Raw genomic sequence first — 57,671 nt, 5'->3', positions numbered from 1 at the left:
AAGGCGGGAATGGTCGTGGCGGGCCACGGGACGCAACGCGACGCGTGATCGCGGGTCCAGCGAAAGGCGGGCAGGTGATGCGAATCAGCCACATATTGCAAACGTTTGTTCATCGAACCCTCTCGAAAATTCCCTCGCGCCCGAAATAGCGCTTCAAGATCAGTGTTTTGCCGGAATCCCTGCACCATCCCTCACCGGAAAGACGCCGAATAAATTCCCTCTAGGCAACCAATGCTATCGATTGTAACAGATGCGCAATCGGTTGTGCAACTGCCGTGAGTCGTCTGCAATAACCTTCACGAGAGCGGCGCCGAACAAGGCGCTGGAAAACACAGGTCCAATCCTGGGAGGATGCCATGAAATATTCTGCAATCTTGCTTGGCAGCGTCGCGCTGTCCGCCCTGACAACCCCCGCCCTGACCACACCCGCCTTCGCGCAGGAGGCGGCGGCAAAGGGCGAACCGCTCACCACCGAAATCGTCGTGACCGCGCAAAAGAGCAGCGAGAAACTGTCCAAGGCCCCGATCTCAGTCAGCGTCGTTTCACAGCTCGCCCTCGACCGGCAATCCATCACCAGCGCCGACCGGCTGGTGTCGACCGTACCCTCGCTCCAATTGAGCCAGAACGGCTTTTCCATTCGCGGCATAGGCAGCAACAATGCCTTTTCCGGCTATTCCACTGTCGCCACTCAGTTTGACGGCATTTACAACCCCTCCTCGGTCGCGCTGGGTCTGGCCATGTTCGACATCGGCTCGGTCGAGGTGCTGCGCGGGCCGCAGGGCACCGTTTATGGCCGGAATGCGACCGCAGGCGTGGTCAACATCAATTCGGCCGATCCGGACCGGAATCTGGGCGGCAGCGCCAGCCTGCAATATGGCCGCTTCAACGAAATCCGCGCGCAGGCCGCCGTCGATCTTCCGGTGAGCGACAATTTCGGCCTGCGCATCGCGGCCTTTCGCCAGATCAATGACGGCTATGGCCCGCAATTGCGCGGCGCGCGATTTGATCAGACCGATCTGGCGGGCCTGCGCGTAACGGCCAAATGGGCCATCACCCCGGCGCTGACATGGCGCGTGTCCGGATCGTATGGCGAAAACAACGGCACGGTGCCCGCCGTCTATCTGCGCAATTACAATTACTATCCGCAAGCCAATCTGACCACCGGCAGCTTTGGCGCGGTCACCATCATCCCCACCAGTTTTGATACGATCAATCCGGGGCTGGATCAGGTGTCAGCCAACCGCATCAATGTCAAAAGCTATGATGTCCGCTCAAAACTCAACTGGCAGGTCGGCGACGGCCTGAGCCTGACCTGGCTGGCGGGTTATTCCTCGCTGGTCAACAATGGTGTGGCGGCGGCCTCGGGCGTGTTCTCGCAGGAATATATCAATCACAAGACCAATAGCTGGTCCCACGAACTGGATATCAATTTCCAGCGCGGCCCGGTCAAGCTGGTGACGGGCGCCTATATCTATCAGGATGAAATCCCCTCGGGCCAGCGCCTGCTGCATGCGGGCAACACCGCGCCCGCGCCTTTTGCCGGCGTCTACAATATATTCGGCCCGCTGGTGGCCAGCACCGGCAATCAGATCGGCACGATCAATGCGGTGGACGTGGTCAACACCTATTCCGGCGAGGGCAGCAAATCGCGCGCCCTGTTCGGGCAGGGCACATTCTCTCTGAGCAACCGCCTGCGCGCCACGGCGGGCCTACGCGCCACATGGGATAATGTGAACGGCCGCGAACAGCAACTGGTCTGTCCCGGCGCCACGGTCACGCGGGCCAATATCAACGCCTCCTCATGCCCGGGCGGCTTTGCCATCGCCTATACCGATGATCGAGGCCGCAGCGCCGCCAGCTTCAGCAAGGTAAGCTGGAAGGCGGGGCTGGATTATGACCTGACGCCGGGCATTCTGGCCTATGCCACGGTTTCCACCGGCTATCGCGGCGGCGGTCTGCAATCGAGCGGCAATCCGGTGAACTATCGCCAATATGCCCCCGAGACCGTCACCAATTATGAAGCTGGCCTGCGCGCCAAGCTGTTGAATGATCGTCTGTTCATCGGGCTTTCCGCCTATCAGATGGACTATAACAACCTTCAGGTTTCCTCGGTGGTGGTCGATCCGGTGCAAGGTCCGATTGCTGTCACCACCAATGCGGCCAAGGCGCGCATTCGCGGGGTGGATCTGGAAACCTCCTATCGCCCCAACCGCCATGATACGATTTCGGGCTATCTGGCCTTTATGGATGCCAAATATCTCAGCTTCCCCGGCGCGTCGGACAATCTGCATTCGGCCGATACCATGTATAATATCTTCGCGCCCTTGCTGGGCTATGCCGCCATTCCCTCCGCCTCGGCCGATTATTCGGGCAAGCGGCTGACCAATGCGCCGCAATTAAGCGCGCGTTTCAGCTATGCCCATGCCTTCGATCTGACCTCCGGGGCCAGGATCACGCCTTCGGTCGATTTCTATGCCCAGAGCAGAACCTTTGCCAGCAGCGACAATGCCGTTCAGGGGCGCATCGCGGGCTATACCAAGACCGATCTCAACCTGCGCTATGACGACCCTAGCGGCCATGCCTACGTGAACCTCTATATGAACAATGTCGAAGATCGCCGCATCGCCACAACGGTTGTCCCGGTGTGGAGTTCGACCACCGCCAGCTATGCCCCGCCGCGCACCTATGGCGTGCGTATCGGGTTCAAATATTGAAACTTTCCTACGAACATGCCATTCCCATCGCGCCGGTCGCCAAATGATCGGCGCGATGACCCTCGCCCTTATGCGGTGTGACGAAAGGAATGATCTTTGGTCTGGAACAGACGTCACACCATGGGGGCGGGATTGGCCGCCCTTGCCGGAGCCATCATGACCAAGCCCGCTTTGGCCGCAGCACCGCTTATGATCCCCGATGGCGGCGGTCCCTTGCCCGCGCCATGGTTGCAGGCGGAACGTGTGCCGCTATGGCCTATGGGCGTGCCGGGCGCGGGTTTTGCCCCTCGCCCGCGTCGGTCGGACTGGCCCCAGACCTTTCTCAGCAATATAGCCGAGCCGGAACTGCGCCTGTTTCGCCCGGCGCGCCCTCATGGCAAAGCCTTGCTGGTGATCCCGGGCGGAGCGTATAATTTCGTCTCGATCCGCAATGAGGGCGTCGATGTCGCCCGCGTTTTCAATGCGGCGGGCTATCATGTCTATGTTCTGGCCTATCGCCTGCCGGGCGAAGGGTGGGCCGACCGCGCCGATGTGCCGCTGCGCGATGCACAGCGGGCCATGCGCGTCATCCGCTCTCGCGCGGCGCAGGATGGCGTTTCGGATCAGGACATTGCGGTCATAGGCTTTTCCGCCGGGGGCCATCTGGCCGCATCGCTGCTGACCGGGTTTGATGAGAGGATTGGCGCACCTGTGGACAGCGTCGATCAGATCGACGCGCGGCCTCAGGCCGGGATACTGATTTATCCGGTCATCAGCATGGCGCCGCCCTATACCCATGCGTGGTCGGCCCAGACCCTGTTGGGCAATGCGCCCGAACCCGCGCTGATCGAGCATCGCTCGCCCGCAGCGCATGTGACGGGCCGGACGCCGCCGGTCTTTCTGGTCCATACGCTGGACGACGATGCCGTGCCTTATCAAAACAGCGTCATGATGGCTGATGCATTGACAAAAGCCGGACATCCCCCCGAAATGCACCTGTTTGCCGAAGGACGCCATGGCTTCGGCATCGGGCCGTCCAATGGTCCGGCGGGGGAATGGCCGGTACTGGCGCAAAAATGGCTGCTGCGGCTTTAGGCCCCTCCTGCCTCAAATTAGACGCCCGGTCGGTCAAATTGTCATGACTGCGGATCATTATGCGCTTTGAGGTGTTATGGCTTAAGACAGGCGGGCGCCTGATGGCAAAAGGGGGCCATTTTTGCGGAAGGTTCAACAAGTTGCGCCGGGGATGGGCGTGAAGTGCAGGCTGAGCGGCGCTGACTTTCCTGCTAGCACCCCTTATGATGTGCGAACTTGCGGTCCTGATTTCGGCTGGTTGGCCTTGGCGCTTGGCGGGACGCTGTTGGCCGGCACCGTATCCGCCCAGCCCTCGCCCTCGCCGGTGAAAGAACAGGCGCCCCCGCCTTCGTCGAATGCGTCACCATCGCCATCCCCGATCATCACCGACCGCGATTTCGAAGCCGCGCTCCCCTCTGAGGATGCTGCCTCCAGCCCTGCCGCTCCCGTCACATCGGCCCCCGCCTCCGTTACCGATCCCGACCTTGCCAAGCCGCTGACCCCGCTGGTCGATTTTGACAAGGAGCCGCTGCGCGATGAAACCGGTGACGCCAAGACCGAAAAGGCGCCGACCCTGTCCTATCGCTGGCAGGTGACCGGGCTGGAAAATCTGCGCGATGCCCATCCGGTCGCCCCCATCGACGGCGGCGCGCTGGTGGACAGTTTCTCCACCGTTTCCGCCCTGAAACAGGGCAAGGGCAAGGCGACCAATGCCGCCGCCATCGCCGCCCGGATCGAGCAGGACCGACAGGCGCTGTCGGATGTCATGGCCTCGCAAGGCTATTTCGATGCTGCCATCCAATCCTCCGTCGCCATGCCCGAACAGGGCAAGCCGGGGGATATTGCCGTGTCGCTGGCGGTGGCGCCGGGGCCGCGCTATCGACTGGGCGCGATCCGCTTTGATGCACCAGCGCTGGTTCCGCCCGATTTGCTCACCCGGCATTTCGGGGTCCATTCCGGCGAGCCGATCGTGGCAGAACGTGTACTGTCGGCCGAGGCGGAGCTGGGGGTTATCCTGCCCCAATCGGCCTATCCCTTTGCCAAGATCGGCCAGCGCGACATTGAACTGGATGCCACCACGGGGATCGGCGACTACACGCTGCCCGTCACGCCCGGCCCGCGCAGCCGCTTTGGCGATATTACGGTCAAAGGGCGCAGGAGCGTGTTCGACGCCCGCCACATCGCCACCATCGCCCGTTTCCGCAAAGGTGAGCTGTATGACAGCCGCCTCATCGATGATCTGCGCAAGGCGCTGGTGGCCACCAATCTGTTCGCCACGGTGACGGTAGAACCCGCCCAGACCGGCGTCAACGCGGGCGACGATACTGAGTATGCCAATCTGGTGGTCAGCCAGAAGGCCGGACCGCCCCGATCCCTGTCGGCGCAGGCGGGCTATTCCACGGGCGAAGGCATCAAGGCCGTGGGCAGTTGGAGCCATGCCAACCTCTTCCCGCCCGAAGGCGCCCTTATCGGCAGCGCCACCGCAGGTACCAGCGAGCAGGGCGTATCGGGCACGTTCCGCCGCTCCAACGCGGGGCTGCGCGACCGCACGGTCGAAGTGTCGATCAGCGCCAACCACACCAATCTTGACGCCTATGAAGCCTTCACCGGCGCGCTCAAGGGTCGCATTTCGCGCGCCAGCACCGCCATCTGGCAAAAGCGCTGGACCTACAGCTATGGCTTCGAACTGATCGGATCGAACGAGCAGGATTATGCGTTTGAACAGGCAGGCGAGCGGCGGCGCACCTTCTATATTCTCGCGCTGCCGGGACAGATCACCTATGATCGTTCAAACTCGCTGCTTGACCCCACCCGTGGCTATCGCCTGTCAGCAACGCTCTCGCCCGAGGCATCCTTGGGAAGCAGCGTCCAAACCTATGCCCGCTCCATCTTTGAGGCCACCGGCTATTACCCGATCGCCGGCAAGCTGGTTCTGGCCGGGCGGGCGCGGGTCGGCATGATCGGCGGGGCATCGCGCGAATCCATTGCGCCATCGCGGCGCTTCTATTCTGGCGGGGGCGGATCGGTGCGCGGCTTTGGCTATCAGGAGCTTGGCCCTAAAGACCCCAGCGGCAATCCTATCGGCGGGCGCTCTCAGGCCGAAACCAGCGTGGAACTGCGCTATCGCTTTGGCAATTTCGGCGTGGTGGGCTTTGTGGACAGCGGACAGGTCTTTACCAGCGAGGTACCCACTTTCAATTCATGGCGCTTTGGCACAGGCGTGGGCTTTCGCTACTACACCAATTTCGGGCCGATGCGCTTTGACATTGCCACGCCGATCAACCGACAGATCGGGGAATCGCGCGTGGCGGTCTATGTTTCAATCGGGCAGGCGTTCTGATGGAGCAGATGGAAACTCCGCAGGCCCAGTCGCGATCCACCCAGTCGCGATCCACCCTGCCGCGATCAGCCCTGCTGCATGAGGCCATGCGCTATGCCATGATGGCTGTGGCCCTCCTGCTGGCGCTGGTGGCGGCGCTGTGGATCTGGCTTTCGACGCAGAGCGGGCGCGACATGGTGGCCGCCCAGATTTCGCGCATGCCCTTTGCCAATGGCATGAGCGTGCATGTCGATGGCATTGAAGGCTCGCTGCTGAGCGCGCTGACCATTCGCAATCTGGACATTGGCGATCCGGACGGGCAGTTTTTCCATGCCGAAAGGGTGGCGTTGGATTATCGGCCGCTGGCCTATATCGGTGGGCATCTGGATATTCGCCGTCTGCATATCCCCGTCGCACGGCTGGATCGCGCGCCGCGTTTGCGGCCCACCCCGCCCAGTAATGAACCGCTGCTGCCCGATCTGGATATCGACGTAGGCCAACTGGCGGTGGACCGGCTGGAGATTGCCCCCGCCCTGACGGGTCATCGCCATATCGTGAGTCTTCAGGGTCAGGCCCATATCGCGGATCGGCGCGCGCAGATCTCCTCGCGGGCGGCTGCGCTGGTGGCTCCCGGCGTGGCGGGGGGCGATCGGCTGGCGCTCAAGCTGGATGCCGTGCCGCAGGCCAACCGGCTCAACATGGACTTCGCGCTCGATACGCCTGCCGACGGCCTGTTTGCCGCGCTGACCGGTCAGGCCGAGGCGCGCCATCTGCGGCTGGCCGGGCGGGGCGACTGGAAGGCATGGAACGGCTCGCTGGCGGCCAGCGCGGGTGGCAAGCCTCTGGCCGATCTGGTGATCAACGCGCGTTCGGGCACTATCCGCGTGGCAGGCCTCACCCATCCTGACGTATGGCTCAAGGGCCGGAACAGCGCCCTGTTCCAGCCCGAGACAAAAGTGGACGCCACCGCTGCCTTCGACAAGCGGCAGATGCAGATCAAGGCACAGATCGGCAATGCCAATTTCGCAATCACCGCGCAGGGCATGGCCGATATGGGCGACAATACGCTGCAGCAGATGCATCTTGCCTTGAAAGTGCTGCAGCCGCGCGTGCTGGCCACCAATCTGTCGGGCGATGGCATCGCCGCCGACGCCACGCTCGATGGCAGCTTTGTCGCGCCGCGCGTCACCTATGCGATGAAGGCCGCGCATATCGGCTTTGGCGCCACGCGCATCGACGGCCTTGCCGTTTCGGGCAGCGCCGCGCTCGACAAGGATCACTGGCGCATCCCCGTAGGCGGCACGGCCAATGCCATCACCGGCGTATCGGCCAGCGTGGCGCCCCTGCTCGACCATGTGCGCTTTGGCGGCGATTTCGGCTATGCCAACGGGCGGCTGCTCTCGGACAATATCCACCTGCGATCCAACCGGATCGATGCGCGCGCTGTGGTGATCGCCGATTTGCCCCGCGCGCTCTATACCGGCACGCTCAACGGCACAGTGAACGGCTATCGCGTCGAAAGCGTGGGCATTTTCAACCTTAACTCCAATATCGGCCTCAAGACGCAGGCCAATGGCGGCTTCCGGCTGGAGGGGCGGGTCAGTGCGCGCTCAACCCGCCTGCTCAGCGATGGGATACAGGGATTTCTGGGCGGCAATGCGCTGATCAGCGCGCGCGTGGGCTATGGCAGCGATGGCGTGGCAACGCTCGACGGCCTGACCATCGCGGCGCCCGCCTTTCGCCTTGCCGATGGCCGGGGGCGCTATGACGCCAAGGGACAGATCGCTTTTGCCGCCAATGCCTCCTCCGACCTTTATGGCCCGATCCGGTTGAGCGCGAAGGGCAGCGTGGCGCAACCGGTGCTGCATATGGAAGCGCCCCGCCCCGACATAGGCGTGGGGCTGGTCGCGCTGGTGGCCGATGTGCGCGGGGCCGATGGGGCCTATCAGGTGAATGCCAAAGCCGGCAGCGATTACGGCCCTATCGGCGCCGATCTGCTGGTCAGCACCGCAAAGGGGCCGCTGGCGGTCGATCTGCGCCCCGGCACCAGCCTGGCGGGCATTGCCATCACCGGCCATGTGCAGCAGCAAGCCGCAGGGCCTTTTGCGGGCGCTCTGGCGCTGGCCGGGGCGGGTGTGAACGGACGGGTCGGTCTGTCTGCGGTGGGCGCGCATCAGCGCGCGCAGGCCGCGATTTCAGGCCAGAATGTCAGCCTGCCGGGCAAAGCCGGGCTGAGCATCGCCCGGCTGGTGGTCAATGCCGATGCCGTGATGGCCGATCAGCCGCAGATCAACGCCGATGTGCAACTCGCCGGCGCGCGGCAGGGCGACTTCTATCTCGCGCAGACACGGGCCAACATCGTCTATCGCGATGGCGCGGGGCAGGTGAAATTGCTCACCGAGGGACGCAATCGCTATCCCTTCCGTGTTGCGGCACAGGGCCGACTTTCGCCCGATCTGTGGCGTGTGGCGGTGAACGGACGGATCAACGGTGTGACCGTCGCCTCGCATGGGGCGATAGAAATCGTGCCGCAAAAGCCCGGATATCTGCTGCGCCCCGCCACGCTTTCGGTCAACACCGGCAGCCTGCGGATCGAAGGGCGGTATGGCCCGGCCAACGCCTTTCGCGCACGGCTTGATGGCGTCGACCTGGCGTTGGTCAACGGCTTCGTCCCTGATCTTGGGCTGGGCGGGCGGATGTCGGGCAGCCTTGATCTCGATCAGTCAGGCGCCGGGGCCATGCCCACGGCCAAAGCCAACCTTCGAATTGAGGGACTGACGCGCACCGGTCTTTCTGCAGTGTCCACCCCGGTGGACATCACATTGGCCGCTCAACTGGACAATCGAGCAGCCCATGCGCAGGCGCTGGTGCGGCGAGGCGGCGCGCTGATCGGACAGGCGCAGGTGAATGCCACCCCCGGATTGGCGGATACCGGTACATGGACCAATCGCCTGATGGCCGCGCCGCTCTCGGGCGGGGTGCGCTATAATGGCCCGGCCGATGTGCTGGCATCGCTGGCGGCGCTGTCTGATCAAAGCCTGAGCGGCCCCATCGGCATTGCGGCCGATTTCGGCGGATCGGCCCATGCGCCCAGCATTACCGGCACCGTACGCGCGCAAAAGCTGGTCTATGACAATGCCAGCTATGGCACGCGCCTGAGTGATATGGCGTTGCAGGGACGCTTCACCAATGATCGGCTCGAGGTGCAGAGCCTCACCGCGAAGGCGGGTGACGGCACGGTGAAGGCCAGCGGCTTTATCTCGCTCAGCGCCCAGCAGGGCTATCCCATACAGTTGGGCATTACGATGGCCAATGCTCAACTGGCCAGCGGCGCAGACCTGTCGGCGCGGGCCAGCGGCGATATCAAACTGACAAACGCGCCGGGTCAATCACCCACGGTAAGCGGCACGATAGACTTGCCGGAAACACATTACCGCATCGTGCGTCAGGGCTCAGCCAATGTCCCCACGCTGAGCGGTGTGCGCCACAGACCGGCCATCGGACCCGAGCGGATCAGCGGCGATGCCGAACCCGTGCGCTCGCTGCCCTCGAACTGGAACCTCGATATGAGGGTCAGGGCGGACAACCAGATCTTCGTGACCGGCATGGGGCTGGACAGCGAATGGGCGACAAATCTGCATATAGGCGGGTCCAGCGCCAGTCCCGCAATCACCGGTACGGTGCGCGCGGTACGCGGAACGCTCGATTTTGCCGGGCACAGTTTCACCATCGACAGCGGCACGATCACCCTCAATGGCGGAGACCTCACCGATCCGGCGCTCAACATCAGCGCATCGGGCACGATTTCGGATGTGACGATCACCATTGCCATCACCGGCACCGGGTCCAATCCGCAAATCGCGCTGTCATCCGACCCCAACCTGCCGCAGGACGAATTGATGGCACGCATCCTGTTTGGCGGGCCGGTGGGCAGCCTTTCGACGCTTCAGGCGGTACAGCTTGCCTCCTCGCTCAATACGTTGCGCGGGGCAAAGGGCGGGCTCAATCCGCTGGGCACGCTGCAATCGGCCACAGCGATCAGCCGCCTGCGCGTGCTGGGCGCGGATGCCACCACCGGGCGGCAGACCGCGCTGGCGGCGGGCAAATATATCACCAACAACATCTATGTTGAGGTGGTGACCGACACGCGCGGCTATATGGCCACCCAGTTGGAAATCGCGCTGACCAAGGCCTTCTCGCTGCTTAGCCAGGCGGGCCAGTTTGGCGGCACCGGGATCACGGCCCGCTATCGCAAGCGGTATTGAGGAGGGCGGGAGTCGTGCGTTTGGGCATTCCGACCATGCTGGTGCTGGCGCTGATGGCGGGGGGATGCCGCCGTGAAAGCTTTGATGACCAGTGGCACCGCAAGAGCGATGAGGCGAGCAAAACCGCAAGCGCAATGGAGCGCGATATGCAGGCACGTCTGCGCGTGGCGCAGCAGGCGGGCCATGGCCTTGACGCAAGTGCGGTCGAGGCGGCTTCGTCAGGGCCATGAACCCGCCCTCACCCCCCGGCTGCGAAGCAACCAGCCCGCTGGAGATGCCCTGGCCGGCGTGGCGCCAGATAGCCGCGCGCGTATGGACGACGATGGGCGCGCATCAACTCAATCTGCTGGCGGCGGGCGTATCTTTCTATACATTTCTAGCTTTTGTGCCGCTGATTGCCGCGGTGGTGCTGGTCTATGGACTGATCGGCGACCCCAATGCGGTGGCATCGGGATTGGACGGACTGCGCGGATTTTTACCCGGCGATGTGATGCGGGTGGTGCGCCCGCCCTTGCTGGCCGCGATCAATGCCGAAGCGGCGGCCAAGGGACTGGGGTTGATGATGGCGCTGGGCGTGGCGCTGTATGGCGCGATGAATGCGGCCTTTTCGCTGCTTTCCGCGATGAATTTGATCTATGAAGAACCGGCCAAGCGCTCATTCTTGCGCACCTTTGGGCTGGCCGTGGCGGTAACGGCCGGAATGGTGGCGATCGGCGTGCTGGCCACGGCGGCCATTGCGCTGGTATCTTGGGCTGAACCGCTGATGATGGCGTGGTGGGGCGAGCAGGTGCTGATATTGGCGCGCCTTGTCGTGTGGAGCGTGGCGGTGGTGGTGGTCAGCCTTTGCTTTGCGATCTTCTATCGCATGGTGCCCGACCGCCGTCCGGCCAAATGGCGCTGGCTGGCGCTGGGGGCTTTCCTTTCCACCGCGATCTGGATCGCGCTGACGCTGGGGTTTGGCGTCTATGTCGATCATATCGCGCAATATAATGCGGTCTATGGTTCACTGGCCACGGTGGTGGCGTTTCAGATGTGGCTCTATCTGTCGGCCTATGCGGTGCTGATCGGGGCGGCGGTGAATTGCGAGATCGAACGCCAGACGATGGTGGACACCACCGTTGGCCCCGATCGCCCCATAGGTCGGCGCCGCGCAGCGCCGGCCGATAAGGGCGCTTAGCGAGCGGCAGGAAAGCGCTTTTCAATCCCCCAGCGGCAACTCGGTTGTACGCTTGACCCGGTCGAGCACCACACTGGATCGGACGCTGGCGACATCGCCATGGCCCAGGATGTCCTGATTGATCCTTTCGGACAGGCCGCGTAGATCGCGCGCCAGAATGCGCAGCAGATAGTCCGAATCGCCCGTGGTGGCGCAACAATCGAGCACGCCATCAATGGCCAGCATACGCTGGTGAAAGCCGGTGATGGTTTCGGGCGCATAGGAACTCATGGTCACAGCAACAAAGGCCTCGACATGCAGGCCCAGATTTTCCTCGTCGAGCAGGGCGACTTGTTTGCGGATGATGCCATCCTGCTGCAGCCGGGCGATCCGCCGCGAAACCTGCGAGGCGGACAGATGCACGATTTCGCCGATGTCCGCGTGGGATAGCGATGAGTCCGCCTGAAGCTGGGTCAGGATTTTGCGGTCAAGTTGATCCATGCGTCATGTGTGTATCAGAATGATATATTTTGCAATATTAACGCATATTAATGCCGTATGGCACCCAACTTCGCGCGGACTGCGCATCGGTTTTGGCGTAAAACCATGGCCAAGGGCCGCCGCATGGCCGCCCACCCGAATGTGGAGAGAAAGCCATGGCCGACAGCGCCCCCACCGCCGACCTGTTCGACAATCCTCTCGGCCTCGACGGCTTTGAATTCATAGAGTTTTCTGCGCCCGAAAAGGGCCTGCTTGAACCGGTCTTTGCAGCGATGGGCTTTACTCATATCGCCAGCCATCGCAGCAAGGATGTGCAATTGTGGCGGCAGGGTGGAATCAACCTGATCGCCAATTACGAGGCGCACAGCCCCGCCGCCTATTTTGCCGCCGAGCATGGGCCATCGGTCTGCGGCATGGGCTGGCGCGTGCGCAATGCCGCCCATGCCTATGCCACGGCCATCGCCCGCGGGGCCGAGCCGGTGGAGTTGAAGACCGGGCCGATGGAACTGCACCTGCCCGCGATCCGGGGCATAGGCGGCTCGATCATCTATCTGATCGACCGTTATGGCGATGAATTGTCGATCTATGACATTGATTTTTTCTATCTGCCCGGTGTTGATCGCTACCCGGTCGGCGCCGGTTTCCTCACGATCGATCACCTGACGCATAATGTTTATGGCGGGCGCATGGCCCATTGGGCGCATTTCTATGAGCGCGTCTTTGGCTTTCGCGAGATCCGCTATTTCGACATCAAGGGCGAATATACGGGCCTGACCAGCCGCGCGATGACCGCGCCCGATGGCAAGATCCGCATTCCCCTGAACGAGGAGGGTAAAGCGGGCGGCGGCCAGATCGACGAATTCCTGCGCGCCTATAATGGCGAGGGCATCCAGCATGTCGCCTTCCGCTGCGACGATCTGATCGCGGGCTGGGACGCGCTCAAGGCCAGCGGCACGCCCTTCATGACCGCCCCGCCCGCCACCTACTACGAAATGCTGGCCGAACGCCTGCCCGGCCATGGCGAACCGGTGGATGAATTGCAAAAGCGCGGCATCCTGCTCGACGGCTCCACCGAAAAGGGCAACCCACGCCTGCTGCTCCAGATCTTTTCCCAAACGGTGATCGGCCCGGTCTTTTTCGAATTCATCCAACGCAAGCGCGACGAGGGCTTTGGCGAAGGCAATTTCACCGCACTGTTCCAAAGCATCGAGCGCGACCAGTTGCGCCGAGGCGCGCTGAACGTGACGGAGAAGGCATGATGACACAGGCTCCCGCATTACAGCGTATCCACCATGTCGCCTACCGCTGCCAAGATGCGAAAGAGACGGTGGAATGGTATGGCCGCGTGCTGGGCATGACCTATACCACCGCCTTTGCCGAGGATCATGTGCCCTCCACCGGGGCCTTCGATCCCTATATGCATGTGTTTCTCGATGCGGGCGGGGGCAATGTGCTGGCCTTCTTCGAATTGCCGGAGCAGCCCGCGATGGGCCGCGACCCCAACACGCCCGCCTGGGTTCAGCATCTGGCCTTTGAGGTGGCCGATGAAGCCGCCCTGCTGGCCGCCAAGGCGCATATCGAGGCGCAGGGGATCGACGTGCTGGGGCCGACCTATCACGGCATTTTCCGCTCGATCTATTTCTTCGACCCCAATGGCCATCGACTGGAACTGGCCTGCAACATCGGTACGGACGAGCAATATGCGCAGTTGCGCGAACTGGCCCCGGTGATGCTGGAGGAATGGAGTCGGACCAAGCGAGCGCCGCGCCATGCGGAATGGCTGCATCAGGAACCCGCCGGCGACGGAGATCGCGCGTGATCGACCACACCCATGATGCCGCCGCCTCAAGCTGGGTCGAGGGCGCCGACGGCCATGGCGACTTTCCGGTCCAAAACCTGCCGCTGGGGATCTTTTCGCGCGAGGGCGAAATGCGGCGGATTGGATCAGCGATTGGCGATTATGTCGCCGATCTGGCGGGACTGGCGGAGGCTGGTCTGCTGCCCCATGTCCTGCGCCCGGCATTGGCCGAGCAAACGCTTAACGCCCTGTTTCGCCTTGATGCGGTCACGCGGCGGACCTTGCGCCATGCGCTCTTCGCGCTGCTGACCGATCCGGCGCAACAAGGCGCGGTCAGCCCATGGCTCTATCCTGCGCAAAGCGTTGAATTGCATCTGCCCTTTGCCATTGGCGATTACAGCGATTTCTATGTCGGCATTCATCATGCCACCAACATCGGCAAGCTGTTTCGTCCCGACAATCCGCTGCTGCCCAATTACAAGCATGTGCCCATCGGCTATCACGGCAGGGCCAGCTCGATCCGCGTGTCAGGCGCGCCGGTGCCCCGCCCCAAGGGCCAGATCAAATCGCCTCAGGCCGATCAGCCAACCTATGCTCCTTGCCGCCGCCTCGATTACGAACTCGAATTGGGCATCTGGATCGCCGGGGACCATGCCCTTGGCCAAACCATTCCGATTGGCGATGCGTGGGACCGGATCGCCGGGGTCAGCCTGCTCAACGACTGGTCCGCGCGCGATATTCAGGCGTGGGAATATCAGCCCCTCGGCCCTTTCCTGTCCAAGAGTTTCCTCACCACCATCTCGCCATGGGTCATCACCGCCGAGGCGCTGGCCCCCTTCCGCGTGGCGCAACCAGCACGGCCCGAGGGCGATCCCGCGCCCCTGCCCCATCTTTGGGATGCACAGGATCAGGCACGAGGCGCCCTATCCATTACCCTCTCGGTCACGCTGGCCAGCGCGGCGATGCGCGAAAGCGGCATGGGGCCGCTGGAATTGAGCCGGGGCACGGCGCAGGAAGCGATGTATTGGACCGCAGGCCAGATCGTCACCCATCACGCCTCGAACGGCTGCGATCTGCATACCGGCGACCTGCTCGGCACCGGCACGCTCTCCGGCCCCGCCCCCGGCAGCAAGGGCAGCCTGATGGAAATCTCGCAAGGCGGCCAACACCCTGTCAATCTCCCCACCGGCGAGCAGCGCAGCTTCCTTGAGGATGGCGACGAACTCACCCTCCATGCCCGCGCCATGCGCGAGGGCTATCGCGCCATCGGCTTTGGGCCCTGTCGCGGCGTGGTGCAGCAGGCATGGTAAACCTCATACCTATTCGTGGGGCTGAAACAGGTCCTTGTAGAAGCCCTCGGTTTTCACTGTGATCTTCACCGGAACCTCACCCTTGTTGCGGAAGTACCAACCATGGCGGCCTTCAAACGGGGCGGTGAAATCACCTTGGCCGCCGGTGCTGGCCATATCCTTCCAGTAATCGGTAAATTGCCCTTCGGCGGCATGTTCGATCTCGCCATGCATCTCGGCTTTCACTGGGCCGCCGGTGGCAGTCCAGCGAAAGACGAAACTGTCGCCCTTGGCCATATGGGCCTTGATCTCCTGTCCGCTGTGCGGGGGCAGAGTAATGGTCATTTCATCCTGTCGCCAAGGGGTGGCGCGCTCGATGGTCTGGCGGCTGGGTGTGGTCGATACCGCATCACCGGCAGGCGCAGCGGCAGGCTTTTCCGGCGCGCGGGCCACCATGCCCTTCAACCCCAACGCCGCCCCCGCTCCGGTCGGATCGATATTATATTCAGCGGGCAGCACGAACAGCGTGAGAATGGCCGCCGCCGCAACGCCCGCGCCCAGCGTGGCCTTGGCAAGGCCCGAAGGCGAAGGGCGGATGGCGGCAGGTTCGATCATCGTCGTCATCATCAGACCCCTTTTGAGAAATAGCCGGTCAACTGGTAACCGATCAGGACAAAACCAGCCGTCATCAGCGCGGCATTGGCAAGAATGGCGCTGCGCCGGAAACTGTCGCTCAGCCGCCAGAGGTTCATCAGCAACAGGATGACGGTCAGCGCCATGAACTGGCCCATTTCCACCCCGATGTTAAAACTGACCAGATTGGCGAACATGCCATCGCGCGCCAGCGTCAGCTCCTGAAGTTTGGTGGCCAGACCAAAACCGTGGAAGAAGCCGAAAATCAGCACCGCCGCCTTGGGATTGGGCGCAAAGCCGAACCATGTGCGAAAGCCATCCAGATTGTCGATGGCCTTGTACACCACCGACAATCCGATGATCGCATCGATCAGGAAAGGATTGGCGCGAATATCCAGCATCACGCCCAACAGCAGCGTCGTGCTGTGCCCCACGGCAAACAGCGTGACATAGGCCGCCACATCCTTCAGCCGATAGAGAAAGAAGATCACCCCGGCCAGAAACAACAGATGGTCATAGCCGGTCACCATATGTTTGGCGCCCAGATACATATAGGGAATGATGTTGACGCCCGAGGCCCCCTCGATAAACGCCTTGTCATTCTCGTTCACACCATGGGCCATCAGTGGCGAGGCAAGGACGGCCAGAACCAATCCGGTGAGTATCGGCGTGACCCGTCTCATCGGTGAAGGATGGATCACGCTTTTCATGCTGACCTGCCTTTAGTTTGCCTGAAAGGTCGCAAAGATCTTCGCGCCCGATTTGTCGATCAGCGCGACGACCAACTTGGCGCCTTTCACAGGCTTGAAACCTGCCGCGCTCAGCTTGTTGGCGCCTGCCAGGGTCAGCACGGCCTCGGTCTTGGCCCCGCCCGCGGTCTGGGTCAGCTTGGCGGTGTAACCGGCGGCGGCAACCGGCTCATCCTCATCGGTCAGATAGACGTCGATGCCCTTGGGGGTGGACACCAGTTCGATCACGGTTTCGCCCGACATTTGCACCATGCCGCCATGCTGGGGCTTCATACTGCCATGGGCGACGGCGATGCCGGGGATCGCAATAAAGGCGAGAGTTGCGGCAAAGAATTTCTTCGTCATGATGAAAACTCCTGACTAAAAAGGGATTATTCCGGCGCGTGGGGCAGAACGAAGGAAAGCGAGGAGCGATATTCGCTGTGGTCGGCCTTCTTCGCATCATCGGCCGGGCCGACATAGATCGCCATGATCACATTGATGCCCTGATTGCGCAGCTTGATCGTGGCCGTGCCGTCGGGGCCGGTTTTCACGCCTGCCTCATCGGGATCGTTGACGTAATCGGACATGATCGTCGCGCCCGCTATCGGCTTGCCCTTATACATGGCGCGCACGGTGAAGGGCTCGCCCATCTTCTGCGGGATCGCCGTGGTCGCGGGCACCAGTTGCAATGTGTGCCCCTCGATCAAAGGCACAGGCTTCGTCGGCATCTGGGTCAGATGGACGGCATATTTCCAGTTATGTTCGGCCAGCGTGGCATTGGGCACTTCATCGCGGCCCTTATTGTGCCATTCGCCATCGGGCGTCTTGGTCCACAGGCCATAGTCCATGGCGGCGGCCACGATAGCGACGGGTTCGTCGCTGTCCACCACCGGCACAATGCCCGCCGTGCGCAAGGAAACCTTGACCGGCAACCCCTGCGCATCAAAGCCTTTGACGGCATTGATCAACGGCAGACGCTTGACCGCATCCAGATCATCGGCACCCACGCCATAGACCAGCGCCAATTGCCGCGCCCGTTGCGCAAACCAGATGCCATGGGCATCGGCCACCGGGGCCAGCGCGGTCAATCCCACCATCAGCCCCACCCCGAACAGGAGCTTGCGACCCGACATTTTGCGAGAGGTAATCATTGTCACGAACTCCCCGTTTTGCGGCAGTTTCAGGCCCTTTTCGCCCGTTGGAATGGACAGCTTATGGGCAGTTTTACGGGTCGGCTGCCGAATTTGCGCGCGCCACGGAATGCGGTCACAAATTTGCCATGCGGCGCGGCATATATAACCGATGCCAAACTGCCCCGAACCCGGCCCGCGAAAGGCGGACGAAAGTGCGGTTGCCGGCAGGTCGATGTCATGCTGTTTCAGCCCCTTTCCGGCGCATCTTTCTCGCGCCGCAAAAGCCATCCGCACAGCGCCGGCAGCACAAAAAGCGTCAGCACCGTCGCGGTCAGCAATCCGCCCACCACCACCGTGGCCAGCGGCTTTTGCACCTCGGCCCCGGTGCCGGTCGCAATCGCCATCGGCACGAAACCCAGGCTGGCCACCAGCGCCGTCATCAGCACCGGGCGAACTCGCTCCATCGCGCCCGCGATCACGGCGGCATCGCTGTCCAGCCCCTCGGCCATCCGCTTGCGGATCGCGGAAATCAGCACCAGCCCATTGAGAACCGCCACACCCGACACCGCGATAAAGCCCACCGAAGCCGAGATCGAAAACGGTATCCCACGCAAGGCAATCGCAAAGACTCCACCTGCCAGCGCCATGGGCACCGCCGTCAAAACCGTGGCGGTCAAAGACAGGCTGCCGATGGCCATGTAAAGAGCGGCGGCGATCAGGATGAAGCACAAAGGCACGATGATCATCAGGCGCTGGGTGGCCGCCTGAAGATTTTGGAACTGGCCGCCCCATTCGATATATTCGCCCGGCGCGAGGCGGACTTTTTCACCGATCCGCTGCTGGGCCTCATCGACGAAACTGCCCAGATCGCGACCCGAAACATTGGCCTCGACATAGATGCGGCGCTTGCCGTTGTCGCGGCTGACTTCGTTCAGCCCTTCGGTAAAGCGGAATTGCGCCAGTTCGCGCAGAGGCACCGAAGCGCCACCAGCCGACAGCGGGACCGGCAGCGCGCCCAGCAGATCGAGATTGTCGCGCTGATCGGCGGGCAGCCGCACGACAATATCGAAACGCCGGTCGCCCTCGAAAATCTGCCCCGCGCTGCGCCCACCCAGCGCCGCCGAAACCGTGTTCGCCACGCCCTCCATGGTCAGGCCATAACGGGCAATCGCTGCCCGGTCGAAGGCAATGTCAAAGGTCGGAAAGCCGCCGGTCTGCGCCACGCGCACATCCACCGCGCCGGGCACTTTCTTCAGCACCGCCGCGATGTCTTTCGCGTTGCGGGCCATTACGTCGAGGTCGTCGCCATAGAGCTTGACCGCAACATCGCTGCGCACGCCGCCGATGAGTTCGTTGAAACGCATCTCGATGGGCTGGGTTGCGTCATAGGCGTTTCCGACCATCGCCTCCATCTTCTTGCGGATGCGTTCGATCACCTGATCCTTGGTGGTGACGCCTTCGGGCCACTCGGATTTCGGTTTCAGAATCACATAATTGTCCGAGGCATTGGGCGGCATCGGATCGGCGGCAAGGCTGGCCGTGCCCGCCTTGGAATAGACGGTTTTCACTTCCGGCAAGGTCAGCAAAGCGCGCTCGATGGGCAGGTCCATCTCGACCGATTTCTCAATCGTAGTCGAGGGGATGCGCACCGAGGAGAGGTTGAGGTTCTGCTCATCGAGCGTCGGCATGAACTCGCGCCCGACGAAAAGGAAGGTCACCACGCCCAGCAGCAAAATCCCCAGCCCCGCGCCGATAAACGGCCCCGGCCGCGCCACCGCCCGGCGCAGCCAAGGTTCATAGCGATGCTTGGCCGCGACAATTATGCGCACTTCCTTGTCCTCGACCGAGCCGGTGAACATCACCGCAATCAGCGCAGGCACAAAGGTCAGCGAAAGCACAAAAGCCGAGGCCAGCGCCAGCATCAGCGTGATGACCATGGGCGAGAACATCTTGCCCTCCACCCCCTGAAACGTCAGGCAGGGCAGGAAGACGAGGAAGATCACGATCTGGCCATAGACGGTGGGGCGGACCATTTCCTTCGACGAGGCGATGACCTCGTCCAGCCTTTCGCCAAGGGTGAGCAAACGCCCTTCATGCGCCTGCCTCTCGGCCAGACGGCGCAGGCTGTTTTCGACGATGATCACCGCGCCATCGATGATGAGGCCGAAGTCCAGCGCGCCAAGGCTCATCAGATTGCCCGAAATATGCAGCCCGTTCATGCCAATCGCGCTGACCAGCAGCGAAAGCGGAATGACCAGCGTGGCGATCAGCGCCGCGCGCCAGTTGCCCAGCAGGACGAAGAGGATGACGATCACCAGCCCCGCCCCCTCGGCCAGATTTTTCGCCACCGTGGTGATTGTCGCCAGCACCAGTTGCGAACGGTCGAGGGTCGGCACGATGGCGATACCGGGCGGCAGCGTCCGCGCGATCTCCTGCAATTTGGTGCCCACCGCGCCCGCCACGGTCCGGCTGTTCGCGCCCACCAGCATCAGCGCCGATCCAATCACCGTTTCATGGCCATCGCGACTGGCCGCGCCGCGCCGCAATTCGCCCCCGATTTCGACGCGGGCCACTTGCCCAACCGTGATCGGCACGCCGCCACGCGTGGCCACCACCGCGCGGGCGATCTCGTCGATCGAATGGACCCGCGCATCGGCACGCACCAGATAGGCTTCGCCCGAACGCTGGATATAATTGGCGCCCACCGAGACATTGGCCTTTTCCAAGGCATCGGCCAGATCATCATAGGAAATGCCGAAAGCCGCCGTCTTGGCCGGGTCGGGTTCGACCAGATATTCCTTCACATAGCCGCCCAGCGAGTCGACATCAGCCACACCCGCCACGGTGCGCAATTGCGGCCGCACGATCCAGTCCTGCACCGTGCGCAGATAGGCCAGTTGCGAGACCCGGTCGGTCAGACGCTCGCCCTGATCGGTCAGGAAAGCACCATCGCTTTGCCACCCCGGCTTGCCGTCACGGCGAGGGGCACCCTTGCCATCAGGGTGAATAAATTCAACGCTATAGTGAAAGATTTCGCCAAGACCGGTCGAGACCGGCCCCATCTGCGGCTGCGCCCCTGTGGGCAGGCTGGCGCGGGCCTGATCCAGCCTTTCGCGGACCTGCTGGCGCATGAAATAGAGGTCGGCGCTTTCCTTGAAGATCACCGTGACCTGACTGAACCCGTTGCGCGAAAAGGAGCGCGTACTTTCCACGCCATCAAGGCCGGACAGCGCGGTCTCGATGGGAAAGGTGACGCGCTTTTCCACCTCGACCGGCGAGAGCGTCTCGATGATCGTGTTGATCTGCACCTGCTTGTTGGTGATATCAGGCGTGACGTCGATGGGCAGCAGGTTGAGCTGCCACGCGCCGATCGCGGCCACCACCGTTGTAATGAACAACACCAGCCATCGCCCATGAACCGAGGCGGCAAGGATGCGTGCCATCATTCCTCTTCCCCGGCGCCCTTGGTGGCTTCGGCCTTGAGCAAGAAGGCGTTGCGCGTAGCGATGGCAGCGCCTGCCTCGATGCCCGACAGGATCTGCGCCATGCCCCCACTGCGCGCACCCACCAGCACCGGCTGGGCGCGAAAGCCGCCCTTGGTGCGCAGAAACACCACATCGCGGCCGTCAAGCACCTGCACCGCCTCCTCCGGTACGGAAAGGCCGACCTTGCCGCCCGCCACGCCGGCGCGAATACGGACCTGAAGCCCTTGCCCGATCAGCAGCGAAGAGAGCGTATCGGGCACGATCACCACGGTTGCGGCCTGACTGGCGCCATTGAGGGTCGGGGTGATCGAGCGGACCTTGCCCGCCACCGTGGCGCCTGTGGCCAACGCGATGCTGACCGGATCGCCCGGCGCGATGCGGCGCGCGTCGAGCGGACCCACGGCGGCCTCGACCTGCATCGCGCCATCGGCGGCCACGCGGAACAATTCGGCCTGCGGCTCGACATAGGCGCCCAGCGTCGCGTCCTGCGCGGTGATCCGGCCCGCGATGGGGCTGACAATGGCCACGGTTCCGCCCGGCCCGCTGACATGGGCGGCGCGGGCCACGGCCGCGGCGCGGCGTGCCTCGGCCTGCGCCACGGCCAGCGCCGATTGGGCGGCCTCCATATCCTGACGCGGAGTAACACCCTGTTTAAACAAGCTAAATTCGCGTTCATAGACCCGGCGCGCCTGCTCGGCTTTGGAGGCGGCCACGCTGCGATCGGCGGAAAAACCGGCAGCGTCCAGACTCTCGACCAGCGCCAATGTTTCCCCGGCCCGCACGCTGTCGCCAAGCCGCTTAGTGATCCGCGCAAGCGCGCCCGAGGCGCGCGCCACCACGATAGCCTCGCCCTGCGGGCTGGCCGCGACATGGGCGGGTGCAAGGATCTCACCCCCAGCGCCGCTGGCCTCAACCTTGCCGATGACGATATTGGCCGTTTGCAGATAGGCGTCGGGCAGGGTCAGCTCGACCGGCCCGGCTTTGGCCGCAGGTTTGGCCTCCACCGGCGCAGGCGCGGTGGGCGCAGTCCAGCGGGCGATGCCGAAACTGGCCAGAGCGGCGGCGGCGGCAATCCCGCCGATCATCGGCCAGTTTTGCTGGCGGGGGGCATCCATCACAAATCTCCGAAAGCAAGACGGCCATCGACGCGGGCCAGCGTGGCCAGCGCGCCGATCCGGGCAAGGCGGGCATCAATCGTCAGCGCGCGGGCATCGCCCAAGGAGCGGCGCAGGGTGAGCAGGTCAAGCAGCGCGGTCTTGCCGGATTCATAGCCGATCCGGGCCAAACGGTAGGCTTCGGCGGCGGCCTCCTCGCTCTCGGCGGCGGCCTTGAGCCGGGCCGAAGACGCAGCGACCTGCGCCAGCGCCTTGCCCCGCAAGGCGTCGCTGGCCAGTCTGGCGGCGGCGAGGCGTTGCTCTGCGGCCTCGGTGCGGGCCTGCGCGGCGGCGATGCCGCCCCGGTTCTGGTTGAAGATCGGGATCGTGGTGGTCACGCCCAGCACAAAGCCCGTCTCGCGGCTGCCACCAAAACGGCGCAGGCCGCCGGTCAGGCCAATGTCAGGGATCACCTTGCTGCGCTCGACCCGGACCTGCGCGGCCACGGCATCGCGCTCGGCCTGCGCTGTGGCCAGCGCCGGGGAGATGCCCTCGCCCGGTCCCATCGGCGCGCGCATATCGCTCAGTAAAGAGGCCGGAACGCCGCTAAAGACCTGCTCCACTCCGGCCAGCACGGACAGGTCGGCCAGCGCGCCGCTCAAACCGGCATCGGCGGCGGCGCGGGTGGCGATGGCGCTGGAAAGGCTGGCCTGCGCCTGGGCGGCGCGCAGCCTCGCCTCCTTGCCCGCCGCGACCAGAGCATCGGTGGCCTTCAGGTCCTCCTGCGCACGCGCCACATCGTCCTGCGCCAGTTGCAGGCGCTGCTGCATCGCCTCGGCCTGCGCATAGGCCATGGCAAGCTGGGCGGCATAATCGACCTCAGCCTGCGCCCCGCGCGCCTGCGCGGCACGTAATTCGGCGTCGCTGGCGGCGATGCGCGGGCCTCGCTGGGCCAGCTCCAGCGGCTGCGTGACGGCCAGTGTGGTTTGCGGCGTGCTGGGGCTGTTGTTGACCGAATTGCCGCCGATGTTCTCGAATTCCACCCCGATGGCGGGATTGGCCCATGCACGGGCCTGTCGGGCATCAGAGCGCGCCGCGCGCAGATTGGCGTCCTGTTCGAGCAGAACCGGCGCCCGATCGACCGAACGGCGCAGCAATTCACGATAGGGCGGCGCCATCTCCGCGCGCGCTGCCATAGGAACGGTCAGCAGCGACAGAAGCGCGCAGGCGGCAAGGCGTGATGACGAAATGACGAAAACTCCCCACAAAAGCCGGTTTTATCGGCTTTCATGGGATCTACGCGCCGCGCGGCGCTTCCCCCTCGGCCTGTTGCAATTTTTCCTGATCCAGCACCGCAGCCAGTCTGCTGCGCGCCCGCGCTACCCGCCCCTCTATGCTCTTGACGCTGATGCCCAGCGCCAGCGCCGCCTCAGGCTGGGTCATGCCGACAATCGCGGTCAGCACCAACGCCTCGCCCAGATTGCCTTCGAGGCCGGCCAGTTTGGCGCGGATATGGGCAAACTCGCTGATGGCGATGGCGCTGCGCTCCTGATCGGGTGCATCGTCGGCAATGTCGGGGCGCTCATCCAATCTATGGGCGCCAAACAGAAACGCGCGTACCCGGCGGCGGCGGCGCATATCGCGCATCTTGTTGATGGCAATGCGAAACAACCATCCGCGAAAGGGCCGCGCCGGATCATATTGCGCCAGATTACGCCATGCTGCGATGAAGCTTTCCTGCACCACATCATCGACATCGGTTTCGGGCATGCCAAATGCGCGCGCGGCCTGAGCCAGCGATCCGCCATGGCGCGTCATCAGGACGGTGTAGGCGCGCCGATCTCCCTGCGCCGCCCGCAAGGCCAGCTCGGGGTCGGCCTCGACGGCATTCACCGGGGCCCGCGCCGCAAGGCTTCGATCAGCACCGCATCATAGGCAGCGCGATGCTCGGGCTTTAATCCGGCGCGCATTTCAAAAACATGGACCAGCGTGGCGCGTTGCAGATCGGCGGCGGCCTTTTCAACATCGCGCGTGGCCGCCTCCACCTGCGGCGACCAACTGGGCGTGCGGGCAATCGCATCGGCCAGGCGCCCGTTGGCCATTTGCAGATCGACTTCGATTGCCTTGCGCCTCTCGGCAAAGGCGCGCTCCTTGGCATCCAGCGTGACCTGTTCCTGCGCGTCGAGCGGGACGGCATGGTGCAGCCTTTGATGCAGATCGGAATCGCGATGCCCTGCCGCATCCCACGCCGTGGCCAGCCCCGTTGCCACAATCACCCCGATCAGCGCCCCGGCGATGGTGGACAGCATCAGGCGGCCGGAAGAGGACAGCATCCTAGTGCCCGATCAGCAGGCTGTAGGGCGAGGATTGCGAAGGGGCGGCAATCCATGTCGGCTGGGCCTTGGCCTGCGCAATGTCATCTGCCCCGCCAATTGCCCAAAAGCCCGCAATGGCCGCGAAACAGGCGCAGAGCATTGCGCGGCGCGCATCACGTCGGCCTGCCATCGCCATCGGGGTCGGTTCTTCCCCCAGCCTTTGTTCCAGCGCCGAGAACGTCGCATCCAGCCCATCAGCGGGAATATTGCCTGCCGCGCGGGCCAGCCAATCATCAATCTGAGCCACCCATTCCTCCTTCGCTCTAAAGGTCATACGCATCTCGCCGCAGTTTCCCCTCGGGATAGGCGAGGAGAATTGCGGATCAAGCCAAACTCACCGTGAAAAATTGATATCGCATATACCAAATGGTTCATGCGGCCCTCCTCGGCGCAGGGCAATATCCGCGCAACGCATGGCTCGTGAAAGCTGTGCCGCAGGGAGATGGATCAACATGACTTTTGCATTTCGTCTGGCCGTGGGCGCGATGGCCGGTTTGCTGATGGGGCCGACCGGCGTTTACGCCCAGCAGCAGCTTCCCGCCCAATTGAAGGGCGAGGTCAGCTCGGATGTGCCGGTGGCTACGCAGGTGATGCGCTGGCGCATGAATGATGCGGATGTGAACTCTTTCACCTTCCGCAATATGGACCAGTTGTTCACCACGCGGCTTGTCGGCCATTCGGGGGCGCCCTCGCCCCTGCCCAACGTCGAGCGGGCGATGGATTTCACCTATTCCTTCGCGGGCAAGACATGGACCGCCGAGCAGGCGTTGGAGCGCACCTATACCAACGCCCTGCTCATCATGAAGGACGGGCGGATCGTCACCGAGATCTATCGCAACGGGTCGAACGAACGCACGCGCTTCATGGGCTGGTCGATGACCAAGTCGATCACCTCGACGCTGGTCGGCGCGGCGCTGGCTGACGGCCTGATCACCTCACTGGATGATCCGATCACCCGCTATCTGCCCGAATTGAAGGGCGGCGGCTATGATGGCGTGACCATTCGCCAGATCCTGCAAATGCGATCAGGCGTCGATTATGAGGAACGCTACGATTTCGCCAATCCCGGCATCGCGGCCAGCAACCATATCAACGCGCTGGTCAAGAATGTCGCGCGCTTTGCCGATGTGGCCCGCACGATCAAACGCAAGTCCAAGCCGGGCGAGGTCTTTGCCTATAAGACGATCGATACGGCGGTGCTGGGCTGGCTGATCGAAAGGGTCAGCGGCGGATCGGTGGCGGCCTATACCGCGCGCAAGCTGTGGGAACCGCTGGGCACCGAGGCCGACGGGTTCTACATCATGGACGGCGAACCGGGCATCGGGCGCGAATTCAGCGGCGCCGGCTTCAACGCCACCCTGCGCGATTGGGCACGCTTTGGCCAGATGATGCTCGACCAGGGCGTCATCAACGGCAAGCGTGTAGTCAGCGCCGATTGGGTGAAGGCCGCGCAAGCCCCCGCCGGACCGGAAACCGGCCCCGAGGGCGGCTATGGCTATCAATGGTGGACCATGGCCAATTCGCCTGCCTATTCGGCCATTGGGTTGCAAGGGCAGTATGTCTACATCGATCCGGCAAGCCGCACCGTGGTGGTCAAGCTGAGCTATTTCCCGCCGCAGGACGGCGAAGTGAGCCAGGAAACCTTGGCATTTATGGCCGCCGCCTCGGCTTGGAAGCCCCAATCATAAAAATATAAAACAAAGGGAGGGAAACATGAAACTTCACTTTATGCTGGGGGGCGCTCTTGCGCTCGCCCTTACTTGCCAGCCCGATGCCGGTCTGGCGCAATCGCGCGAAACGGCCGCCGCGCCGGAAGCCCCCAGTCAGGGCGTGGGCGACATCATCGTCACGGCCCAGAGGCGCAAGGAAAAGCTGCAGGATCTGGCGGTTTCGGCAACAGCCTTCGATTCCGGTTCGCTGGCCGCCAAGGCCGTGACCAACCTGTCCGACCTGCAAAACGCCAGCCCCGCCCTCTCGATCTCCGATGGCGGCATTACCCAGTCGATCAACATTCGCGGCATCGGTCTGGCCAGCAATTCGCCCAGCGTGACCGCCGGTGTCGCCACCTATGTCGATGGCCTGTTTCAGCCCCCCATCGTGCAAGCCAACAGCTTTTACGATCTGGCCGGCGTCGAGGTGCTGCGCGGGCCGCAAGGGACGCTGGTAGGGTCAAACTCGACCGGCGGGGCGATCTTCATCAACACGCAGAACCCGCAGTTCAACAAGGGCCTCGGCGGCTATGCGACGGCAGGAGTCGGCAATTACAATTCGTTCCAGTCCGAAGGCGCGGTAAACTTGCCGGTTTCCGACACATTCGGGCTGCGCGCGGCGGGTTTCTATCGCAGCCATCGCAGCTATTACACCAGCGTCGGCCCGGTGCCCACGGATGCAGGCAAGCTGCAGGAGGGAGGCGGCCGCCTGACCGCCATGTGGAAGCCCGGATCATTTCAGGCCATTGCCAAAGTGTCGTTCAATGATCGCAACACGGGCGGCTATGCCTATCGCCCGATCCCTGGCACACCCTTTGATGCCTATCGCATGGGCGACATCCGAACGCTCAGCTTTGACACTCCCGTAGCCAACCGCGAGCGGGCCTTTCAGGCCAGCCTTGAACTGAAACAGGAATTGGCCAGCGGGATCGTGCTCCGCTCGGTTACAGGGTATCAGAACAAGCGGATCAATGCGCTCAACGATGTTGACGCATCGGCAGGCCCCGGCGGCGTGGCGGAGAACTATTTCGCGGGCGAAAAGGTCTATACGCAGGAAATCAACATCATCTCGCCCACGGCAGGGCGGTTCGACTGGATTTTGGGCGGCTATTTCCAGCGCAACGACATCCGCATCCGCATTCTTCAGGATCAGGGCGGCTTTCCCACCGACATCATCGGCGGCAACCAGCGCACGACCACCGGCCTGTTCGCACAGGGCAATTACGAGATCGTGCCGGGCCTTGAGGCGCAGTTGGGCGCGCGCTATTCGACCTATAAGGCCACCGGCTATGGCGATGTCACCATTGGGCGCGGCATTCCCGGCTTTCCCACGGCGGGCCTTGCCGTGGCCTCGCTGGCGGGCGAACATAAAGATTCGCTGGCGACCGGCAAATTCGCGCTCAACTGGAAGATCGACCGGGACAACCTGCTCTATGCGCTGGTCGCGCGGGGGTACAAGCCGGGCGGCTTTAATTCGCCCACGTCAAACTTCGATCCGGAACGCGTGATCAGCTATGAAGCGGGCTGGAAATCGGCCTTTCTGCATAACCGTATCCGCACCCAGTTGAGCGCATTCTATAACCAATATGCCAATTTCCAGTTCAACGTGGTCGAACCCAGCACCGGCTTTTCGGGCGTGGAAAACATCTCCACGGTCAAGATCAAGGGCGTGGAGGCGCAGGTGCAGGGACGCTTTGGCGCCTTCGGCTTTGACGCCAATGTGGCCTTTGTGGATTCGCATCTGGCCAGCGTGACCTTCGTCAACACCCGCCAGTTGGGCGGGGCCAATCTGGGTCCGCAATGCCCGATTGGCCAGCCATCCTCGCCGCCGCTCTGCTTTGACTATCGGCCCTTTATCCAAACCACCGGGGGCGGCCCCAATCTCTATGCGCCGCGCCTGACATGGGGTGGCGGGTTTGAATATGAATTGTCGCTGGGCGGTGAGGTGACGCTGACGCCGCGGGTGAACTATGCCTATGTCGGCGAACAATTCACCTATATCGGCTATTCGCCGCTCTCGGACCGACTCAATGCGCGCGAGCTGCTTTCAGCGATTGTCACGCTTAAACTCAACAACAGGCTGAAGGTTGAGGCATGGGGCACCAACCTGACGAACAAGCAATATATCACGGGCCAATTGAATTCGAACGAATTCTATGGGGCCCCGCGTGAGTTTGGCGTCAAGCTGAACGTGGCGTTCTGATGGCCGGGCCGGGGCGGCGGCAATCCGCCCCGGCCACCCTAGAGCCGCGCGAGCGACTGGCACACGTGCCGGACCAGATCGGCCTGACGGCCAACCCCGGCCTTGGCCAACGCGCTTTTTAGCTGCATCCTTGCGGTGCCTTCGGCAATGCCGCGATGGGCGGCGAAATCCTTGACCGTCATCCCGCCCACCAGATGCGTGGTCAGCGTGGCCTCGGCCATGGTCAGGCCGAACAGGTCGGCAACTTCAGCCGCATTGATACTGGGCGCCGTGGAGGGCGAGCAGAGCGCGACAAGCGCGAGATTATCCCCCGGACGGTCGGCGGCATCGCGACGCAGCACGCGAAGATGCAGCACTTCGCCGGGCCCATCCCCGGCGATGCGGCAGGTGTCGCCCCGCTGCCCCCTGATGGCATCCCGCACCATCAGATCGGCATCCATCGCGCGAAACCGCAATCTGCCGCCTGATCGCGCCATCTGCGGCAGCGTGCCCACAAGCCCTTCGGCCGCCGCATTCATCCACCGAATGTTGAGATCCCTATCACAGGCGATGAGCGCAAGGCTGGTTGAATCCATGAAGGCTTCGGTTATCGAAAGCCGCGCCTCATAGCCCGCAATCTTGCCCAAAAGGCTCGAAACCTGTCGGAAGTGGGGCAAAAGCTGGTTTAGAAAGCCCAAATCCGCCTCAGTCATGTCGCGGCCGTCGCCAAGATGGCGATGGAAAATCATGGTCGTATGTTCGCCCGGCGCGGTCTTGCACCCCAGCCAGAACCCCGGCCCCAAACCACAGGTGGCCAGACCATGGCGCAAGGCCTCCCGATCAGCGGCGGTGAAAGCCAGACTGCGCTGGTCGCTCTCGATCTCGTCCTGCCCGCGCGGTTCGGTGTCGCGGCGAAAGCGGGGGTTGAGCGGTGAATTGGCCCAGGCATCGTGGCGCTGCGCCTCCTGTGTGGACCATGTATCACGCCGACAAATGAACGGGACCAGATCGTCCTTATGCGCAACAAGGCTCTGAAACACCGCGCTGGCCACCCCCAGACGCAACTTTATCGCATCGAGAACAGCGGTCCAGCGCAGCTCCTCGCCCACCGCGCCATACATCGTGGCAATGAGTTGGTTGTCATCCACCGGCCAATGCCGCTCCTCTCTGCCCGTCACGGCGCTCTTTGGCCCGTTTGATCACCAATCTAGCCTGATTCCATCCGCAAGGCGAGATACGTTGCGCCGACGATATATTTGGCCGTCGACGCGTTGTCGGTCTGGACATCCGCTCCGGCCGCGCCATCTTGGGCGCGACGGCGCATCCTGCCGTCCATGTCCCCCCACATGGAGGCTCCATGCCTGCGATCCTTTCGATCGAAGCACTCGGCAAGCAATATAAATCCGGCCACAAGGCGCTTGAAAGCGTCGATCTGTCCATCGAACGAGGCGAAATTTTCGCGCTGCTCGGCCCCAATGGCGCGGGCAAGACGACCCTTATCAGCATCATCTGCGGCACCGTGACCCGCAGCACCGGCACTATCACCGTCGCCGGCCATGACATCGACCATGCCCGCCGCGAAGCCCGCCAGCGCATCGGCCTTGTGCCGCAGGAAATTGCGCTGGACATGTTCTCGACGGTGCTCAACACCGTACGCTTCAGCCGGGGCCTGTTCGGCAAGGCCCCCGATCCGGCCTATATCGAGGAAATCCTGCGCGACCTATCGCTGTGGGACAAGCGCAACGTGCGCACCATGGAGCTTTCCGGCGGCATGAAGCGCCGCGTGATGATCGCCAAGGCGTTGAGCCATGAACCCGAATTGCTGTTCCTCGATGAGCCGACGGCGGGCGTGGATGTCAACCTGCGCCGCGACATGTGGGCGCTGGTGCGCAAGCTGCGCGAACGGGGGATGACGATCATCCTGACCACCCATTACATCGAGGAGGCCGAGGAAATGGCGGACCGCGTGGGCGTCATCAACGGAGGTCGGCTGCTGCTGGTCGAAGACAAGGACGCCCTGATGCGCAAGATGGGCAAGCGGCAACTGACCCTGACCTTGCAGGCGCCCTTGGCGGCCATTCCGGAGCAGCTTGCCGAGTGGTCGCTGGTGCTGGCCGAGGATGGGTTGCGCCTGATCTACAGTTTCGATGCGCAGGCCGAAGACACCGGCATGCCCGCTCTGCTCCATCGCCTGAGCGAATTGGGCATTGCCTACCGCGATCTCGACACCAGCCGCAGTACGCTGGAGGATATTTTCGTCAATCTGGTGGAGAAGGCGGCATGAGCGGAATCAATCTCCACGGCATCTGGGCGATTTACCGCACCGAAATGGCCCGCTCGATCCGCACCGTCTGGCAAAGCGTGGCGACGCCGGTCATCACCACCGCACTCTATTTCATCGTCTTTGGCGGCGCCATCGGCTCGCGGATGAGCCATGTCGGCGGGGTGGGCTATGGCGCCTTCATCGTGCCGGGCCTGATCATGCTCAGCCTTTTGACCCAAAGCATCTCGAACGCCTCCATCGGCATCTATTTTCCCAAATTCACCGGCACGATGTTCGAGATCCTTTCGGCCCCGCTCAACGCAGTCGAGGCGGTGATCGGCTATGTCGGCGCGGCGGCAACCAAATCGGTGGTGATCGGCCTTATCATCCTTGCTACGGCCACCTTCTTTACCGATGTGCGCATCCTGCATCCGGTGTGGATGGTCGCCTTCCTGCTGCTGACCTCGCTGACTTTCAGCCTGTTCGGCTTTCTCATCGGCATCTGGGCCAAGAATTTCGAGCAACTGGCGATCATTCCCTCGCTGGTCATCACGCCGTTGACCTTCCTTGGCGGCGCGTTCTATTCGATCGACATGCTGCCCCAGCCATGGCGCACGGTCAGCCTGTTCAACCCGGTGGTCTATCTGGTCAGCGGGTTTCGCTGGAGCTTCTATGGCCTTGGCGATGTAGGGGTCGGCGCCAGCCTTGCATTCACCGCCGGGTTCATGGCGCTGTGCCTGATCGCTCTGGCGTGGATTTTCCGCACCGGATGGCGGCTCAAGCCCTAAGCAGCATCTTCGCAGTTCCGCAAACGCAGGGCGCCGGGCGGCGAGGCCAAGCGCAACATCATCAATGCAGAGGTTCTGGCTCATATGAAACCGCATGCCATCCTGATCAACACCGCGCGGGGCGATGTGAAGGATAAAGCCTCGCTGGTCGACGCATTGGCAATGGGGTTGCGGGCCTTGGCCAATCTTGACCACTGGGCACAAGGCCGCCCTCCAAGAGAGGGTCGATCATGAGCGACCTTACATCAAGGCTGATTGCCGACGAGCGCTTGCCTGACACTTATATGGAAACGGTTGATCGCTGGTGGCGGCCGCTGGCGCGAAAGATCGCCAACTGGCACAGCATGGCACATTCGGCGATCGTCGTGGGCATAAACGGGGCGCAGGGCAGTGGCAAATCCACCCTTTGTCGTTTCCTTCAGGAAGCCCTGCTGCCCGAGCTCGGACTCACGACCGTCACCCTGTCGCTCGATGACCTTTATCTGCCGCTGGCCGAACGGCAAAGGATGGCGCAGGAGGTCCACCCACTGTTCCGCACACGCGGCGTTCCGGGCACGCATGACGTTGCCATGGGGATGGCGGTGATCGACAGCCTGCGGGCTGGGGCGCGGGTGTTGATACCCCGCTTCAGCAAAAGCACGGACGACCGTATGCCGCCGCAGAATTGGGGGCAATGTTCAGGCCAGCCCGATGTCATCCTGTTCGAAGGATGGTGTGTGGGGGCAAGACCACAGGATCGAAGCAGCCTGACCGCACCGATCAACGCTCTGGAAGCGCAGGAGGACCCGCAAGGCATTTGGCGCAGTCATGTCAATGACGCCCTGCGCACCGACTATGCGCGCTGGTTTTCCGCCATCGACCATATGGTGATGCTGAAACCGCCGTCTTTCGACCATGTTCTGGCCAACAGGATGCTGCAGGAACACAAGCTGCGCGAAACCCAGCCGGATTCCCGCGCAGCCATGGATGACGATGCGGTAAAACGTTTCGTCAGCCATTACGAACGTCTGACCCGCCATATGCTGATCGACCTGTCGCCGCGCGTCGATGTCCTGATCGAGCTCGATGCCCGGCAAAATCCTTTTAACAGCCGCGGGCTGCTGTTTTGACGCAGGATATTCGCAAGGACAAGGAACGCGGCAGGACCGGCAAGGCCACGCCGGATGCGGGCCAATTGCCTCGGTCTGGTCTCATGCGATCTTGCCTAGACGACAGCGCATGTCGGGCCTAAGGGCATCGTTTTCAGGCTCTGAACAAGAGGCCCGCTGTGTCGATTGACCGACAAGCCAATACATTGCATCCTCGCTTGCGCTGGACCGGAACATTGGCGTCGCGGATCGCCGCGATCCTTGGCGCGATGGCGCTGGCGCTGGCGGCCATCGCGTTTGCGCAAGGCGGAGAATGGGCCCAGCGCGCCTTTCTTGCGCTATATCGCCACGCGCCATGGGCGCCGCTGATCCTGACCCCGGCCCTGTTCATGATGGTGGTATGGTTCACGCGCCGCTTCTGGCCGCTCGCACGGGCCTCCGGCATTCCGCAGGTGATGGCGGCCTGTCACAAGCCGGATGGAGCCAAGGCCGCGGCGCTGCTTTCCCCATCGACCGCTGCGGCCAAATTTGTCGGCACGATGTTGATCCTGCTGGCAGGCGGATCGGCCGGGCGCGAAGGGCCCACGGTGCAGATCAGCGCCTCTATCATGATGGCGGTGAACCGGATGCTGCGGGTGCCGATCACCTCGGGCGTGGTGATCGCAGGGGGCGCGGCGGGCGTGGCCGCGGCCTTCAACACGCCGCTGGCAGGGGTAGCCTTCGCCATTGAGGAACTGGCGGCCGCGTTTGAACAAAAGGTCGCGGTACAGGTGATGGCAGCGGTGATGATCGCGGGTCTGGTCAGTCTGGGCCTGTCGGGTGATTATATCTACTTCGGCGCGATGAGTGCGGCGCTGGACCTGCGCACCATGCTGATCGTCGTGCCGCTGGCAGGGGTCTGCGGCGGCCTGCTGGGCGGATTGTTTGCTCGCGCAATGGTCGTCATGGCATGGTCGGGCGCGCCATGGCTGGCAAGGATAAAGGCGCGTCCGCTGATTCTGGCCGGGGCATGTGGGCTGATCGTGGCGATCACGGGGATCGCCAGCGGCGGGCTGTCATGGGGAACGGGCTATGAGACCACTCGGGCCCTGCTTGAAGGACATCATACTTCGCTGATCTTCGGCCCGGCCAAGCTGATTTCCACGCTGGCCACGGCGCTGAGCGGCGCGCCGGGAGGCATCTTTGCCCCTTCGCTCTCGGTGGGCGCAGGGCTGGGGCAAGGTCTGGCGATGATCTTTCCCACCCATCCCAGCGGGGCCATCGTGGTGCTGGGCATCGTGGGCTATTTCTCCGGCGTGGTGCGCGCGCCGCTGACGGCGATCATCATAGTGATGGAGATGACCGCCGACAGGTCCATGATCCTGCCGCTGTTCGGCACCGCCCTCATCGCGGACTGGATCAGCGCGATGGTATGTCGGCCGAAACTGTACCATGCCTTGTCCTTGAGCTTTCGGTAAGGCCCTTCATCAATTCGGGCAAGCAACAGTTGGTGGTTACGCGGCGGGCGGCTATGATCCTATAATCGCCCTCGTCGAAGGAGCAGACCCTATGCATTCGAGATCCGCCGATGCGGCCGATGGCGCCGCCCTTTGCCATCCTGAAAGGGCCGGATGACAATGCGGATAGGCCATTTCCCCGTCAGTCGGCGCATGTTGGGCCGGATGGCCATCGGCGCCTCCATGGCCTCTTTCACGCCTTTTCCCGCAAGGGCTGCCTCCGCGCCTGCCCCGCGATTTTCGGTGATGGCATGGGCGTTGGGTCACGACATTCCCTTTGAGCGCCAGTTGGGCATCATCAGCCAGGCCGGTTATCAGGGAATCGAGCTGACTGGCGAATTTCGCAACTGGACAAAAGCCGAAACGCGCGAGGCCGCCTCGCGGATCAGGGGTCATGGTCTGGTCGTCGACGCCATGGCGGGGGTGCGAACGGGCTTTGCAAAAATCGGGGAAACCGCGCAGTTCCTCACCGAACTGTCGCAGGTGATCGAAAGCGCAGTCACGCTGGAATGCGGTCGCGTCATTTTGGTATCGGGCCCGGTCGCGCCGGACATGGCCCCGGCCGAACAGCAATCCCGCGTGGCCCAGGCGTTGCAAAAGGCGGCCGAGCTTGCCGCTGCCGCCTCGATCGAGCTGGTGATCGAACCCATCGACCGGTTTGAAAATCCTACGTGCTTCCTGACCGGCGCGCGTCAGGCAAAGGCAATTTTGCAGCAGGTGAACAAGCCGAACGTCAAGATCCTGTTCGATATATTTCACGAGCAGCGAGCCTATGGCAATGTTCTGGAAACGCTCGAACTGCTCATCAAGGATATCAGCCTCATCCATATCGCCGATTCGCCCCGGCGCGGCGCGCCCGGCACTGGCGAGCTTAATTTCCGGCGCGTTTACAGTGAATTGGGGCGCCTAGGCTATCATGACTGGATTGCCATGGAATTTTACCCCGAAGGCGACCCGGTGCCGCCGCTCGTTACGGCCCGCCATCAGGCGATTGAGGCGATGTCGCGCCAGCCCACATTAGGAACCGGGGCCTAGCCCCCTCCCCCCTGATCCTCGGCATCAGGTTGGCAAATTGTATCCATCTTCTTTGATCGGAATGGGTTAAGCCACGTCTGGACGGATGATCGCTATCAAGTCGCGTTCCGGCCGGGCCGGCACGCACTTCGTTCCCGCGATGATTAAAGGGAGCCAGACATGAACAGCCTGCCCAGAATTAATGCGGTCTATTGGATCACTCTTATCGCGGCGAGTGTGTTTGGCACCAACACCGGGGACTATGTTTCCGATGAACTGGGGATCGGGCATCTGTCCGGCCTGCCGTGGCTTGCGCTGCTGTTCGGCGCGATCCTGATTGCCGAGCGGGTCTTGCGGCCCGCCTTGCCCCTGCTCTTCTGGCTGGCGATCATCACGGTACGCACCGCCGCCACCAATATTGGCGATGCTTTCCATGATTTTCACCTGGGCTTTGCCGTCTCGTTGCCGGTTGTGTCGCTGGCTTTCGTACTGGCCGTGGCGGCCTATCGCCGGTTGGGTGGGGGCGTTGCGGAAAATGGAGCGGCCAAAGTGGATTGGGCCTATTGGCTGTGCATGATGATGGCCGGTGCATGGGGGACGATCATGGGGGATTTCACCTCGTTCGGCCTGACCAGCCCGCCGCTCTTCCCCGCCATGGGCACGGTCTGGCTGAGCGGTCTGCTGGCGCTGGTCTTTATCGGCGGCGGTCGGGGCCGATTGGTTGGTGGCTGGTATTACTGGCTGGCGGTGGGCATGGTGCGTGCGGCGGGTACGGCGGCGGGTGACGCACTCGCGCATGCTCTGGAAGGCCCGGACCATAGTCTGCTGCCCGCTCTGGGCATCAGCGGGGGCGTCTTCCTGCTCCTTGTCCTAGGGTTCTATGGGCGCAGGGCGGCGGGGAACATCGTCCAGCCCACATGCTGAAGTCCGGCAAATCGGATCACTGCCTGCACCCGGCCCCGTTTCGGCAAAAGGTACAGGCAGTGATCCCATATTCAGCCGAATTGGCTGACGCTCAATCGTAGATCGGGCGCAACTCCTTATCGAGATAATAGCGCGTCATCGCCATCGAGGCCAAAAGGTCGGGCGAGCCGTCATATTCGATCGACATCCAGCCCTTGAACTCATGCTGTTTGAGCAGGCGATAGAGGCCCTTGAGGTCCAGATCGCCCATGCCCGGTTCCCAGAACCAGCGCGTGCCGTCATCGGTGATCTCAGGGTCCTGAGAGAAACGCAGGCTGTCGGGTTGATTGGACGAGGCCGTATCCTTGAGGTGGAATGTGCTGATGCGTTCGTGATAGTCGCCATAGAACTTCAACAGATCCTCGCCCATGATCGAGATCTGGGCCGTGTCGATGCAGTAATGCACAAATCTCGGATCGGTTGTTTCGATCAGCTCGCGATGGTTCGACAGGTTGATCGCACAGAAAAATTCGTTGTGCAGTCCGATCTTGACCCCTTGATCGGTGGCATAACGGCCGATCTCATTCATAACTTTGGCGCATTGCTGCACCTCTTCGCGGCTCAGCGGCCCGGTCCCGTAATAGTTCTGCGTCGGACAGGTGTTCATATAGGTGCCGCCGAAGCGCACGATAGTGTCCACAGCCTCGCGGCCGGAACGCACAGCCTCGTCGAAATGATCCGCCGCATGGGAAGCATGCGCACCGTGGAACATGCCGATCACGCTGACCCCGCGCTCTTTTGCAAAAGCCGTGAAATTCTCGGGCGAGCCGAACAGGGGCAGGATGTCGGCCATATCCCACGGCGCAATCTCGATCCCGTCGAAACCAAGCGCAGACTGATATTTCAGAATATTATCCCAATCGGAATAATAGGCGCTGTTGGTCTTGTCTTCATAATAGAACTCACGAAAATTATCGATCTTCTTGTAGGGGATCGATTTCCAGTGGCTCATATTGGCATAGTGAATGTTGGGCATCGCGGATTCTCCGTCCGTCTTATTTCTGAAACTGGTTGAGCAAGGAGCGGGTCCGCAGCAGCGCGCGAAACGGATCGCGCGTCTGCCGGGCGCTGCACGTGATCGGCCCCTGATAATTCAGCCGGTCCAGCAAGCCCGCGATCTGTAAAAGATCGACCGACCCGGTCCCCGGATCGCGGAAGACCTGCGTTGCACGATGGGACGGGAATTCAGGATTGGGCGTTTTCCAGACATCCGCCGTATCAACAAAGTCGGTGTCGGTAAGATGTACGCAGCCGATCCGCCCGCCATGCGCCGCAAGAAAATCCGCCGCCGAGGTGCCGGCAACGAACAGGTTGGCCGTGTCGAGGTCAAGCTTCACCGTATCAGGCAGCGCATCGAGCAAGGGCAGAACCCGCTCACCGCCGAACAGACCCCAGTATTCATTGCGCAGAACCAGCGTGACGCCCAGCTCCGCCGCCTTGGTGGCAAGCCCGCCCAGCATTTCGGCAGTGCGCTGGGTGAAGGCCTCTTTCTGGCTTTCGAGGTCGGGATGATATTGCAAAATGCGGCCATAGAAAGGCGATGGGCTGATGGCGAAATAATCCGCGCCCATATCTGCGGCATGGGCAAGAGCCTCATGGGCAAAATGACCCGTTGCGCCAAAATAGAAGCCGAGATTGTCATTGCGCATGAACAGGTTGGGATCAAAGGTGATGCCCGTGACGCGATCAACCCCGCTTTCCTTCAGCAGCGCGCGATAATTGGCCGCGCTTTCATATTTGGTGTTCACGCAATAGCGGTTCATCGGCACGCCGCTGCGCCCGCCAAATTGCCACACCGGCTCATAAGGGATCTCGATGGCCGAAAAGCCCGATGCGGCAATCAGCCTGTAAAGCTCCTCCCAGAAATACTTGCTTTCATAGCGGTTCCGGTTGGGTTCCTGATAGTGTCGATTGATCAGATCGAGGCTTATTGCGATCGTTTCTGTGTGCATGACTGAGTTCCGTCTCCGCGTAAGACCGCGTTTCGTTGCATAGGTTGGATCAGAAGGGCGCCGCCCATCCTGTTTCGGAATATGTCAGCGCGATCACGCGGTCTTGCCGCGCCCGGTGATCGGCCAAAGCAGCATGACCAGCGTTTGGGCCACCAGCAGAACCACCGCGCCGCCGCTATAAGTCCAGCGGATCGCCTCGCGCGCGCCGTCGCTGACATGGCCGGGCACATAGCCAAAGGCGCCCAGCACATAGGCAAAGCCCGCCGTGCCCAGCGCCATGCCCAGCTTGGTCGACAGGCTGATACCGGCCGAGAGCAAGCCTTCGCGGCGGGTGCCGAACTGGGCTTCGTGATAATCCACCGTCTCTGCGATCATCGCAAAGGCGGCCGTGATGGTGATCGATGTGGCAAGGCAACCGGCGATATAGAGGCCAAGGAACAGGCCCACATGATCCTGCACAAAGGGCAGAGCGGCAAACAGCACCGCGGCAATGGCCAGCGCCGCCACTGTGCCGTTGCGAATGCCCGTGCGCGCCAGAATGGCGGGCGCCACAAAGGCCGAGAGCAGCAACATTCCGGCCACGGCGGGCAGCATCACTGAGATCATCCAGGGCTTGCCCAGCACATCAATGGCGAAATAGGCTGTGGCCGCCATCATCATGCCAAAGCGCGCAAAATAGAGCAGACAGGAGCCGAAAACCACCAGCCAGGCCCGATTTTGCAGCATCTCCTTCACCGCCGGCAGGATGGCGAAGCGCGGCGAGGCATGGTCCTCATGCCTCTCACTGCAATTGCGGAACAGCGCCACCGTGCAGGCAAAGCCGACAGCGGCAAACAACGCCGCCGCCAGCGTGAAGCCGCGCTGTTGATCCGCCCCGCCAAGCGCGCCCACCAAAGGCATCACCGTTGCCGTGCCCAGCACCACGCTGACCGATGTGCCGATCGAGCGCATTCCCGACAGTCTGAGCCGTTCGCCGCCGTCCAGCGTCATCATCGGCATCAGCGCGGTATAGGGAATGGCCTGAAAAGACATGAGAATGCCCAATGCCTTGAAGGTCAGGAAGGCATATACAAGCTGCGCGCCCTGCCCCCATGCGGGCACATGGAACACCGCAACCGAAACAAGGGCATAGGGCAAGGCGACAAACAGGAAATAGACGCGCGTCCGACCCCACCGGCTGCGCGTTTTGTCCACCGCGATGCCTACCAGAACGTCGATCACCGCATCGAGCAGCCGCGCCACCAGAAACACCGTGCCCACCGATGCCGCAGGCAGGCCCACCACGTTGGTATAATAAAACAACAGAAAACCGCTGGCCATATTATAGGCCAGACTGGTTCCCATATCGCCAAAGCCATAGCTAAGCCGTTCGGCAAAGCTCAATTTTGTGTTGTTCATGGCCACATCCTCTCCCGAGTGGCAGCAGATTATGGCCTTTAGCAGTCCAGCTTTTGCCGGGTCAGCGCCAAGGATTGGTCCATGGGCAGGGTGGGGAAATATTCCAGTCCAATCGCGCCGGAATAGCCCAGATCCGCCAAGGTCTGCGTGACTTTGGCCCAATCAACCGAGCCGGTGCCCGGTTCGTTGCGCGCGGGCATATCGGCCACCTGAACATGGGCGACCAGATGGATGCGCCCGGCCAGAACCTGCGCCATATCCTCGCCCATCACCGCACTGTGCCAGACATCGTAGAGCAGCCGCAGGTTGGGGCTGTTGACCGCCTCGACCAGATCGAGGCCCAGCTTGGTGCTGACCAGATACATGGCCGCAAAGAGCTGTGTGTTGAGCGGTTCGAGCAGCAGCGTGACCCCCGCTTCCTCTGCCACATCGGCCACCGCGCGCAAGGCGGCGACGGCGTTGGCGAAATGCTCTTCCTCGCTCAACCCCTCGACGCGAAAACCCGAGGCCACGATCAGGTCAGGCTTGCCCAGCTTGGCGGTGGCCGCGATGGTTTCGCGCACGGCCGTCACCAATTCCGCGCGCTCGGCCGGATCGACGATCGAGCGACGCGGATCAACGCAAACCCCGGTCAGCCGCATGCCTGTCTCGTTCAACGCCTGCGCCAGAGCATCCACCGGCTTGTCGCGCCACAGGTGAAATTCGGCCAGCTCAAAGCCCGCCGCCTTGGCCGCACGCAAACGCGCGTCCAACTCGCCGGCTTCGGTAAATTGCCATTCAATACAGGATGAAAGTGGATAGCACGCAGACATAGGATCCTTTTCCCATTCTACGGCCCCGTGGCGCTGCTCGCGCTCGTATGCCTGGCAGGGTTCATCCCTGCTATTTTGTGTGCCGCCTTCATCGCCGCATTTGCCCGACAGGTCAATATGGTTTGATGCAGCATGATGCTTTGCGCGATCAGGCGCTTGCCTCACAAAGACAGATTACGATTTCGATACAATCAATTCAGACAGATAGCGGTGCATTTTCGCGACGAATGATGTCGGCTTTCCAAATTGGATGGCAAAACGCCCCATCGCATGGGGCGGGCAAAAATCATCCATCGCAACCAGCATACCACTGGCCAGTCCGATCCGCGCGCGAGGCTGGCTCATCAGGATCGCGCCCACTCCGGCATGGGCCAGTTCCAGAGCATGATCAAAAGCGACATGGGGAGCGGCGAAAAGCCCACTGTGATAGGTGACCAGCAATTCGGCATTGGCGAAGGGCTGTTGATCGATCGGACACGTGAAATAGGCCAGATCCAGCTCAAGCGCGTCCATCACCACCTCCGGCGCCACGGCAATGGTATGGAGATCGGCCGAGATCTTGCGGCCATCGCTGCTGAATTCCATCGGCGATGTGCGCAATATCGTATTGAGAATGACACTGTCCGAACCGACCCGGATCGGCACGACCATGCTTCCGCTGAACCCCAATTGCCGAGCGCTCTCAAGCAGGCTGTCAGCGCCCAAATGGAAATGTTCGCCCGCAGACGTTAAAACGTTGGGGCGGCCCGGCGCGCGAGTGAACAACGGACGTGCGCAGGCCGTCTCCAGCGCATTGATATGGCGGCTGACCGCCGCTTGCGTGATCCCCAGCGCCTCGGCGGCGGCCATATAGGAACCGGCCTGACAAACAGTCCTGAACACTTCCAACTGGCGGATCGTTCCGACCATACCTTTTATCCCATACCCATATAGTCATGACTCCCATAGCCGAATGGGGCGTCGCGGGCGAACCCATGTTTTTGTAATCCCATTATCGACCCGGGCGAAAGATGCCGGAAAGCATGGCCCGTTTTTTCGAAAGGCCATGAGCACGATGGGAGACAAAATGGCACGACATCCCCGCAGACCGGCCGCCTCGCTCTGCGTTCTGGCGCTGGCTTTGCTGCTGACCGGCGCGGCTATCGCGCAAACGGTCCCGCCAGCGCTGACGCCCATTGTTGCCCACGCGCCGGTGGCTCCGGCGGGTGCGCCCAATGTGCTGATCGTGCTGAATGACGATGTCGGTTTCGGCGCAGCCGGCACTTTTGGCGGACCGATCCCGACCCCGGCCTATGATGCGCTGGCCGCGCAAGGGTTATGCTATAATCGCTTTCACACCACCGCCATGTGCTCGCCCACCCGCGCGGCGCTGCTGACCGGGCGTAATCCCCACCATGTGAACATGGGCACGATCACCAATCTTGCGGTCAACGCGCCCGGCTATACCGGCATCCTGCCCAAAAGCGCGGCCTCCATCGGGCGGGTGCTGCAACTGGCGGGCTATTCCACGGCGTGGTTCGGCAAAAACCATATCACGCCCGAATGGGAATCCACGCCCGTCGGCCCGTTCGACCGTTGGCCCACGGGGCTGGGTTTCGACTATTACTATGGCTTCATGAACGGCGCGACCAGCCAATGGACGCCTGCTCTGAACGAAAATACCGTTTCGGTCGACCCGCCGCGCCAGCCCGGCTATATTCTCGACCGCGATCTGGCAGACCATTTGATCGGCTGGATGCGCCTGCATGTCTCCATCGCCCCCACCAAACCGTTTTTCGCCTATCTCGCCCCCGGATCGGCGCATGAACCGCATCAGGCGCCGCCCGAATGGATCGCCCGCTTCAAAGGCCATTTCGATCAGGGATGGGACAAGGTGCGCGAGGAAACTTTTGCCCGGCAAAAACGCATGGGCATCATCCCGGCCAACGCAGTGCTGACCCCGCGACCGGCCGAAATTCCGGCGTGGGACAGTCTTAACGCCAAGCAAAAGGCGCTGGCGGCCCGGTTGATGGAAGTCCACGCCGCCCAGCGCGCCTATTGCGATGCGCAATTCGCCCGGATCGTCGCCGCGTTGAAAGAGGCTGGCCAGTGGGACAACACCCTGGTCCTCTATATCGACGGCGACAATGGCGCCTCTGCGGAAGGCGGGCAGGAAGGCTCGGTGTTGGGCGCGCTCAATGGGCCTCAGACCACGCCGGCCTATGACTGGGGCAAGCTGAGGGATCTGGGCGAGCCTTGGTCTTCGGAAAACTATCCCGCAGGCTGGGCATGGGCGATGGACACGCCATTCCAATATTTCAAACAGGTCGCCTCGCATCTGGGCGGCATACGCGACGGATTGGTGATCAGTTGGCCCAAGCGCATCGCCCGCCCCGGCGAGATGCGCCACCAGTTCGGCTATGTCACCGACATTGCCCCCACCATTTACGAGGCCATCGGCATCACCCCGCCCGAAACCGTGGACGGCGTGGCCCAGATAAAGCTGGACGGACAGAGCCTGCTTTATCTGGGCCACGTCGATGCCCCCGAAAGGCATCGCTCGCAATATTTCGAGATGCTGGGCAACCGTGCCTTCTATCGCGATGGCTGGCTTCGAGCATCCCGCCAAAATTGCCGTGGGAGGCCAAACCCTGGACCCCGCTGGCCCAGTGGTCGTGGGCGCTTTACGATCTGAACCATGATTATTCGCAATCGCGCGATGTTGCGGCGCAAAATCCGGCTCTGCTGGCAGATATGCGTCAGGGTTTCAATTCTGCAATGCATGAGAATGACTTTGGCCTGCTGGATATGCCGATCGGGCCGCGCACACGCGATGGTCTGCGCCCCTATTAGGCCAATGGACGCACACATTTCACCTATTGGCGACAGGAGCGCCCGCTTTCGGACGAGGCATTCCCCAATATCCGCAACCGCAACTGGTCGCTCAATGTCCCGATCACGATCAACGGACAACAGGATAACGGAACGCTGATTTCGCAGGGAGGTTTCCCCATTGGCTGGGGGCTCTACATCATCCGTGGCCGCGCCACTTTCCTCTACCGCTGCGAGCCTCAACCGCTGGGACGACTGACCCATCCCGCAATGCTGAGCAAGGGGGCGCACAAAATTGACCTGCGCGTGGTTGCCGATGGCTCTGCTCCGGGTGCCGGAGCGAAGGTGATGCTCTCCGTCGACGGCGCAAAGCCGGTTGAGATGCATCTGCCCTCCACGGTGCCCAATTACTTTGGGCAGGATGGTGTCGGGATCGGCCGCGACACGGGCACCGCGATCAGCCGCGATATCTCGATGCCCTTACGCTTTTCCGGTGAAATGGGGCCGGTGCTCATCGATCTGCATTGAAAAACGGCGCGCCGCTTTCCTCCATGCCGGCGCCTTACCCTCTTGCAACGCCCTGCATCCCCGCTACCCTGAAAGGCTGAAGAAACGGGGGACGACATTTCATGCAAGATCATTCGCTGTCGCGGCGCGCGATGCGCGCCGTGCTGGGTGTGGCTTTGGCTGCGCTCTGTGCAGAGCAGGTCGCCGCGCAAGAGGTCACAGCGATACCGCCACCTGTGCCGGTCCCGGCGGCCGCCACGCCGGATGCAAAGCTGCCCTCGCTCCACATCCGCTGTGACGGCAACCCGCCGCATATGAGCGATGCGGAAAGCTTCGCACGCTTTGTCGGAGCGGTGACATTGCTGGCCCTGTTTGCACCCCGCCCAGAATTGCCCTCGCCCGAAAAGCGTGTGTTTGGCGAGGCGGGGGTGGCGATCTGTTCGCAATTGATCGACGATCCGGCCCATCGTGAAAAGAACACGCTGCGTCGACTGCCCCTTCTGCTGGCGCGGTCGGCGCACAATATCGAGGCCAAGCACTATGACAAGGCGCTGGCCGATGTGGTGCAGGCCCGCGCCGAAGCGGCAGCCGAGGGCCTGACCAGCAACCCCTATTTCCAGCGCAGCATGGGCATCTCGCTCGACCGGTTTGAAGCGGCGGCACGCATCCGGATGGGCGATGCCGCAGGGGCGCGCGACGCGGGCCTGGCGGCGGCGGTGGCTGCGCCCTATTCCTTTGTGCCGGTGATGACCGGCCAGGATTTTGGCTGGGCCAACCGCAAGGATGGCGGGCTCGCCGAGAATTATCTTGCCGCAGCTGATCGCATGGTGATCACCAGCGCAATGATCCACGCCAACCGGCTGGAAGATCAGAACCAGCTTGCCGCCGCCGTCGCCCTGCGCGAGGCGGTGATCGTGCGTGCGCAGGCTGTGGTCACCGATTCCAAGAACAGCGCCCCGCTGGCCGATGCCGCGATCACGCATGCGCTGGCCGGGGACTGGGCCCGCGCCGAGGCCCGCGCCGGGGAGGCGCGAGCCAACCTTGAAGCGCGCGATGCCGAGGGCAAGCCGGAGAACGACCGCGCGGGCGTGGTGGAAAAGCTGGACTTTCTGGGTATCCTGCAACTGGTGCGCGAGGGCAGGCTGGATCAGGCGCGGCGGATGTTCGGGGCGCGCAGCGAATGGTCTTCGATCAGCTATGGCGCGCGCTTTCTGCTGGTCGACAAGCTGCGCAAGGATGCGACCAAGGATCAACTGACCGGCATTCTGGCCACCGGCAGCGACGAACAATGGGACGTGATGCGCCGCCGCATTCTGGCCACCCAATTACAGAATGACACCAACAACCGCACGCTTTTCAGCAACATCCTGACCTATGCCAAGGTGGATGACTATGAAAGGCTGAGTAAAATTGTCTGGAATACAGACAAATCACGGATGATCGGCAAGGAGCCGATCAAGAACTCCCGCTTCTATCAGGTAAATACCGCAAGCGCCCCCATCAGCTCGCCCTTCGCCCAGATGGATGCGCTGATGCTGCATGCAGCCTTGCTGGCCAAGGCGCGCGGCTTCAAGGGGTTTACCATGATCGCCCCGCGCGCGGTCGGGGATTGGATGTGGGTCGCCTTTGGCAATCCCGGCGATGCCGATAGCCCCGCCGCCATGTTCATCGATGCGGACAAGGCCATAGCCGAATTGCGCCAGATCATCCCCACGCCCGAGGAAGTGACCGCAAGGCAGGCCGAGCGGGAAAAGGCGGCGCTGAAAAAGGCCAGCGCCTGACTGGTAAAACGGCCATCCGGAGCGATCACAACAATCGCTTTGGATGGCCGACTTCATTCGCCTTGCAGCATGGCCGCCACCATGGCTTGCCAAACTGCCAGACAGTCTGCATTTTCAAGCTTGGCTTCACCTCTGCCGAGCATCGCGGCGCTGGGCTCCATGATGGCCATAAACGCCACGCGCGCGTTATCGCGGTACATTTTGCGCATGGGCTCGGCGTCGGGATCGCTCCAGTCCCAATCAGGCTGAACATTATCGTACATGGCGCGAGCGGCGCGTTCGAGCGGGGTCAAATTCATCTCGGTCATCGCAAGGCCTGTAGCCTGCATGACCGCCATGGTGAAGCCGCTGATCCACTTTTGCGCGCCGCGCCCGGCATGATCAAACACCGCGCCCTATGTGGCCGACCAGTGGCGCAGCAGATTGTGATAGAGATGGGTCAATTCATCGAGCGAGCTATGCTCGGGCACATCCATGGACAATTGCTGGATCGCCCCGTCCAGTTCAAACAGCATCCGCCGCCGTTCGGGCGAGGCGACGAAGCTTTGCGCCCACATGAAAGAGACATAGCGCCGGCCGTGCGTCACGGGTTCGACCCGGTGCAGGCTGGAGCTGGGATAGACCACCATATGCCCGGCGGGCAGTTTCACCTGATGGGTGGCAAAAGTGTCCTCGATGGTCAGTTCGCCGCCATCATATTCTTCCGGATCGCTGAAAAACAGCGTAGCCGAAATGTCGGAGCGCACGAAATCACCGCTGCCCGGAACCGGGAAAAGCGCGTTATCGACATGGCTGCCATAGCGCCCGCGCCCATCGTAGCGGGAAAAGCGCGGCTGGAGCAAACGCAGCGGCAAGGCGGATGCAATGAAAGCAGGCGTCTGGCCCAGCCGTTCCTGCACCAGGTCACCCAATTGCCGGGCCAGCGGATGATCGAGCGGCAACTGCTCATTGTCCTTCACCCGCGCGGCGCGATGACCTGCGGTGGCGCGCCCGTCTGCCCAATCGGCAGTTTCCAGCAACAGGCGGATCTCGCGCCATTCATCGCGCGAGAAAACCTCGGGGATTTCGATAATCATCCAGATGCCCTCAGGATCAAAAAACCGGCATGGCGGCACAAAGCATGATCGCAACATGCTTTGATCCAGCCATGCCGGCCTTCCCTGCCTTTCGCCTCGAAAGGCAGGGAAGATTGGAAATTACAGCTTCACATTCATGGTCAGCACCGCCGAGCGCGCATCACCCGGCGTGGCCCAGCCATTGTTGCGGATGCGGGTGAAATAGAGCTTGTCGGTGAAGTTCTTCACGTTGAGCTGGAGCGAGACCCGCTTGTTGATCTCATAGGCCAGCGAGGCCTGATGCACCCAATAGGCCTGCGAGCGGGTGGCCGGGGTCAAGCTGTTGGTGGCCGCGACATAGGTGGGCGAGGCGAAAGCGAAGCTGCCCTGATAGGTCGCGCCATAGCCCAGCGTCAGGCCGTCGAAGAGCCTGTATGTGGCAAAGATGCTGCCTGCATCCTCGGGTGTATTTTGCAGCGCCGTGCCGCCCAGCGGGTTGCGGTTGGCCGCCGAATTGCCGCAGGTGGTCGAAGGATTGGCGATGCAGTAATTCGACACCGACTGGAGCAGACGCCCGCGCAAATGCGTGTAATTGGCCGTCATGCGCAGGCGCGGCGTGACATTGCCACTGGCGCCCAGCGTGATGCCATCCACCCGCGATTTGCCATTAAGCTGTTGATCGGGAATGGTCGGATCGTTGGAGGCCACCGCATATTTGTCGCGTTCATTGCGGAATATCGACGCGGTCAGCAGCAGGCCGCCGAGCACTTCGGCCTTGACCCCGATTTCGTAATTCTTAGCCGATTCGGGATCGATGTTGCAGGTGGCCGCGCTGCACGAACCATTGACCGACGCCTTGGAGGGCGTGCGCGAATTGCCATAGGCGACATAGAGGCTGACTGGCTCGACCGGCTTATAAACAAGCCCCACGCGATAGGAAAACAGCGTGGCCGAATTGCGGAACGTGGTGCCTGGCGTCACCGCGCCCAGCGTGGCGGCGGCGGTCGATACGGTGTCGGCGCGATAGGTGCCGGTGTTGTCTTCAAGCCGGACGCCGGTGTTCAGCTCAACCTTGCCCAGCTTCATCGTGTCGAAGAAATAGACTGCATAATTCGACTGCTCACCGGTCTGGCGCGCGCTTTCGATATAGTTGATCGGGCCGGTATAGGTGTTGCTGCCGTAAACCAGCGCGCTGTTGCTGCCCACCGCCACATTGTCGGGGTTGGCGATGTTCATCAACGGCAGCGCGGGCGATGTGCCATCGACATTGCGCAGCGAACTGCCGCTGGAGAGATGGAATTTCTCCCAACTGATCGCTGCGCCAAGGTCGATCGTATGCTCGATCCGACCGGTGTTGAACACCGCCTTCAGGTCCACCTGATCGAAGAACAGGTCATTGGTGCTTTTGCGCGTGTTGCCGCGCGGGCCGCTCGGCTGGTAATACCCTGCGGGCACGGTGCCGCATGAGGCCCCGGTGGGCGTAAGATTGGTCGATGTCAGGCACCATGTGCCCTGCGGTGGATCGACCAGCGTGAACTGCGTCACCTGTTGCCAGCGCGCCAGATTGCGCAGCGAGATTTTCGCTCCCAGATCGTGCTCGAAAATGCCGGTGGCCTGATTGACGACGCTGCGCTGGCGATCAACGTTGCGATAGCCGAAATAGTCGCTGCGGCTTACACCCTGTACCAAGCCATTATAATAGGGCAGCCCATATTGGGGGACGTTGGTGTCTTCCTGATGGACATATTGCAGCGTGTAGCGCGTGGGCGTGCCAAGGCCGAAGGTCAGCGCGGGCGCAATGCCCCAGCGCTTGTAATTCTCCACCTCGCGCCCCGGAACGCGGTTCTTGTGCGCCATGGCGTTCAGGCGAAAGGCGGCCTGCCCACCAATGGTGCGGTTGATATCGGCCGTGGCGCGGTAATAATCGGCGGTGCCCACGCCGGCGCTCAGCACGCTTTCATTGTGGGCCAGCGGCTTTTTCGTTACCAGATTGATCTGTCCACCCACCGATCCTGCGCCCGAGACGACCGAATTGGCGCCATTGGTGATTTCGATGGTTTCAAGATTGAAGGGGTCGGTGCGCGTATATTGCGCGCTGTCGCGCACACCATCAACCGTGATGTCATTGCTGGCGCTATAGCCGCGGAAGGTGATAGCGTCGCCATAGCCGCCCCCGCCCTCGCCCGCGCCAAAGGTGATACCCGGCACGGTGGAAAGCACGTCGCGCAGGGTCAGCAGGTTCTGCTCCTCGATCTCGGCGCGGCCAAGAACCGTGATGGTTTGGGGCGTATCGCGCACCGGGCGCGTGCGCTTGGGCGATTCCAGCTTGCGCGTGGGTTCAACCACCACGCTGTCGGTCACCGCGAAACTGCCCAGATTCTGCTCCTGCTGCTGGGCCTGAGCGGGCGCGGCCAGCGCAGGCGCGATGCAGGACAAGGCAAGAAAGGTCCGCCGCGCGGCGCGCGGCGAGGAACGATGGTTCATGTGGCCCCCAAGGATTGCAAACTCGCGTCAACCGCGAGGCCACTGCGTGTAAATGCGAATCACTATCATTTGCAAGATATTTATTGCGATTGATTCGCACCATTGTATCAAACTATGTCTGCGCACCCTGCCCGCCTCCGGCCAAAGCCGCTTCAGCCCAGCTCCCACCCGATATTGCGCTTCAGCATGTCCTGTTCGGCCAATGTGAGTTGCCCGCTGAGGAGCAGATCGTCACGAAGCCGCGTCAGGATTGTTGCCCGAGCTTCGCGAAACCGGACCTCGGGCACAAAGCCATACTCCTTGCGAACGCCCGCCGCGTACCATGCATACACTTCCGGATCGGCATGCCACAGGATACTCAGATCAGCCTTCAGTAACAGGTTGACCGCCTGATCCTGCGCCGTCCTTTCATCGCTGAAATGATGGCTTTTGGTCGCGAGAATCATCTCCGCAACCAGGCGCTTGTCGAGCGGTTCAGGCGGCAAGAAGACATCTGAAGCAGACTGGAACATGGCCAGCGACAATTCCTCATTGTCGCCGCGGGCCGGGTCGTAGATGATGTCATGGAACAGCGTCGCGGCAGTCATTTCGGGCGTAAAGGCATGATGGGCCGGGATCTGACCCAGCATGAGGTCAATGTGTCGAAGCGTATGGTAGTAGCGCTGCGCTTCGCTATGATGGCCGATGATCAATGCGCGCATATCGCCCGGCAGGTTCAACCGGTCGAACGCGGCGATCAGCGATGGATGGTCGGACATACTCGGGCCTCCAGAAGCCAGACTAGGTAGACGGGAATAACAGTGCAATCGCCGGTAACGCCATGAGTGTCTATGTCGACAGCGCCATTCACGCACTGCGCGGGCGGCTGATGTGTCACATGTTCTCGCCGGATCTGGGCGAGCTGCATGCGATGGCCGAACGCATCGGCATCGAGCAGCACTGGTTTCAGGACCCGTTGACCATGCGCGTGTCCTGGCCGCATTACGATATTGATCAGGCGCGCCGCGCCGTCGCCATCGATCTGGGCGCCGTCGTTTGCGACAGATATCAGACCGTGGCGATGGCCGCGATCATTCAAGGCAGGCCCGACAAATTGCGGCGCATTCGCGCTCTGGCCGATCCGAGCCGCGCCTTTGCACCGGCAACTCATGTTCCGGCATGGCTGACCGAGCAAGGCTTTGCGCAAATCTGGAATTGGGAAGAAGCGGACTGGCCACCTGCGTCGGAATAGGCACTGGGCAACCCGCACCCGCCTCTTGCGCGCTAAAGCGACCCCACTTTGATCCTTGATCCGTCGACAAGGCGGTCAAGACGAAAATGAGCGGGATCGACGCTGGGCCGGTCATTGGCCACCAGTTCGGCGGCAAGATGGCCGATGCCGGGGCCAAGACCAAACCCATGGCCCGAACAGCCCGCGGCAAGGCATAGCCCGCCAATCTGCTCCACCGCCGACACCACGGGCACGGCATCAGGCGTGCAATCGACATAGGCGCCCCATGCCGCATCCATCTCAAGCCCGGCCAGCTGGGGGAAAGTCGTAACCAGATTGGCCATGATCGCGCCCACCAGTTTGCGGTTGGGCGCGGGGGAAAGAACGCGGGTGTTCTCGAAAATGGCGGGATCGCGGCCCCACAGCGCGGGCAAGGATTCAGGGCCGGAGAAGAAGGAACCTCCCAGTCCCAGTTGCACGGCCTTAAGGCGCTGGATGAATTGCGGCATGAACTCGCGGCCAAAGCGCAGACCCTGCGGGGTGATTTCAAGCGTCGCGCGCCCGCTGATGGCCAGCGTATAGCTGCCATCGAGCCGCCGGGTCATGGCCAGATCGGGGCAATAGAGCACCTCGCCCAGATTGACGGTCGGTTTGGTGCGCAAGGCTGTCTGGCGCACGCTGGCCTGCGGGAATATAACGCCATGGCGCCGCATGAAGGTCGAGGCCCAGGCGCCCGCCGCGCAAAGCACCGCATCGGCGCGGATGGTGCCACGTTCGGTGTGCAGCCCGGAAATCCTTCCTTGCGTCAGGTCCAGCCCCCTCGCCGCGCAGCCCTGATGGATGGTCGCCCCCAATTGCCGCGCGCCTTCGGCCAGCGCCGGTGCGGCCAACGCGGGTTCGGCCTTGCCATCGGCAACCGAATGCAGCCCGCCGACCCATTGCCGCCGGTTCTGGGGTATGCGCTGCGCAGCCTGTGCGGCGGTGAGCATATGCGTATCCACCCCGAATTCGCGCGCCACCGGTCCCCAGGCCTCCCACCCGGCCAGCACCGCCGCATCGTCGGTGGCATAGACCAGCCCGGTGCGGCGAAATCCCAGATCCCGCCCGATCTCGCCGCGCAGATTATCCCACAGGCGCATGGAGAGCAGCGAGAGCGGCATCTCACGCGGGTCGCGGTTTTGCTGGCGACACCAGCCCCATGTGCGGCTTGATTGCTCGCAACCGACATAGCCCTTTTCGACCAGCGCCACCGACAGGCCGCGCCGCGCAAGATAATAGGCCGAAGCCGTGCCGACAATGCCGCCGCCCACGACCACAACATCAACCGCCTCGGGCAAATGCTCGTCGCTGGCGACAGGCTGAACAACAGGATGCATGGGATAACCTTCTGTCGAGCGGGCGATATCGGACGAATGGCTCAGAGATATTTGAGCCACCAGATGTCCTTGCGGGCCTTCTTGATGTTCGAGAACCAGCGGGTGGGGAAATAGAGCGGCACGATGATGGCCAGATAGAATGCCCAAACCCAGCCCAGCGAAGCGAAGCCAAACACATCCCCGTGATTGGTCCCCCAGATCGCCCTTGCGGCCAGATAGAGCAGGCGCAGCAGATAAAGGTGGAAGAGGTAGAAGAACATCGGCGCACTGCCCAGCACCGAGAGCCAGTGGGTGACGCGGGCATGGTTGGCGCGCTCAAACACGGCAAGCAGGATCAGGCCCATGCCCAGTGTCGGCAGAAGAAACAGCAGCGAGGGCGGATATTTGGTCATGGCCAGAAAACTCATCACCGTGCGCAGCCGATCACCGGGCACCGTAAACCACGGCGCATCGCCATAGGCATTGAGCGCACGCAGCAGGACGAAGCCGACAATCATGGCCGTCCCCGCCCGCCACAGCCGGTTCAAGCGCGTTTCGGATGAAAGCCCGGCAAACCATCCCCCCGCCGACCAGCCAAGGCAGATCACCCCGATCCAGGGCACGACCGGATAGTTGAACTTGACCACCATGCCCGCCAGCTCGATCTGCGAGCGTTTGTGCAGGATCGCCCATGGAATGAACATCGGGCTGTCAGGCGCAAAAGCAATGCCGTCGAGCAGATTGTGCCCGCCCACAATGACCAGCCCCAGCATCAGGATCGCCCTGCCCGGCAAATGGATCAGGCCCGCCAGCGCGATCATACACAGGCCTATGGCCCAGATCACCTGAAGAAACACGAAATGAAAGGGCAGTTCGGCCCGCCAGGAGAAATTGATCAGCGTAAGTTCGAGCAGGACCAGAAAAGCCCCGCGACGCAGCAGAAAATCGCTGGTTTCGGCCGGCGTATGGCGCCGACTGTAGAGGTATGCCGACAAGCCGGTCAGCGCCACAAAGATCGGCGCACACAGCGTGCTGGTGATGCGGGTGAAAAACAAAGCGGGCATGATGGTGCGCGCATCGACCGGATCGCTCACCGGAACATAGAGAAGCCACGTCTCGCGCACATGGTCGAGCAGCATGAAGATCATGACCAGCCCTCGCAGGGCATCGATGCTTTGCAGCCGCGGGGCTGCGGCCGATTTGGCCGGATCAGGCGTTGACATGGCTCACCTCCGAAAGATCAGTCCCGCAGCGCGGCGATGGCGTCGATTTCAACCAGATAGCCGTAATGCAGCTCGGCCACCGGAACGACCGTGCGGGCAGGACGCGCCGCGCCCAGCATATCGGCATAGACGCGATTGAATTCCGGCCAGTTTTCCACCCCGACGATATAGGCCGTGACGCGGCACAGGTCGTGGGCGCTGCTACCCGCGGCCTCAAGGATGGCCAGCATATTGGCGATGGCCTGCCTTGCCTGCGCGGCAAAGCCCATGTCGGCCAGCGGCGCCTTGTCAGGCCGGATCGGCAATTGGCCGGAGATATAGAGCGCGCTGCCCGCGCGGATCGCCTGAGCATAGTGACCGGCAGGGGCAGGCGCGCCTTCGGTCAGGATGGGTTGGGGAGCATTGTTCATTACCAGCCTCCGAAACGTTGCCATTGGCCCGTCACCACATCGGATGCGCCATGGACCACATTGTATTGGCGATGCTGCGCGCCGGTGGCGCAGGCGTGATTGGGCAGAATGCGCAGGCGATCCCCGATGGCCAGATCGGGCAACGTGCCTTGCGAACCGGGGCGCAGCGTGATGATACCATGTTCCTGATTGGCATCGGCCATGATCAGGTCCGGGTAGGCATGGCCCGCAATATCGCAGACGACGCCATAGCCCTGATTGACAGCCTGTTTGGCGGTCCCGCGATCCTGCGACATGGCCATCCATCCGGCATCCACCAGAATCCACCCCTTTTCACGCTGATGTCCGATCACTGTGGCAAGGACGGAAATGGCAATATCCTCGGCCCGGCAAATGCCGATGCCGGCCATGACCAGATCGAAAAAGACAAAGACGCCCGCCCGCACCTCGGTAACGCCCGTCAGGTCAAGAGCATGATGCGCGGTCGGGGTAGAACCAAGGCTGACCACCGGACAGGGCAGGCCCGCCTCGCGCAGGATGGCGGCGGCATCAACCACGCTTTTGCGCTCCTGCTCGGCGGCTTGTTGCAGGGCCTGAACCCCGCGCGCGGCATAGCTGCCCCCGGCATGGGTGAGGACGCCGCGCAATTCCCCGCCATCAATCAGCGCCCGGCCAATCCCGACAAGGCGTGCCGCATCATTGGGCACCACGCCCGAGCGATGCCCGTCGCAATCGATCTCGATCAACGCGGGAATGGCGACGCCCGCTTCGCGTGAGGCGGCCGCTACGGCCTCGGCCTGCTCCACCGTGTCGAGCACCACGGCCAGATCGACACCCTGGCGGCGCAATTCGAGGACCTTGGCCAATTTCCACGGCGTGATGCCCACAGCATAGATGATGTCGCGCACCCCGGCGGCGGCGAAGAACTCGGCCTCCCTCAGGGTAGAGACGGTGGCCGGACCCTGCGGGCTGCTCATCACATGGCGGGCGACCTCAACTGATTTGGCGGTTTTCAGATGGGGACGCAGCGCCACACCCAGCGGCGCAAGCCTGTCTCGCAGCCGAGCAATATTGCGCTCCATGCGATCCGCATCAAGGATCAGGCAGGGCGTTTCAAGCGCGTCGAGGCGCAGTGGAGCGGAGATTTGGGCAGTCTGCCCAAGGGTGTTTGCATGGCTCACCATCATGTTCCTTGCTGGTCTTGTGGGGGCATTGTGCCGAGGGTAAATGTCGCGCACAATTAATGGATCTTGCATGTTCAATTAAGGCTGGGGTTAAGCATCCCGCCACACATGCACGGCAAAGGCATAGGCCATGAATCTGCCCGGCGGGACGGGGTACATCCCACGAAGCGGTCGCTCATTGCGGATAGTAGCCCAGTATGGCCTTGGTCTCGAGATATTCCTCCAGCCCGAAACGGCCATATTCGCGCCCATTGCCCGATTGTTTATAGCCGCCGAAGGCCGCCATGCCGTCCCATGCTGGATGGTTGATATGGACCTGTCCCGCGCGAATCCGGCCCGCAACGCGGCGCGCCCGGTCCAGATCGGCCGACTGCACATGCGCGCCAAGGCCGTAAACCGTGTCATTGGCGATACGGATCGCATCCTCTTCATCGCGATAGGGGATAAGGCAAAGGACGGGGCCGAAAATCTCCTCCTGCGCGATGCGCATCGCCGGATCGGGGCAGGTGAAGATGGTGGGGCGGCAATAGAACCCCCGGTCAAACCCATCGGGCCTGCCCGGCCCGCCCCAAACCAGTCGGGCCCCCTCGGCAAGGCCGATGTCGATCATGCGCTGGACCTTGTCAAACTGGTTGCGATTGGCCACCGGGCCAAGGTCGGTGGTCTCCAGCGAGGGATCGCCCACAACCAGCGCCCGGGCAGCGGCGGCAGCCATATGCTCAACCTCGGCAAGGCGTGCCTGCGGCACCAGCATCCGGGTGGGGGCGCTGCATGATTGTCCGGCATTGCGCAGACCCGCCGCGACGCCCAGCGGCACTACGCGGGCAAAATCGGCATCGTCGAGCAGAATATTGGGCGACTTTCCGCCAAGTTCCTGAGTCACGCGCTTGACCGTGGGCGCGGCGGCCTGGGCCACCAGAACCCCGGCGCGGGTGGACCCGGTGATCGAGACCATGTCAATGTCACCATGGGCGGCAATTGCCGCGCCGACCTCTTCACCCAGCCCCGTGACCATGTTGAACACGCCGGGAGGCGTCCCGGCTTCATGCAGGATCTGGGCCAGCATATGGGCGCTGAAAGGCGACAATTCGCTGGGTTTAAGCACAATGGTGCAGCCAGCCGCCAGAGCCGGGGCCAGCTTGGCGGTAATCTGATAGAGCGGCCAGTTCCATGGAGTGATCAGCCCGCATACGCCAATGGCCTCACGGGCGATGGCGGTGCTGCCCTGAGGGGTGAGGAAGGGGAAGCGTTCCAGCACCTCGATCGCGGCGCGGATATGGGCCAGTCCAAAAGGGACATGGGCCGTGCGGGCGAAACCGATGGCCGCCCCCATCTCCTGACAGATAGCCTGTGCCAGCGGCTCTGCCCTCTCCTCCATCAGCACCAGAATGCGGCCAAGCAGGGCGATACGCTGCGCAGGCGTAGTGGCGGAAAATGCGGGGAAAGCGGCTCTTGCGGCGGCCACGGCCTGATCCACGTCAAGGGCGCTGGATTGAGCCACCGATCCGATGACCTGTTCGGTTGCCGGGCTGATGACTGGAATGGCCGAGGCGGAACGCGCAGGATGGCGCCATTCGCCGTTGATATAGATAAGGTCACATGCGGGCGCAGAGATCATGGGCGGCATCTTTCACGCTTTGTAAAATGGGCACCTGTCCATCGCCGGGCCAGTTGCCTGGGCGCCGATGATATGGCAAAGCATGAATGCTGCAATTAATATGATCTATATATAGCATTAAGATCGAACCTAATGATCACCACCGAGGATCTGACATTTTTCCGTGTTCTGGCCGCTTCGCCCTCGCTGGCCGAGGCGGCGCGCAACCTGAATGTGACCCCGCCTGCGGTGACGCAGCGGTTGCGCGCGCTGGAGGAACGGGTGGGTGTCAAGCTGATCGAGCGCACTTCGCGCGGGCTGAACCTGACCGATGAAGGCGAGATGATCGCCACGGAAGGCGTCGAGATCATCAATGCCATCGAAGCCCTGAGCGAAAGGCTGGCCAGTCGCACCAGCCAGATCCGGGGCCATTTGCGCGTGGCGGCCCCTTACGGCTTTGGCAGGCGCTATGTCAGCCCGGTTGTCGAGGCCTTTGTGCGGGCCAATCCGGCAATGACCGTCACGCTGGAATTGTCCGACAGTCCCATCCGGCAGGTGAGCGAGAGCTGGGATATTGTGGTGCATATCGGCGCCTTGCCGGAAAGCGACAGGCTGGTGACGACACTGGCGCCCAACCGAAGGATTCTTTGCGCGGCGCCCGAATATCTTGAGGGCCATCCGCCCATAGTCACGCCCGATGACCTTATCGCCCACCGCTGTCTTGCGTTGCGGGAAAACAACGAGGATGTCACGCTCTGGCGCTTTATGCATGCCGACAAAGAGCGGATGACCGTCCGGGTCCATCCCGCCATGTCGAGCAATGATGGAGAAATCGTGCGCGACTGGGCGCTGGCGGGCCTTGGGGTGATCGTGCGCAGCGAATGGGATGTGGCCGGGGATCTGGCGGCGGGACGGCTGGTGGAAATTCTGCCCGACTGGGCGCCGCCTGCGGCGGATGTCGTGGCGCTGCTGCATGCGCGGCATGGACGCAGCGGGCGCACCAATGCTTTTCTGCAAACTCTGCGCGCCGCGCTGGCCAACGTGCCATGGAGAGCGGATCGCGGATCGGGCTTTTGATCCATCAGACAAGCGGGTTCATGCAATTTTGGCACCCGATGACCGAGAGTGCCAAAATTTCTATATAAACGATCAACTTAACTCATATTCCGCACCATTTCCGACTTGACACAAAGACCGGAATTACAAATCCTGATGCCACACAGACGAACCAACAGGGATGATCAACACAGCACAGGAGAACGGGACATGAGCGGACATGATGAGTTTGCACGGCAACTGCAAGGCTATGGCCTCTCCACCGCAGAAATCAGCTATTTCATGCCCGACTATCCTTCGCTGTTGCAGATTTTTGTGTGGCAGTTTTACGATGAGGCGCCCCATTTCCCGGAATTACGCCGATTTCTTGACGCATGGCGGCGCGACATTGAGGCTGTGCTGCATTCGGTCCGGCTGGTGCATGACCGATTGCTGGGACCGCGCGTGTGGCATCCCAAGGCTGGGATCATCACCATACAATAGGCTGAGCCAAAGGGGCGCTTGAAAGACCCGCATGATCATGCCCTTTTGCGGCCATAGCTGATTTCACGCCCTACGGCCCGTCGGATGCTTCGGCGGGAATCGAGTTTGCCGTGCCGGTTGATAAGCTCACGCAGGTTGTTCCGCGCATCATTCAATCGGGCCGATGAGAGAGGAGGCGGCGCAATTGCTCGGCCTCAGGCCCCAGATAAAGCTGATGGGGTGGACGCCCCCCGACGGCATCGATGTGCCATAGTGGAGGTGTTGAACACCACTGAAGGAGGCGTCCGTGTCGGAGGTTATCAC

The 57,671-nt window shown here is 62.4% G+C and carries 50 protein-coding genes and 1 pseudogene (1 of these 51 running past the window's edge); 24 read left to right on the top strand and 27 right to left on the bottom strand.

What is annotated here, in order from left to right:
• Positions 1-113, bottom strand: the 5' end (the start) of a protein-coding gene (locus FHW96_RS06395) for a glycoside hydrolase family 68 protein (protein WP_172339721.1). The gene continues 1,060 nt to the left of window position 1, outside the view; 113 of the gene's 1,173 nt are visible here — the first part of the coding sequence; the start codon lies at positions 111-113; its stop codon lies off the left edge, out of view.
• A 243-nt stretch (positions 114-356) separates the two neighbouring features.
• On the opposite strand from FHW96_RS06395, the gene FHW96_RS06390 reads away from it, so the two are divergent.
• The 6 genes from FHW96_RS06390 (at position 357) to FHW96_RS06365 (ending at position 11,529) form a co-directional block, all read left to right on the top strand.
• On the top strand, positions 357-2,714 hold the full coding sequence (locus tag FHW96_RS06390) for a TonB-dependent receptor (protein ID WP_172339720.1): 2,358 nt from the start codon (positions 357-359) through the stop codon (positions 2,712-2,714).
• A 156-nt stretch (positions 2,715-2,870) separates the two neighbouring features.
• Complete coding sequence (locus FHW96_RS06385) at positions 2,871-3,788, top strand: alpha/beta hydrolase (RefSeq protein WP_253950785.1); 918 nt, start codon at positions 2,871-2,873, stop codon at positions 3,786-3,788.
• A gap of 265 nt (positions 3,789-4,053) precedes the next feature.
• Entirely contained in the window at positions 4,054-6,108 is a 2,055-nt protein-coding gene (locus FHW96_RS06380; protein ID WP_253950784.1) for an autotransporter assembly complex family protein, read from the top strand.
• Entirely contained in the window at positions 6,108-10,352 is a 4,245-nt protein-coding gene (locus FHW96_RS06375; RefSeq protein WP_172339719.1) for a translocation/assembly module TamB domain-containing protein, read from the top strand. Before FHW96_RS06380 ends, FHW96_RS06375 begins: the two co-directional genes overlap by 1 nt.
• A 14-nt stretch (positions 10,353-10,366) precedes the next feature.
• The gene (locus tag FHW96_RS06370) at positions 10,367-10,582 is read left to right on the top strand and encodes a hypothetical protein (RefSeq protein ID WP_172339718.1); all 216 of its coding nucleotides are present in this window, start codon (positions 10,367-10,369) and stop codon (positions 10,580-10,582) included.
• Complete coding sequence (locus tag FHW96_RS06365) at positions 10,579-11,529, top strand: YihY/virulence factor BrkB family protein (protein WP_172339717.1); 951 nt, start codon at positions 10,579-10,581, stop codon at positions 11,527-11,529. Before FHW96_RS06370 ends, FHW96_RS06365 begins: the two co-directional genes overlap by 4 nt.
• A 21-nt stretch (positions 11,530-11,550) precedes the next feature.
• Here FHW96_RS06365 and FHW96_RS06360 read toward each other — a convergent pair whose 3' ends face one another.
• A complete protein-coding gene (locus tag FHW96_RS06360; protein ID WP_172339716.1) occupies positions 11,551-12,009 on the bottom strand; it encodes an Lrp/AsnC family transcriptional regulator in 459 nt (152 codons plus the stop codon).
• A gap of 155 nt (positions 12,010-12,164) precedes the next feature.
• Here FHW96_RS06360 and hppD point away from each other — a divergent pair, with 155 nt between their 5' ends.
• From hppD to fahA, 3 genes are read left to right on the top strand one after another with little or no spacing between them, the layout of a single operon-like run.
• Positions 12,165-13,268, top strand: coding sequence for a 4-hydroxyphenylpyruvate dioxygenase (gene hppD, locus FHW96_RS06355; RefSeq protein ID WP_172339715.1), 1,104 nt, complete (start codon positions 12,165-12,167; stop codon positions 13,266-13,268).
• Positions 13,268-13,828 (top strand): VOC family protein, encoded by a 561-nt coding sequence (locus FHW96_RS06350; RefSeq protein WP_172339953.1) that lies wholly within the window; start codon positions 13,268-13,270, stop codon positions 13,826-13,828. The genes hppD and FHW96_RS06350 overlap by 1 nt, the downstream gene beginning before the upstream one ends.
• Complete coding sequence (gene fahA, locus FHW96_RS06345; protein ID WP_371815654.1) at positions 13,825-15,117, top strand: fumarylacetoacetase; 1,293 nt, start codon at positions 13,825-13,827, stop codon at positions 15,115-15,117. Before FHW96_RS06350 ends, fahA begins: the two co-directional genes overlap by 4 nt.
• A gap of 9 nt (positions 15,118-15,126) precedes the next feature.
• On the opposite strand, the gene FHW96_RS06340 is transcribed toward fahA, so the two are convergent.
• From FHW96_RS06340 to FHW96_RS06295, 10 genes are all read right to left on the bottom strand, one after another.
• Positions 15,127-15,723 (bottom strand): hypothetical protein, encoded by a 597-nt coding sequence (locus FHW96_RS06340; RefSeq protein ID WP_253950783.1) that lies wholly within the window; start codon positions 15,721-15,723, stop codon positions 15,127-15,129.
• Positions 15,723-16,439 carry a HupE/UreJ family protein gene (locus FHW96_RS06335; protein ID WP_172339713.1) on the bottom strand — a complete coding sequence of 239 codons (717 nt, stop codon included), beginning with the start codon at positions 16,437-16,439 and terminating at the stop codon, positions 15,723-15,725. The genes FHW96_RS06340 and FHW96_RS06335 overlap by 1 nt, the downstream gene beginning before the upstream one ends.
• 12 nt (positions 16,440-16,451) lie before the next feature.
• On the bottom strand, positions 16,452-16,823 hold the full coding sequence (locus tag FHW96_RS06330; protein WP_172339712.1) for a hypothetical protein: 372 nt from the start codon (positions 16,821-16,823) through the stop codon (positions 16,452-16,454).
• Positions 16,824-16,849: 26 nt separating this feature from the next.
• Positions 16,850-17,611 carry a DUF4198 domain-containing protein gene (locus FHW96_RS06325; RefSeq protein WP_253950782.1) on the bottom strand — a complete coding sequence of 254 codons (762 nt, stop codon included), beginning with the start codon at positions 17,609-17,611 and terminating at the stop codon, positions 16,850-16,852.
• A gap of 227 nt (positions 17,612-17,838) precedes the next feature.
• Complete coding sequence (locus tag FHW96_RS06320; RefSeq protein ID WP_172339711.1) at positions 17,839-21,039, bottom strand: CusA/CzcA family heavy metal efflux RND transporter; 3,201 nt, start codon at positions 21,037-21,039, stop codon at positions 17,839-17,841.
• Positions 21,036-22,193: an efflux RND transporter periplasmic adaptor subunit gene (locus FHW96_RS06315; RefSeq protein WP_172339710.1), complete on the bottom strand. Its 1,158-nt coding sequence runs from the start codon at positions 22,191-22,193 to the stop codon at positions 21,036-21,038. Before FHW96_RS06315 ends, FHW96_RS06320 begins: the two co-directional genes overlap by 4 nt.
• Positions 22,193-23,368 carry a TolC family protein gene (locus tag FHW96_RS06310; RefSeq protein ID WP_172339709.1) on the bottom strand — a complete coding sequence of 392 codons (1,176 nt, stop codon included), beginning with the start codon at positions 23,366-23,368 and terminating at the stop codon, positions 22,193-22,195. Before FHW96_RS06310 ends, FHW96_RS06315 begins: the two co-directional genes overlap by 1 nt.
• 100 nt (positions 23,369-23,468) lie before the next feature.
• Positions 23,469-24,065: a sigma-70 family RNA polymerase sigma factor gene (locus FHW96_RS06305; protein ID WP_172339708.1), complete on the bottom strand. Its 597-nt coding sequence runs from the start codon at positions 24,063-24,065 to the stop codon at positions 23,469-23,471.
• Positions 24,062-24,505, bottom strand: coding sequence for a periplasmic heavy metal sensor (locus FHW96_RS06300; RefSeq protein ID WP_172339707.1), 444 nt, complete (start codon positions 24,503-24,505; stop codon positions 24,062-24,064). Before FHW96_RS06300 ends, FHW96_RS06305 begins: the two co-directional genes overlap by 4 nt.
• A 1-nt stretch (position 24,506) precedes the next feature.
• A complete protein-coding gene (locus FHW96_RS06295; RefSeq protein WP_172339706.1) occupies positions 24,507-24,794 on the bottom strand; it encodes a CnrY/NccY family anti-sigma factor in 288 nt (95 codons plus the stop codon).
• A 205-nt stretch (positions 24,795-24,999) separates the two neighbouring features.
• On the opposite strand from FHW96_RS06295, the gene FHW96_RS06290 reads away from it, so the two are divergent.
• Together FHW96_RS06290 and FHW96_RS06285 are read left to right on the top strand one after the other, a co-directional pair.
• Entirely contained in the window at positions 25,000-26,235 is a 1,236-nt protein-coding gene (locus FHW96_RS06290) for a serine hydrolase (RefSeq protein ID WP_172339705.1), read from the top strand.
• A gap of 25 nt (positions 26,236-26,260) precedes the next feature.
• Positions 26,261-28,459, top strand: coding sequence for a TonB-dependent receptor (locus FHW96_RS06285; protein ID WP_172339704.1), 2,199 nt, complete (start codon positions 26,261-26,263; stop codon positions 28,457-28,459).
• Positions 28,460-28,497: 38 nt separating this feature from the next.
• Here FHW96_RS06285 and FHW96_RS06280 read toward each other — a convergent pair whose 3' ends face one another.
• A complete protein-coding gene (locus FHW96_RS06280; RefSeq protein ID WP_172339703.1) occupies positions 28,498-29,586 on the bottom strand; it encodes a helix-turn-helix transcriptional regulator in 1,089 nt (362 codons plus the stop codon).
• 209 nt (positions 29,587-29,795) lie between these two features.
• Between FHW96_RS06280 and FHW96_RS06275 the strand changes: the two genes are divergently transcribed.
• From FHW96_RS06275 to FHW96_RS06245, 7 genes and pseudogenes are all read left to right on the top strand, one after another.
• Entirely contained in the window at positions 29,796-30,722 is a 927-nt protein-coding gene (locus FHW96_RS06275) for an ABC transporter ATP-binding protein (RefSeq protein WP_172339702.1), read from the top strand.
• Positions 30,719-31,489 (top strand): ABC transporter permease, encoded by a 771-nt coding sequence (locus FHW96_RS06270; protein ID WP_172339701.1) that lies wholly within the window; start codon positions 30,719-30,721, stop codon positions 31,487-31,489. The genes FHW96_RS06275 and FHW96_RS06270 overlap by 4 nt, the downstream gene beginning before the upstream one ends.
• Before the next feature lie 42 nt (positions 31,490-31,531).
• Positions 31,532-31,723: pseudogene (locus FHW96_RS06265) on the top strand (NAD(P)-dependent oxidoreductase); the annotation flags it as partial.
• Complete coding sequence (locus FHW96_RS06260) at positions 31,720-32,598, top strand: kinase (RefSeq protein WP_172339700.1); 879 nt, start codon at positions 31,720-31,722, stop codon at positions 32,596-32,598. The pseudogene FHW96_RS06265 and the gene FHW96_RS06260, both read left to right, overlap by 4 nt.
• 215 nt (positions 32,599-32,813) lie before the next feature.
• A complete protein-coding gene (locus FHW96_RS06255) occupies positions 32,814-34,034 on the top strand; it encodes a chloride channel protein (RefSeq protein ID WP_371815651.1) in 1,221 nt (406 codons plus the stop codon).
• A 153-nt stretch (positions 34,035-34,187) separates the two neighbouring features.
• Positions 34,188-35,108 carry a TIM barrel protein gene (locus tag FHW96_RS06250; RefSeq protein ID WP_172339699.1) on the top strand — a complete coding sequence of 307 codons (921 nt, stop codon included), beginning with the start codon at positions 34,188-34,190 and terminating at the stop codon, positions 35,106-35,108.
• 159 nt (positions 35,109-35,267) lie between these two features.
• The gene (locus tag FHW96_RS06245) at positions 35,268-36,011 is read left to right on the top strand and encodes a hypothetical protein (RefSeq protein ID WP_172339698.1); all 744 of its coding nucleotides are present in this window, start codon (positions 35,268-35,270) and stop codon (positions 36,009-36,011) included.
• A gap of 91 nt (positions 36,012-36,102) precedes the next feature.
• Here the strand turns inward: FHW96_RS06245 and FHW96_RS06240 are convergent, their stop codons facing one another.
• The 5 genes from FHW96_RS06240 to FHW96_RS06220 form a co-directional block, all read right to left on the bottom strand.
• Complete coding sequence (locus tag FHW96_RS06240) at positions 36,103-37,026, bottom strand: sugar phosphate isomerase/epimerase (RefSeq protein WP_172339697.1); 924 nt, start codon at positions 37,024-37,026, stop codon at positions 36,103-36,105.
• Positions 37,027-37,045: 19 nt separating this feature from the next.
• Positions 37,046-38,002, bottom strand: a complete 957-nt coding sequence (locus FHW96_RS06235; protein WP_172339696.1) for a sugar phosphate isomerase/epimerase — start codon at positions 38,000-38,002, stop codon at positions 37,046-37,048.
• Between the two features lie 93 nt (positions 38,003-38,095).
• Positions 38,096-39,400, bottom strand: a complete 1,305-nt coding sequence (locus tag FHW96_RS06230; RefSeq protein WP_172339695.1) for an MFS transporter — start codon at positions 39,398-39,400, stop codon at positions 38,096-38,098.
• A 38-nt stretch (positions 39,401-39,438) separates the two neighbouring features.
• Entirely contained in the window at positions 39,439-40,152 is a 714-nt protein-coding gene (locus FHW96_RS06225; RefSeq protein ID WP_253950778.1) for a sugar phosphate isomerase/epimerase family protein, read from the bottom strand.
• A 234-nt stretch (positions 40,153-40,386) separates the two neighbouring features.
• Complete coding sequence (locus FHW96_RS06220) at positions 40,387-41,121, bottom strand: LysR family transcriptional regulator (RefSeq protein WP_172339693.1); 735 nt, start codon at positions 41,119-41,121, stop codon at positions 40,387-40,389.
• 157 nt (positions 41,122-41,278) lie between these two features.
• Between FHW96_RS06220 and FHW96_RS06215 the strand changes: the two genes are divergently transcribed.
• From FHW96_RS06215 to FHW96_RS06205, 3 genes are all read left to right on the top strand, one after another.
• Positions 41,279-42,886, top strand: a complete 1,608-nt coding sequence (locus tag FHW96_RS06215) for an arylsulfatase (protein ID WP_172339692.1) — start codon at positions 41,279-41,281, stop codon at positions 42,884-42,886.
• 482 nt (positions 42,887-43,368) lie between these two features.
• Entirely contained in the window at positions 43,369-43,551 is a 183-nt protein-coding gene (locus FHW96_RS06210; RefSeq protein WP_172339691.1) for a hypothetical protein, read from the top strand.
• 101 nt (positions 43,552-43,652) lie between these two features.
• Positions 43,653-45,311 (top strand): hypothetical protein, encoded by a 1,659-nt coding sequence (locus FHW96_RS06205; protein WP_172339690.1) that lies wholly within the window; start codon positions 43,653-43,655, stop codon positions 45,309-45,311.
• Positions 45,312-45,364: 53 nt separating this feature from the next.
• Here the strand turns inward: FHW96_RS06205 and FHW96_RS06200 are convergent, their stop codons facing one another.
• The 4 genes from FHW96_RS06200 to FHW96_RS06185 all read right to left on the bottom strand — a co-directional run bounded on the left by FHW96_RS06200 (position 45,365) and on the right by FHW96_RS06185 (position 49,608).
• Positions 45,365-45,700 (bottom strand): hypothetical protein, encoded by a 336-nt coding sequence (locus FHW96_RS06200; RefSeq protein ID WP_253950777.1) that lies wholly within the window; start codon positions 45,698-45,700, stop codon positions 45,365-45,367.
• A 6-nt stretch (positions 45,701-45,706) separates the two neighbouring features.
• Positions 45,707-46,387, bottom strand: coding sequence for a Fe2+-dependent dioxygenase (locus FHW96_RS06195; protein WP_172339689.1), 681 nt, complete (start codon positions 46,385-46,387; stop codon positions 45,707-45,709).
• A gap of 120 nt (positions 46,388-46,507) precedes the next feature.
• Positions 46,508-48,850: a TonB-dependent siderophore receptor gene (locus FHW96_RS06190; RefSeq protein WP_172339688.1), complete on the bottom strand. Its 2,343-nt coding sequence runs from the start codon at positions 48,848-48,850 to the stop codon at positions 46,508-46,510.
• A gap of 152 nt (positions 48,851-49,002) precedes the next feature.
• Entirely contained in the window at positions 49,003-49,608 is a 606-nt protein-coding gene (locus FHW96_RS06185) for a hypothetical protein (RefSeq protein ID WP_172339687.1), read from the bottom strand.
• 62 nt (positions 49,609-49,670) lie between these two features.
• Between FHW96_RS06185 and FHW96_RS06180 the strand changes: the two genes are divergently transcribed.
• Positions 49,671-50,081: a DUF4031 domain-containing protein gene (locus FHW96_RS06180; RefSeq protein WP_172339686.1), complete on the top strand. Its 411-nt coding sequence runs from the start codon at positions 49,671-49,673 to the stop codon at positions 50,079-50,081.
• Positions 50,082-50,113: 32 nt separating this feature from the next.
• Here the strand turns inward: FHW96_RS06180 and FHW96_RS06175 are convergent, their stop codons facing one another.
• The 5 genes from FHW96_RS06175 to FHW96_RS06155 form a co-directional block, all read right to left on the bottom strand.
• Complete coding sequence (locus FHW96_RS06175; RefSeq protein WP_172339685.1) at positions 50,114-51,436, bottom strand: FAD-binding oxidoreductase; 1,323 nt, start codon at positions 51,434-51,436, stop codon at positions 50,114-50,116.
• Positions 51,437-51,477: 41 nt separating this feature from the next.
• Complete coding sequence (locus FHW96_RS06170) at positions 51,478-52,638, bottom strand: DUF1624 domain-containing protein (protein WP_172339684.1); 1,161 nt, start codon at positions 52,636-52,638, stop codon at positions 51,478-51,480.
• A 17-nt stretch (positions 52,639-52,655) separates the two neighbouring features.
• Positions 52,656-53,048 (bottom strand): RidA family protein, encoded by a 393-nt coding sequence (locus FHW96_RS06165; RefSeq protein ID WP_172339683.1) that lies wholly within the window; start codon positions 53,046-53,048, stop codon positions 52,656-52,658.
• Entirely contained in the window at positions 53,048-54,235 is a 1,188-nt protein-coding gene (locus FHW96_RS06160) for a DSD1 family PLP-dependent enzyme (protein ID WP_172339682.1), read from the bottom strand. The genes FHW96_RS06165 and FHW96_RS06160 overlap by 1 nt, the downstream gene beginning before the upstream one ends.
• A gap of 172 nt (positions 54,236-54,407) precedes the next feature.
• Complete coding sequence (locus FHW96_RS06155) at positions 54,408-55,850, bottom strand: aldehyde dehydrogenase family protein (RefSeq protein WP_172339681.1); 1,443 nt, start codon at positions 55,848-55,850, stop codon at positions 54,408-54,410.
• A gap of 132 nt (positions 55,851-55,982) precedes the next feature.
• Here FHW96_RS06155 and FHW96_RS06150 point away from each other — a divergent pair, with 132 nt between their 5' ends.
• Positions 55,983-56,906, top strand: a complete 924-nt coding sequence (locus FHW96_RS06150; RefSeq protein ID WP_172339680.1) for a LysR family transcriptional regulator — start codon at positions 55,983-55,985, stop codon at positions 56,904-56,906.
• 189 nt (positions 56,907-57,095) lie between these two features.
• A complete protein-coding gene (locus tag FHW96_RS06145; protein WP_172339679.1) occupies positions 57,096-57,368 on the top strand; it encodes a protein usg in 273 nt (90 codons plus the stop codon).
• Positions 57,369-57,671 lie beyond the last annotated feature (303 nt).

This window comes from Novosphingobium sp. SG751A (genome assembly GCF_013149295.1).
Classification (GTDB): Bacteria; Pseudomonadota; Alphaproteobacteria; order Sphingomonadales; family Sphingomonadaceae; genus Novosphingobium.
The sequence above is the reverse complement of the archived record's forward strand: the minus strand, read 5'-3'. Positions and strand labels throughout refer to the sequence as shown.

Bases quoted from the DNA above. Each gene is read 5' to 3' on its own strand.
- FHW96_RS06390 (WP_172339720.1), top strand. From the start codon at position 357: ATGAAATATTCTGCAATCTTGCTTGGCAGCGTCGCGCTGTCCGCCCTG.
- FHW96_RS06385 (WP_253950785.1), top strand. From the start codon at position 2,871: ATGACCAAGCCCGCTTTGGCCGCAGCACCGCTTATGATCCCCGATGGC.
- FHW96_RS06375 (WP_172339719.1), top strand. From the start codon at position 6,108: ATGGAGCAGATGGAAACTCCGCAGGCCCAGTCGCGATCCACCCAGTCG.
- FHW96_RS06365 (WP_172339717.1), top strand. From the start codon at position 10,579: ATGAACCCGCCCTCACCCCCCGGCTGCGAAGCAACCAGCCCGCTGGAG.
- FHW96_RS06360 (WP_172339716.1), bottom strand. From the start codon at position 12,009: ATGGATCAACTTGACCGCAAAATCCTGACCCAGCTTCAGGCGGACTCA.
- hppD (WP_172339715.1), top strand. From the start codon at position 12,165: ATGGCCGACAGCGCCCCCACCGCCGACCTGTTCGACAATCCTCTCGGC.
- FHW96_RS06350 (WP_172339953.1), top strand. From the start codon at position 13,268: ATGACACAGGCTCCCGCATTACAGCGTATCCACCATGTCGCCTACCGC.
- FHW96_RS06340 (WP_253950783.1), bottom strand. From the start codon at position 15,723: ATGATGACGACGATGATCGAACCTGCCGCCATCCGCCCTTCGCCTTCG.
- FHW96_RS06335 (WP_172339713.1), bottom strand. From the start codon at position 16,439: ATGAAAAGCGTGATCCATCCTTCACCGATGAGACGGGTCACGCCGATA.
- FHW96_RS06330 (WP_172339712.1), bottom strand. From the start codon at position 16,823: ATGACGAAGAAATTCTTTGCCGCAACTCTCGCCTTTATTGCGATCCCC.
- FHW96_RS06325 (WP_253950782.1), bottom strand. From the start codon at position 17,611: ATGATTACCTCTCGCAAAATGTCGGGTCGCAAGCTCCTGTTCGGGGTG.
- FHW96_RS06320 (WP_172339711.1), bottom strand. From the start codon at position 21,039: ATGATGGCACGCATCCTTGCCGCCTCGGTTCATGGGCGATGGCTGGTG.
- FHW96_RS06315 (WP_172339710.1), bottom strand. From the start codon at position 22,193: ATGGATGCCCCCCGCCAGCAAAACTGGCCGATGATCGGCGGGATTGCC.
- FHW96_RS06310 (WP_172339709.1), bottom strand. From the start codon at position 23,368: ATGGCAGCGCGCGCGGAGATGGCGCCGCCCTATCGTGAATTGCTGCGC.
- FHW96_RS06300 (WP_172339707.1), bottom strand. From the start codon at position 24,505: ATGCTGTCCTCTTCCGGCCGCCTGATGCTGTCCACCATCGCCGGGGCG.
- FHW96_RS06290 (WP_172339705.1), top strand. From the start codon at position 25,000: ATGACTTTTGCATTTCGTCTGGCCGTGGGCGCGATGGCCGGTTTGCTG.
- FHW96_RS06285 (WP_172339704.1), top strand. From the start codon at position 26,261: ATGAAACTTCACTTTATGCTGGGGGGCGCTCTTGCGCTCGCCCTTACT.
- FHW96_RS06275 (WP_172339702.1), top strand. From the start codon at position 29,796: ATGCCTGCGATCCTTTCGATCGAAGCACTCGGCAAGCAATATAAATCC.
- FHW96_RS06270 (WP_172339701.1), top strand. From the start codon at position 30,719: ATGAGCGGAATCAATCTCCACGGCATCTGGGCGATTTACCGCACCGAA.
- FHW96_RS06260 (WP_172339700.1), top strand. From the start codon at position 31,720: ATGAGCGACCTTACATCAAGGCTGATTGCCGACGAGCGCTTGCCTGAC.
- FHW96_RS06250 (WP_172339699.1), top strand. From the start codon at position 34,188: ATGACAATGCGGATAGGCCATTTCCCCGTCAGTCGGCGCATGTTGGGC.
- FHW96_RS06245 (WP_172339698.1), top strand. From the start codon at position 35,268: ATGAACAGCCTGCCCAGAATTAATGCGGTCTATTGGATCACTCTTATC.
- FHW96_RS06240 (WP_172339697.1), bottom strand. From the start codon at position 37,026: ATGCCCAACATTCACTATGCCAATATGAGCCACTGGAAATCGATCCCC.
- FHW96_RS06235 (WP_172339696.1), bottom strand. From the start codon at position 38,002: ATGCACACAGAAACGATCGCAATAAGCCTCGATCTGATCAATCGACAC.
- FHW96_RS06230 (WP_172339695.1), bottom strand. From the start codon at position 39,400: ATGAACAACACAAAATTGAGCTTTGCCGAACGGCTTAGCTATGGCTTT.
- FHW96_RS06220 (WP_172339693.1), bottom strand. From the start codon at position 41,121: ATGGTCGGAACGATCCGCCAGTTGGAAGTGTTCAGGACTGTTTGTCAG.
- FHW96_RS06215 (WP_172339692.1), top strand. From the start codon at position 41,279: ATGGCACGACATCCCCGCAGACCGGCCGCCTCGCTCTGCGTTCTGGCG.
- FHW96_RS06205 (WP_172339690.1), top strand. From the start codon at position 43,653: ATGCAAGATCATTCGCTGTCGCGGCGCGCGATGCGCGCCGTGCTGGGT.
- FHW96_RS06195 (WP_172339689.1), bottom strand. From the start codon at position 46,387: ATGATTATCGAAATCCCCGAGGTTTTCTCGCGCGATGAATGGCGCGAG.
- FHW96_RS06190 (WP_172339688.1), bottom strand. From the start codon at position 48,850: ATGAACCATCGTTCCTCGCCGCGCGCCGCGCGGCGGACCTTTCTTGCC.
- FHW96_RS06185 (WP_172339687.1), bottom strand. From the start codon at position 49,608: ATGTCCGACCATCCATCGCTGATCGCCGCGTTCGACCGGTTGAACCTG.
- FHW96_RS06180 (WP_172339686.1), top strand. From the start codon at position 49,671: ATGAGTGTCTATGTCGACAGCGCCATTCACGCACTGCGCGGGCGGCTG.
- FHW96_RS06175 (WP_172339685.1), bottom strand. From the start codon at position 51,436: ATGCATCCTGTTGTTCAGCCTGTCGCCAGCGACGAGCATTTGCCCGAG.
- FHW96_RS06170 (WP_172339684.1), bottom strand. From the start codon at position 52,638: ATGTCAACGCCTGATCCGGCCAAATCGGCCGCAGCCCCGCGGCTGCAA.
- FHW96_RS06165 (WP_172339683.1), bottom strand. From the start codon at position 53,048: ATGAACAATGCTCCCCAACCCATCCTGACCGAAGGCGCGCCTGCCCCT.
- FHW96_RS06160 (WP_172339682.1), bottom strand. From the start codon at position 54,235: ATGATGGTGAGCCATGCAAACACCCTTGGGCAGACTGCCCAAATCTCC.
- FHW96_RS06155 (WP_172339681.1), bottom strand. From the start codon at position 55,850: ATGATCTCTGCGCCCGCATGTGACCTTATCTATATCAACGGCGAATGG.
- FHW96_RS06150 (WP_172339680.1), top strand. From the start codon at position 55,983: ATGATCACCACCGAGGATCTGACATTTTTCCGTGTTCTGGCCGCTTCG.
- FHW96_RS06145 (WP_172339679.1), top strand. From the start codon at position 57,096: ATGAGCGGACATGATGAGTTTGCACGGCAACTGCAAGGCTATGGCCTC.